Source organism: Nonomuraea indica, assembly GCF_002850745.1.
Classification (GTDB): domain Bacteria; phylum Actinomycetota; class Actinomycetes; order Streptosporangiales; family Streptosporangiaceae; genus Nonomuraea; species Nonomuraea indica.
Window position 1 is genome coordinate 53861 of record NZ_KZ559470.1, and the last position, 57671, is coordinate 111531.

Sequence of the window (57671 nt, forward strand, 5' to 3'; positions counted from 1 at the left end):
CCGTGTCCCAGCAGCGCCTCGCGTTCGGCGAGCAGCTCCGCCAGAGCGGGCTCTTCCGCGACGGCACGCCACCAGGAACCCCAGTCCTCGTTGTGCTGGGCGGCCGACGACCGCCTGACCGCGGCGGCCAGGTCGGCGATGGTGGGCTGCTCGTCGTAGAGGTTGTCGGCGTTGACGAAGATCCCGCCGGGCCGCAGCTGTCCTGCCAGCTCCAGGTACACCTGCGCGAGAACGTCGGGCGGCAGGTAGTGCAGGGCGGTGGTGGACATCGCCGCGTCCGCCTTCCGGCTCAGCCCGAGGAGGGCCGACCAGCCGGGCACGCCGAGGTCGGCTTCGACGAACCTGGCGGCGTCCGGATGCCCGCCTCTGGCCAGGGCGAGGAGCAGCGGGTCCACGTCCACGCCGACGATCTCCGCAGCGGGGAGGCGACCGGCCATCCGGGCGGACAGGGATCCCGGTCCGCACCCGAGATCCAGGATCAGCGGGTCGGCCACGTCGCGGAGAGCGTGGGCCACCACCCGCCCGATCGTGGCGAAGCGCGCCTCGCGGTCGGCGACGTAGCGCTCCTGCTGGGCGTCCCACCGCCGCAGCCACTCGCGCGCGAGCCGGGGTTCGACGGACTTCACGATTCGGCCTCCAGGGGGACGGCTTGTGCGACGGGCCAACTGTAGCAATGAAAACCGTTCTCGTTGTTGCCCGTGTCAGCCAAAGGTCGCGGGCGTCAGCGAGAGGCTGTCATGCCCACGAGGTGATCAGGGTCGTCGGCGCCACCGGAGCCGGCGCAGGCGTTCGGGCTCCCACCCGCGCGCGGCTTGGAACGCCTCGCACGCCTCCCCGACGAGCGGTCTCACCGGGCGCCCGGGCGCCCGGTGAGACCGGCCGCCCGGGCATGTCATGGCATCCGGCCGGGTCAGTTTTCCCGCGAGTCGGTCCAGGCGGCCTTGACGAGGGTCACCGAGTTCCACACGGTGCCCGGCTCGAAGTCCTTCTGCAGACCGCCCGGCTCGACCACGACGCTCTCCCGCGCCAGGGCCTGACCGGTCTGCTCATCGATGATCAACCGGTCCTGCAGCGTGCCCTTGCCCGCCGCGTGTCCGTTGGGGGCCAGCGACTCCGTCTCGATGGCGACAGCCGTACCGGACCGGCCCCTGGCGTCGGTCACCCCCGCCGATGCGGTGACCGTGGGCAGGCCCGCGAGCATGCGGAAGGCCGCGGCCCGGACCTTGGCGCTGACCGGCATGTCGGTGATCAACCCGGCGGTCGTCTGGAACAGCCACGCGTCGCGGCCCATGGGCGCGCCGGACTCGGTGCCGTGGCCCTGGTAGTGGCGCAGCAGCCACCTCTTCAGCGCGGTCTCGTCCTCGGGAAGCCTCTTCAGGTCGGCCATGGTGACGTTGCGCCCCAGCCAGAAGATCTCCTTACCGGCGTGGTGGCCGGAGTGGGGCTTTCCGGGCTCGGTCGTCAGGGTCCGCGTCCTCTTGCCCGGCACCTCCACCTCGATCTGCGCGGGCGAGCCCGCCGCCTCCCAGCGCGCCCGGTCCGCGTCGGTGGCCGGCTGCGCGCCGAGCGGCTGGCTGCGGCTCCACTGGCCGGTCGCCGACACCCAGCTCTGGATCCGGCCTTCCTCGACGACCAGGTACCCGGCGACGGCCCTGGTCAGGGTCCGCTGGACGGACTCGGTGTGCCAGTAGGTCCCCGAACTCGACGGCCGGCCCTCCGCCTTGGTGGCGGCCGTCAGCAGCACCTGCTGGGCCGAGAGCGCCATGGGCGCCGCGGTGCCGGTGGCGGACCGAACCGCCGGCGTCGTCCCGCCGCCCGTCCCGCCGCCCGCCCCGCCGCCCGCTCCGGCGCCGAACACCGCGACGGCTGTCACGGCGGCCGCAGCTCCGGCCAGGCTCAGCCCCCACACCGGGCGAAGGCTCCGGCGGCGGGGCTCGGGAGTGCCCTGGGACATGGCGTAGGCCAGCTCCGCCTGCCTGGTGCGCTGGTCGACCTCCGTGTCGCCCAGGTGGGCGGGCCGGGCGGCCCGCACGTCGTCGATCGGGTTCATGAGAGCTCCCTGGACAGGTCGAACCGGGACATTGCGGCAGCGGCGGGTTCCAGCTCCCGCTGGAGGCGCTTTCGCGCCCGGTGCAGGCGGACCCGGAAGGTGGGCACGGAACAGCCGACGACCCTGGCGGCGTCGCGCGGGGACAGCCCCTGCCAGGCGACCAGGATGAGCAGCTCCCGCTCGTCCTGGGTGAGCCTGGCCATGGCCTTCAGGACGCCCAGCCGCTCGGCCACCACCTCGGCGACGTCACCGGAGACCCACTCGCGAAGTTCCTGGGTGAGCCCCTCGCGGCGGGCCTCCTCCCTGATGTTCTCGCGCAACACGTTCCTGGCGATGCCCAGCAGATACGGCAGCGCGTTCTCCGGCACGTCATGCAGCCTGCGCCAGGCGACGGCGAACGTCTCGCTCACCACTTCGTCCGCCACCTGCCGGCCCGCCCGGCTGACCACGTAGGCCCAGACCCGCTGCCGGCATTGGTCGTACATGGTGGTGAACCGATCTCGGTCCTGCGTCACCGCCCCAACTCCTCATGTCCTGGTGATGGATGGACACTACGAAGTGGCCGGAGGGGCCCGAAGATTACAGGTGGGTGCGAGATATTTTCGTCAGTCCGCGTAACCGCCCGGACGCCTGCTCCGCGTCAGTCGGCGTACAGGTGCCGGAGCCACGCGGCCCATCCCTCCTCCGCCGGATCACCGGCGAAGACGTGGTGTGCGGCGATCATGCAGCCGGGGAGACCCTGCAGGAACCTCAGCAGCGCGTCGGGCGTGCGGATGCCGACCGTCTGGGCGTTGGCGAAGTAGACCACGCCGTCCACCGGAGGCAGCCCCGCCGGGGCGACCTTGACCGGGTCGCCGGGGGTGGGGTGCGGCGGCAGGCCCAGCTCGCCGTGCAGGACGCGCCAGGCGCGCGGCCAGTCACCGACCGGAGGGCCGAACGCGGTGACGGGCGTCGCCGTACGGCCGCGGAACCAGGTGAGGTACTCGACCAGCGTCGCGAAGAACATCGCCAGGCCCTGCGACATCGCCTCGTACTCGGACTCCCAGTCGTCCCCCGGGAGGAAGCCGCTGGTCACCAGGCGCACCATGGTGCTGCCCTGGTCACGGCCCTCGACGAGGAACTCGTAGGCGACGAACCGCCCGTCCTCCCCCACGGCGCTGGTGTGCGCGAGCCGGCCGGGCGGCTCGGCGGCGGTGATGGAGGAGTCGGGCATGGCGCCACCGCCGAACGCGGTGCGCACCACGCCGTCGGCCACCTCGGTGCGGCCCATGAACCAGGAGTCGATGCCGGGACCGGTGGCGATGGCCTGCCACACCTCCTCCGGCGTCACATTGACCAGGGCCTCCTGGGGCAGCTCGAACTCGCGGCCCATGTCAGCCCTCCTGCCCGGCGGGCGGCACCGCGGAGGGGACGGCGGGGTGGACGGCGACGACGAGCCGGTGGTCTCGCCCGCCCGGCGCGCTCTCGTCGTGGTACTTGCTCACCAGCGCGGTCACGCAGGCCGTCAGCTCCTCGGCGAACGCCGCCCGGTCGGCCGCCGAGGCGAAGCGCACCTGCCCGTCGATCGCGAACGTGGCGAGCCGCCTGCGCTCCTTGACCGCGCCGGTGACCAGCGCGCCGACGTCACGGACGAGCTGGGCGGCCAGCGCGAGCAGCCAGCCGGCCGACAGCCGGTCGGGGGACCTGGCCGGGTCGGGCTGGACGGCGGCCAGGGCCGTCGGGGAGATCACGAAGGAGGAGGCGGTGGCCCGCATGACACGCTCGGTGACGTTGCCCTTGCGGCGTTCCTCGACGAGCTCGACCAGGCCGTGCTTCTCCAGGGTCCTCAGGTGGTAGTTGACCTTCTGGCGGGCCAGGCCGACCTTGGCGGCCAGCGTGGTGGCCGAGCCGGGCTCCACCAGCTCCGCCAGGAGCCTCGACCGCATGGGGTCGAGGCTCGCCTCGGCAGCGGCCGGATCCTCGATCACCGCGACTTCCTGCATGACGGAACGATCGCACCGAAAAAATTCTTTGTCAAGATAAACGAGGTGCGGGCCGGCCCGCGCCCAGCCTAGGGTGCGGGCACGTGAGAGACGACATCGGTGGTGGCCGGGACATCACGCGGCTGCCCAAGGCCCACCTGCACGTCCACCTGGAGAGCACGGTGCGGCCGCGGACCGTCCGGGAGCTGGGCGGGCCGCCCGAGCCGGCGGGGCCGTTCCGGACCTTCCGGGAGTTCGCCGACCAGCGGGCGCGGGTGCGCGAACGGCTGGTCACCGCCGACCACTTCAGGCGGGTGGCGCTGGAGTTCTGCGAGGACGAGGCCGCCCAGGGCACCCGCTACGCGGAGGTGACGTTCACCGCCGCCGCGCACGGCGAGCGGGTGGGGTCGCCGGAGATGCCGCTGGAGGCGGTGCTGGAGGGGCTGGCCGAGGGGTCCGCGAGGTACGGGATCATCTGCCGGGTGCTGCTCGACCACTCCCGGCGCCGGCCCGCCGAGCGGCTGCGCCGGACGCTGGAGCTGGCGCTGCGCCACGACGAGGTGATCGGCATCGGGCTGGCGGGCGACGAGAGCCACCCGCTGGCGCCGTTCGCGGACGTGCTCGACGCCGCCAGGGACGCGGGGCTGCACCTGGTGCACCACGCGGGAGAGACGGCGGGACCGGCCAGCGTCCGCGAGGCTCTCACGCTCGGCCACGCCGAACGGCTCGGACACGGCATCCGCGTCCTCGACGACGGCGAGCTCGTGGCGGAGCTCCGGGAGCGGCGCGTCCCGCTGGAGGTCTGCCCCACGTCCAACGTCCTGCTCGGGCTGGTGCCGTCGCTGCGCGAGCACCCGCTCCCCCGGCTGCGCGCCGCGGGGCTGGTCGTCACGGTCAACACCGACGGGGAGACGGCGCTGGCCGAGGAGTACGCCCGGCTGCGCGAGGTCTTCGGGTACGGCGACACGGACCTGGCCGAGCTGGCCCGCGCCTCGGTCGAGGCGTCGTTCGCGCCCGAGGAGGTCAAGGCGCGGCTGCTGGCGCAGGTGGACGGCTGGCTCGCCGCCCCCGATCCGGCCTGACCGCCCCGGCCCCGACCGTCCGGTCCGGCCCGGTCCTCCCGCTCCGGCCCTGACCGCCCGCCCCGGCCCTGACATCCCGCCCCGGTCCGACCGCCTGACCGGGGCCCGGGTGACCCGCCCCGGCCGTGGTGCGGGGGCCCCGGGTGAGGGCGGCGGGCGCCGGTGCGGGAGCATGGTCGGCGATGTCGGGGGTTGTCGCGGCGTTCGTCGCTCTGGTCTCGGTGGCGGTGCTCGGGTTCATCGTCGGCCGCGTCGGCGTGGTGCGCGCCCAGGACGAGCTGGTGCTGTCGCGGCTGGCGTTCTTCGTCGCCATGCCCGCGCTGCTGTTCGCGACCGTGTCGGCCGCCGACCTGGCGTCGGTCTTCTCGCCGGTCCTGCTGACCAGCCTGGCCGGCGTGGTGGTGACGCAGGTGGCGTTCGTCGCGGTGGCGCGGTTCGCCTGGCGCCGGAGCCGCGGGGAGGTGACGATCGGGGCGCTCGCCTCCTCGTACGTCAACGCCGGCAACCTGGGCATCCCCGTCAGCGTATACGTGCTGGGCGACGGAGCGCTGGTCGCCCCGATCCTGCTGACACAGCTCCTGGTGATCACCCCCGCGGCCTTCCTCATGCTCGACGGCGGCCGCCGGGGCGCCCGCCGGACCTCCCTGCGGGAGGTGCTGCTCCGGCCGCTGCGCAACCCGCTCACGGTCGCCTCGCTGCTCGGCCTGGCCGTCGCCGCGACCGGATTCGAGGTGCCCACCCTGCTGATGCGGCCGGTCGAGCTCGTGGGAGGCGCGGCCGTGCCGCTGGCCCTGCTGGCGTACGGGCTGAGCCTGAGCGGCGCCCGGCCCGACGCGGAGGGTGGCCGGCGTCGCGAACTCGTGCTGGTGGTGGTGCTGAAGAACCTGGTGCAGCCGGCCGTGGCCTACCTGACCGGCAGGTACGCCCTGGGGCTCGACGGCGCGGGCCTGATGACCGCCACCCTGTTCGGGGCGCTGCCCACGGCGCAGAACATCTACGTCTACGCCGTGCACTACGACACCGCCAGATCGCTGGCACGTGGCGCGGTGCTCGTCACGACCGTGCTGTCCATCCCGATCATGACCGCGGTCGCCGCGCTCCTGTGACCCGGGAGCGTCATCGGCGGGCCCCGGCCGGCGACGTCAGGCGTGCGGGCCGACGGTGACCGGGCCGAGGGTCAGCTCCGGCCGTCCCTCCAGGATCTCGCCGACGCGGGCCACCTGGTCGTCCAGCTCGCCGCGCTGGGCACGGGTGAGCGGGCGCAGCGCCTCGACCGTGACGTGGATCCGGCGGCCGGAGCGGCGCTGGTGCCAGACGCCGGCCACCGTGCCGTCCACCAGCAGCACCGGGAAGTTGCCCGCCTGGCCGCCGGCCAGCGCCCGCCTGCGCGCCGCGCCGGGGTAGAGCAGCTCGCGTGGCCGGCCGGCCACGACGTAGGCGTCGAAGTACGGCAGGAGCCGCACCCCGCCGGGCGCCTGGGCGGGCGCCGCGGTGTCGCCGGGGAGCACCCAGGCGGTGCCGCCCTGGAAGGAGACCGGTTGCGGCCCGGCCGCCTCGAACAGCCCCTCCGCCCAGGCGCGGGGCGCCCCGATCCACTGGGCGAACTGCTCGGGCGTGGCGGGCCCGTAGCCGGCCAGGTAGCGGCGCAGCAGCTCGACGGCGCCGTCCACCGCTCCGCCGCCGCCCGGCGTCGTCCCGTCCGCGTGCCCGCTCGCGCCGCCGCCCCCCATGGGGAGGACGGATCCGGAGAGGGCAGGCGAGGCGGGAGCCGGGGGCGGGCTGGTGTAGGTGACCTTGCGGCCGCGGGGCGGGCCGAAGACGAGCGCGCCGTGATGCGCCGCGGCCGCCATCGCCTGCCGCCAGCGCGGCCACATGGTCTGGAAGGCCGGCATCACCAGGTCGCCCGCCCACGGTCCCGTGGCGCCCACCACCGCGTCGCCGAGCTCGTCGATCGTCAGCTCCCGCCCGTCGAGCACCACGCGGATCGCCTCGATCACCTCGGCCGTCTGCCCGGCCGTCATCCTGACGCCGTCGGGGAAGGCGTGGTGGCCGAGCGGCAGCCGGGACAGCGCGTCCACCCAGCTAGGCAGGTCGCGGGCGGGCAGGAGGTGGACCGTGCCGCGCGGGCCGTACGTCTTGACCAGGCTGCGCTCCTCCCACAGCGCCCGGCGGACGTCGGCCCTGGTCACGCCGTCGAGCCGGAGCGCGATCGACAGCTCGGCGGCCGACATCACCTGGGCGTGCGCGCCGCACATCGCGGCGACGACGTCCGCCGGCGTGCCGCCCTCGCGGGGCGCGGCCAGCGCCTGGCGTTCCAGCCTTCTGGCGCTGACCTGCGGCCACGACAACTCGATCACATCGCCTCCTTAGGGGTTCGGCACCACCGTAGGAGACAATGCGGCACGGTTCGTTCCGCGTTGCGCGGCTCAGAGATAGTCGCGCAGGGCGAGGGCTCGGGACGGGTGACGGAGCTTGGACATGGTCTTCGCCTCGATCTGCCGGATGCGCTCGCGGGTGACGCCGTAGACCTTGCCGATCTCGTCCAGCGTCATCGGCTTGCCGTCCGCGAGCCCGTACCTCATGGAGATCACGCCCGCCTCGCGCTCGGACAGCTCGCCGAGCAGGGAGCGGAGCTGCTGCTGCAGCAGCGTGAAGGAGACCGCGTCGGCCGGTGAGACCGCCTCGGTGTCCTCGATGAGGTCGCCGAACTCGCTGTCTCCGGTCTCGCCGAGCGGCGTGTGCAGGGAGATCGGCTCACGCCCGTACGCCTGGACCTCGACGACCCGCTCGACGGGCAGCTCGGTCTCGGCGGCGATCTCCTCGGGCGTGGGCTCGCGGCCCAGGTCGGACTGCAGGCGGCGCTGCGTGCGCGCCACCTTGTTGATCAGCTCGACCATGTGGACCGGGATGCGGATGGTCCGCGCCTGGTCGGCCATGGCCCGGGTGATGGCCTGCTTGATCCACCAGGTGGCGTAGGTGGAGAACTTGAAGCCGAGCCGGTAGTCGAACTTCTCGATCGTGCGGATGAGGCCCAGGTTGCCTTCCTGGATGAGGTCGAGGAAGAGCATGCCGCGGCCGGTGTAGCGCTTGGCGATGGAGACGACGAGCCGCAGGTTGGCCTCCAGCATGCGCTTCTTGGCGCGGGCGCCGTCGTCGGCGATCCACTCCAGGTCGGCGCGGAGGTCGGTGGGCAGGTCGGGCTCGGTCTCGAGCCGCTCCTGGGCGAACAGGCCGGCCTCGATCCGCTTGGCGAGGTCGATCTCCTGCTCGGCGGACAGCAGCGGGACCCGTCCGATCGCCTTCAGGTAGGTCTTGACCGAGTCGGCGCCCACCGCGGAGTCGGCGGAGTCGTCCAGATCGAGAACCTCTGCTGCTTGGGACAAGACACTCTCCTCGCTCGGGATCCTGTGGAGCTAAAATTAGGCCCAGCACAACTTTAGGTCCGCGCTCAAACAGAGTCAACCTAAAATGAGGTCGAACCTAAGAATTTATGAGAGGCTGGCGGCTATGAGCATCGACACCTTGGGCTTGAGAGAACAGAAGAAGCGAGAGACCCGGCAGGCCATCTCCGACCACGCTACCCAACTCTTCCTCCAGCGCGGTTTCGACAGGACGACGATCGCGGACATCGCGGCGGCCGCCAGGGTGGCCAAGATGACCGTGACCAATTACTTCCCCCGGAAGGAGGACCTGGCACTCGACCACCACGAGGAGTTCGTGGCGAGCCTCGCGGCGACCGTGGCCGAGCGGGCTGCCGGGGAGTCGGCGCTGGCGGCGCTGCGGCGGGCGTTCATGGACGCGGCACGACGGCACGACCCGATGGTCGGGTTCACCGGCGCCGAGTTCGCGCGCATGGTGGCCGACAGCCCGACCCTGGTGGCGCGCCTGCGCGATCTGCACGACCAGCGGGAGGACGCCCTGGCCGAGCGGCTCGCCGAGGAGACGGGTGACGAGCTGACAGCCAGGGCCGTGGCGGCGCAGCTGGGGGCGGCCCACCGGCTGCTGTTCCGGGAGCTCCAGCGGCGCACGCTGGACGGGCAGGACGCCGACGAACTCGCCGCGGCGCTGTCGGAGGCGGCGACGCGGGTGTTCGACCTGCTGGAGCCGGCCATCGGCGACTACGCCGTCCGCTGAGCCGAGCGGCGGCGAGCCGGGGCCGGCAGGCGCGGCGAGGCCGGGACCGTCAGGCCGCGGGCGGGCGCCAGGTGACCCGCCCGCCGGCGGCCCCCGCGAAGGCCAGCAGCCGGGACCCCTCCTCGGCCAGCTCCGCCATGACGGTGTCGGGCAGAGCGACGAACGGCTTCAGGACGAGAACGTCGTCCTTGAGGTCCCATCTGCCCGCGACGACACCGTCCACCAGGAACGTCGGGTGCACGATGGCGCCGACGCACACGGCCTTGCGCTGCTCGGCGGTCATCATCCGGCTCCGGTCGGCGTAGGCGACCATCAGGTTGTCGAAGTACGGCAGGAACCGCACCGGAGCGGGCACGTCCTCGGGCGCGAGCGGCGCGTCCGGCAGGTCGTACAGCACCCGCCCCTCCATATCCTGATATTTCCGTAAAGGCATGGCCTCGATCACCGGCCGCAACCGCGTCAGCCCGGACCATGCCTGCACGTCCATCACCGACGCCGGCCCGAACGCCGCCAGGTAGCGGGAGACGATCCGCGCGGCGCTCGGCGCGGCCTCGAGCGGTCTGCCGAGCCACTCCTCGGCCAGGGTGAACGGTGTCGCGCCACCTCTGTTCCAGGTGCCGCTGGGCGGCGGGTGCACCACGGCCACGAGAGCCTGCGCCGACCAGCCGAGCGCCATCGGATCGACCTCGGGCCAGCGGCGGGCGAGCAGGTCGCGCAGCTCGGGGCGGCTCAGCGTGCGTCCGGTCAGGTGCTCTCGTGTGAGGGCGACCAGCTCCTCCAGGTCCACGCCCGCGGTGACCCTGCCCCATGCCGCCTGCCGGGCGCGCGTCAGGGGCGCCTGCATGAGGGGCCGCAACCAGGCGTAGTCGTCGGCCAGCGCCAGGTGCTGCGTGCCGCGCAGCAGGGACCCGCGCACCACGCGCCGGTCGTACAGGAGCGAGGTGAGATCGTCGTGGGTGAAGGCGGTCAGGCGTGACCACAGCCCGAAGTACGGCGGGTTGACGTCCTGGCCCTGCACGGCGACCAGCCGCTCGATCGCCTGGACCGGCGACAGGGCGGAGCGCTCCAGCAGGAGCTGCCGCTGCAGGGCGGTGCGGTTGAGCACGCGGGAGGTCAGCTTCATGAGCGAGACGCTACGTCCCTATGCGGAAGACTTCTTCCCGCGATCGTCGTCGTGGGTCTCGCGGAATGCGGCCGGCTCATGGGATGCGCCCGGCCCGGCGGTACGTGTCCGCGGAGCCGCTCAGAGCGTCTCGTCCGCGCCCGAGGCGGGGAAGGCGTCCGCCGGGCGGATCTCGCTGAACAGCCTCAGCGTCACCGGCCGCGGCACGAGCAGGCCGGGCAGGCGCAGGCCGCCCGAGAAGAACACCGTCTCCAGGACGATCTTCACGTAGGGGCGCTCCCCGGGGATCTCGGCGCACACGACCGAGACGGGTGCGCACACCTCGTGCCGGCCGAGTCGCAGCCACGCGCGCGCGTCGCGGTCGAGTTCGGCCGACTCCCAGTGCAGCACCGGCTGCTCGGCGCGGTGCGACGGCAGCGGGAGCCGCAGGGCGAAGCCCGCCAGCGCGGCGTCGGGCCGCAGGTAGAACGCGCCGTCGAGGCGTGGCGGCGCGTACAGCAGGCGCGGGCCTTTCCGCCTGCTCGTCGTCAGCCTCGCCTCGGTCGCCTCCAGGACGATCCGCCAGGAGCCGGGGCCGATGTGTGAGGACGTCGCCATGGGTCACCTCGCCGTGGTCCGAACGTGTGCCAGTCGCTCCTAAGACGCGAGGCGCCGCGCGATTGTGACATCCCGGCCGCGGTGAAGGATGTCACATTTCCCCGCCCTCGAACGTCTTGGTCATACGCGGACAGAGAGGGAGTAGCCATGCACACCGGACCGAGGGCGGTCCCCGGCACCATCGCCCGGACATCGTCGTTCCTGGACGACCGGCTGGGAGCGGGCCGGTTCCTGAACCGCAACCTGCGCAAGATCTTTCCCGATCACTGGTCCTTCCTGCTGGGCGAGATCGCGCTCTACTCGTTCGTCATCCTGCTGCTCACCGGCACGTTCCTGACGTTGTGGTTCAAGCCGAGCATGGGCCACGTGGTCTACGACGGCGCCTACGCGCCGCTGCGGGGCGTGGGGATGTCGCAGGCGTACGCCTCCACGCTGGAGATCAGCTTCGAGGTGCGCGGCGGGCTGCTCGTCAGGCAGATCCACCACTGGTCGGCGCTGCTGTTCATCGGCGGCATCATGGTCCACGCGCTGCGCGTGTTCTTCACCGGCGCCTACCGCAAACCGCGCGAGCTCACCTGGGTCATCGGCGTCACGATGTTCGCGCTGGCCCTGCTGGCGGGACTCACGGGCTACTCGCTGCCGGACGACCTGCTCTCGGGGGCCGGCCTGCGCGTCACCGAGGGCGTGCTCATCTCGCTGCCCCTGGTCGGCACGTACGTGACCTTCTTCCTGTTCGGCGGGGAGTATCCGGGCGACGACGTCGTCTCCCGGTTCTACGCCCTGCACGTCCTGCTCATCCCGGGAGCGCTGCTGGTGCTGATGTCGGCGCACCTGGTGCTGATGTGGGTGCAGAAACACACCCAGATGCCGGGCAAGGCCCGCACCCGGACGAACGTGGTGGGCGCTCCGCTGTATCCGTCGTTCATGGCCAAGACCACGGCCTTCTTCCTGTTCACCCTGGCCGCCGTGGCCGGGCTGGGCACCTTCGCCCAGATCAACCCCGTGTGGCTGTACGGCCCCTACACCCCGGCCGACATCTCGGCCGGCTCCCAGCCCGACTTCTACCTCGGTTTCCTGGAGGGCGCGCTCCGTCTGATGCCCGCCTGGGAGGTCAACCTCCTCGGCGGCGCCCACGCGGGCACGGTGCCGCTGAGCGTGGTCGTCCCGGCGCTGGTGCCGCTGGGCGTCATCCTCACCGGGATGCTGCTCTACCCGTTCGTCGAACGGTGGATCACCGGTGACGCGCGTGAGCACCACGTCCTGCAGCGTCCCCGCGACAACCCGCACCGCACCTCGATCGGCATGACCGCCGTCGTCTTCTTCGGCGTGCTGTGGCTCCTCGGGGCCAACGACGAGCTGGCTTCCACCTTCCACATCAGCCTGAACGCCACCACCTACGCCGGTCGCGTCCTGGTGGTCGTCGCGCCCGTGCTCGCCTACGTCGTCACCTACCGGATCTGCCTCGGCCTGCAACGCTCCGACGCCGAACTGATCGGACACGGGGTGCCCTCCGGTGTGATCAAGCGCCTGCCCAGCGGCGCGTTCACCGAGGCGCACGCGCCGCTGGCCGAGGACATCGAGGCGCATCTGCGCGGCGGGGAACCCGTGCCGGTGCTCTCCGCCCGGCACGGCTCCGGCATCCCGCCCGCGCTCACGCGCGGCCCTCTCGGCAGGCTGCGGGCCCGGATGTCCGCGGCGTACGGCGGGCAGAAGATCGCGCCGGACGAGGAGCGCGATCGGTCCCTGACGCGCTGAACGCCACGCGGCCGCGCCCCGCCCGGAGCTCCGGCGCGTCAGGAGGGCCCGGCGCGTCAGACGGTCAGGGGGCGGGAGCCGCGACGGGGGATGCGGACCGGAGCGGTGGAGCGGCGGAGGACCAGCTCGGAGCCGGTGCAGCAACGCGCCCCGGGGAGCGGGCAGACCACGGATCTCGTCGAGCAGCCGGCCACCGCGGCCGGCGCCATGTCGCGCACCGGCTGCCTGATGGTCGTCAGCGGTGCAGGCACGCCGGCCGCGGGCGTCGGCTTCAGGGCGCCTCGCGCCCTGCAATCCCTTGCAGGTGCTCTCTGGTGCCGGGTCATCCACGGGAAGCCCTCACGGGCCGGCCGGACCGCGCCCCTGGACCCGCCTGCTCGGGGAACTCCGGGTGCGCCGTGCCTCTTCACGTCAGGGTGATCGTTCTCTACCGTCGCAGCTGTCAACCGCACATCACTCCCCCGAAGGGAAGCACGATGGCGCAACCCCCCACCGGCGTCGCCGCCTCAGGCACGGACACCGGCCTCGCCCGGGACGACCACGCCCTGGAGCGCGTCCCGCCCGCCGCCCGCTACGGCTGGACCACCATCGCCGTGCAACGCTTCGGCCTGCTGTCGGCCCTGTCGCAGTTCCTGCTCGGCGCCACGCTCGGCATGGGCATGGGCTTCTGGCAGGCAGTGCTGGCCGTGACCCTCGGCGCGGCCATCCTGGAGCTCGTCGCCATCGCCCTCGGCATCGCCGGCATGCGGGAGGGCCTGTCCACCAGCCTGCTCGCCCGCTGGGCCGGTTTCGGACGGTACGGCTCCGGTCTGGTCGGCCTGGTCATCGCCGTCTGCCTGCTCGGCTGGTTCGGCGTCCAGTCGGCCGTGCTGGCCCAGGGCGTCTCCGCCCTGCTGGGCGGTTCACCGGCCTGGATCTGGGCGATCGTCGGCGGCCTGGCGATCACCGCGATCGTCGTGCACGGCTTCGCCGGCATGGCGTGGACCGCGTGGATCACCGTCCCGGCCTTTCTCGCGCTGGCCGGCTGGGCCATCGCGGTCGAACTGGCCCAGCGGCCGCTGGGCGAGCTGCTCGCCTCCACGCCGGCCGGGCCGCCGATGAGCCTGGCCCAGGGCGCGACCCTGGTGGCGGGCGGCTTCATCGTCGGCGCGGTGATCAGCCCGGACATGTGCCGGTTCAACCGCAGCGCGGCCGACGTGGTCAAGCAGACCGTGATCGGCATCAGCCTCGGCGAGTACGTGCTCGCGCTGGTCGGCGTGCTGCTGGCGCACGCGCTGCGCACCGGCGACGTGGTCACCATCGTGACCACGACCTCCGGCACCGTCGGCGTGCTCGTCCTGGTCTCGGCGACGTTCAAGACCAACGACTGGAACCTCTACGCGGCCAGCCTCGGCGTGACCAACGCCCTGCACACCGCCTTCGGCGTCAGGGCGGGCCGCGCCGCGGTGACCGTCGCCCTGGGCGTGGTGGGCACCGCGCTGGCCGCGCTCGGCATCGCCGACCATCTGGTCGGCTTCCTGGTCCTGCTGGGCGTCGCGATCCCGCCGATCGCCGGCATCATGGTCGCCGAGTACTTCGTGGTGCGCACCTGGCGGCCGGAGCTGGACGCCTCCCGCGAACGCGGCGAGCTGCCCGCGCGGGCGCCGGGCTGGGTGCCCGCCGCTCTGGTGATCTGGGTGGCCGCCGCGCTGATCGGCCATTTCCTCACCTGGGGCATTCCCGCGCTCAACGCGCTGCTGGCCGCGTTCCTGCTCCACGCGGCGGCGGGCAGGCTGGGCCTGACCGGCTCCGCCCCGCAGCCCCGGCCGTGAACCGGCCCCGGGCCGTCATCTGCCGTTCCGTGCGAATCCGGTATCTCCCCTCCCCCGCAGACAGGAGCACACAGCCGTGCGAATAGGGATCGACGTGGGCGGCACCCACACCGATGCCGTCCTGCTCGACCAGGCCATGACCGTCGTGGCCGAGATCAAGACTGCGACGACGTCCGACGTGACCGGCGGCATCGTCGCGGCACTGCAGCGACTGCTCGACCGCGGCGGCCTCGACCGCGCGCACGTGGACGCCGTCATGATCGGCACCACCCACTTCACCAACGCCCTGGTCACCCGGCGCCGCCTGGCCCGCACCGGCGTCGTACGGCTGGCGCTTCCCGCCACGGCGGCGCTGCCGCCGGCCACCGGCTGGCCGGCGGAGCTGCTGGAGGCCGTCCGGCCGAGCGTGCACCTGTGCCACGGGGGCCACGAGTTCGACGGCCGTCCCATCTCCCCGCTGGACCCCGACGAGCTCAAGCGGGTGGCGGTCGACCTGGCCGCGCACGACATCACCACGGTGGCGATCAGCTCGGTCTTCTCCCCCGTCACCGCCGAGGCCGAGCTGGCCGCCGCCGACATCCTGCGGGCCGAGCTGCCGCACCTGCGCGTCAGCCTGTCCCACCGGATCGGCCGCATCCGCATGCTGGAGCGGGAGAACGCCACCATCGTCAACGCCTGCCTGCTGGACCTCGCCGACGAGATCGTCGACGCCTTCACCGGCGCCCTGCGCGCCGTCGGGGTCAGCGCGCCGCTGTTCCTGTCGCAGAACGACGGGACCCTCATGGACGCCGAACACACCCGCCGCTACCCCGTGCGCACCTTCGCCTCCGGCCCGACCAACAGCATGCGCGGCGCGGCCTTCCTGGCCGGCCTCACCAACGCCGCGGTGGTCGACATCGGCGGCACCACCGCCGACGTCGGCGTCCTGACCGGCGGCTACCCACGACAGGCGAGCACCGACGTGGACATCGCCGGCGTGCGCACCAACTTCCGCATGCCCGACGTCGTCTCCGTCGGCCTGGGCGGAGGCAGCCGCGTCACCCACCGGCCCGACCTGCGGATCGGGCCGGACTCGGTCGGCTACCGGCTCACCGACGAGGCGCTCGTCTTCGGCGGCCACACCCTCACGGCCACCGACCTGGCGGTCGCCGCCGGGCTGGCCGACATCGGCGACCCCTCGCTGGTGCGCCACCTCGACCGCGACCTGGTACGGCGTGGCACGGCCTGGATGGCCGACCGCGTCGCCGGCCTCGTCGACCGGATGCGGCTGACCGCCGACCCGCTGCCGGTCATCATCGTGGGCGGCGGCAGCGTCCTCATGCCGCCCGCCCTGCCCGGCATCCCCGAGGTGCGCATTCCCGGCCACCACGGCGTCGCCAACGCCATCGGCGCCGCGATCGGCCAGATCGGCGGCGAGGTGGACCGGCTGTTCGTCATCGGCTCCCGGCTCAGCCGCGACGACGTCCTCGACCGGGCTCGCGCCGAGGCCGTCGACCTGGCCGTCTCCGCCGGAGCCGTGCCCGAGACCGTCGAGATCGCCCACATCGACGAGATCCACGTCGACTACCTGCCCGGCAACGCCGTCCGCGTCGTCGTCCGCGCCGTCGGAGACCTCGACCTCGGCCGCGCCCGCACCCCGGAGGAGGCCACCCCATGGGCTACGACCTGACCCTGCAGGGCCTGCACGACCTGGCCGAGGGCGCCGCCGTCCTCGGCACCGGCGGCGGCGGAGACCCCTACATCGGCCGTCTCCTGGTCGAACAGGAGATGCGCGCGGGACGTACCGTCCACATCATCGGCGCCGACGAGCTGCCCGACGGCGCGCTCGTGCTGCCGTCGTCGATGATGGGCGCGCCCACCGTGTTCGTGGAGAAGCTGCCCTCCGGGGCCGGCAACGTCGCCGCCTTCCGGGCGTTGGAGGCCCATCTCGGCCGCACCGCCGCCGCCGTCATGCCGACCGAGTGCGGCGGGCTCAACAGCATGATCCCGTTGATGCTCGGCGCGCAGCTCGGCCTGCCCGTGGTGGACGCCGACGGCATGGGCCGCGCCTTCCCCGAGCTGCAGATGCAGACCTTCGGCGTGCTGGGGGTGTCCGGCTCGCCGATGGCGATCGCCTCCGACCACGGCGACACCAGCATCATCGACGCCACCGACAACAAACGGATGGAGCAGCTGGCCCGCGCGCTGACCGTCCAGATGGGCGGCGCCTCCTACATCAGCGACTACCCGATGGACACCGACGACGTCCGCCGCACCTCCGTGCACGGCACGCTCACCCTGTGCCGCCGCATCGGCGAGACCCTGCGGCAGGCGCGCGCGGCGCACGCCGACCCCTTCGACGCCCTCACCTCGATGCTGGCCGGCACTATCTACAGCCTCGGTGTCGCCCTCTTCCGCGGCAAGCTCGTCGACGTGGAACGCCGCACGGTGGACGGCTTCGCCCGCGGCAGGGCGCGGCTCGAGTCGGACGGCGACCCGGACGACACCCTGGAGATCACCTTCCAGAACGAGCACCTGGTCGCCCGTCGCGACGGCACGGTCGTCGCCATCGTCCCGGACCTGATCTGCACCCTCAACAGCGAGACCGGCGCACCGATCCCCACCGAGTCGCTCGCCTACGGCCAACGGCTCACGGTGTACGGCATCTCCACCCCGCCGATCATGCGGACCCCCGAGGCGCTGGCGTGCTTCGGCCCCGCCGGATTCGGCCTTCCGGACCGCTACACCCCGCTGGAGGACCTTCTCCTCACCCTCCGCCCCTGACCCACCCGCCGTCCGGGCCTCGGACCGTGCGGCCCGGGGCCCGGACGGCCGCTCCTTCACCGGCGCACGCCCGGGCCCCGGGCGGAAGGCGCCGGGCGTACGGGCGCGCACGGGCCACCCGGTCCGGCGGCCCCGGCACGGTACCGTGACGGCGATGGATCTCCTGGTGATCGGCGGCAGCGGCTTCCTCGGGCAGGAGGTCGTCCGACGGGCCCGGCGCGCAGGCACCCGCGTCGTGGCGACGTTCCGTCGCCGTGCCCCGGCCGTCACCGGCGTCGACTGGCGCGCACTCGACATCAGGCGCCGCGACGAGGTCATGGCCCTGGTCCAGCGGACCCGGCCCGCCGCGATCGTCAACACCGCGTCACGGCGGGCCGACTGGGCGACCACCGCGGACGGTGCGGCGCACGTCGCCGCGGCAGCCGCGGCCGTCGGCGCCCGGTTGGTGCACGTGTCCAGCGACGCGGTGTTCTCCGGACTGGCGAGACGCTACGACGAGACCTGCCCGCCCGATCCCACGACCCCCTACGGCGCCGCCAAGGCCGCGGCCGAGACGGCGATCAAGGGCCTCGATCCCACCGCCGTGATCGCCCGGACCTCGCTCATCATCGGGGGCGGAGGCTCGCCGCACGAGGCCCGCGTGCACGCGCTCGCGTCCGGCACCACAGCCGGTGTCCTGTTCACCGACGACGTGCGGTGCCCGGTCCACGTCACCGACCTCGCCTCGGCGCTGCTGGAGCTCACCGGCTCGTCCTCTTCGGGGATCCACCACGTCGCCGGAGCCGACGCCGTCACCCGCCACGAGCTCGGCGTGCTCATCGCCCGCCGCGACGGCCTCGACGAGGCCGGCCTGCCCACCGGCCTGCGCGCCCGGACGGGCCCACCGGGCCCCCTCGACGTACGCCTGGACTGCGCCCTGACCCGGTCGCGGCTGACGACCCGGCTTCGGGGTGCGCGCGAGTTCCTCGCCGTCCCGCGTTGACCTCGGCCCGCCGCCGGGTCCGCCATGGCCGACGGGAAGCCGGGCTGTCGGAGCGCTTCTCGCAGGCCTATAGTCATCGACATGACTATTCATGGAAACGAGTAGGCCGTGAGCCTGCGACACGCGGTCCTCGCGGCGCTGCTCGACGGCGAACACAGCGGCTACCAGCTCACCAAGCTCTTCGACGTGGGCGTCTCCAACTTCTGGTACGCCGCCCCGCAACAGCTCTACGCCGAGCTGACGAAGCTGGAGGCCGACGGGCTGGTCGCGGGGCGCGAGGTCGTCCAGCAGGGGCGGCCCAACAAACGCGTCTTCACGGTCACCGAGGCCGGCGTCGCCGAGCTGGCCGCCTTCGCCGCGGCACCGGCCAAGCCGCTGCTGATCCGCGATGATCTGGTCGTCAAGGTGCACGCCGTGGACGTGCTCGACCCCGCGCCGCTGATCGCCCAGCTCCTGGAGCGGGCGGAGCAGGCCGCGGCCAAGCTGGCGCTCTTCGAGACGATGCTGAAGCGCCTGCGCGGCGACCGGGACGAGGGGGCGTTCCTCCGCGAAGGCGAGCGCATCGGCCCGTACCTGTCCTGCCTGGCCGGGTGCCGCCTGGAGCGGGAGATGCGCGACTGGTGCCTGAGCACCGCCCGGACGCTCGGCGAGCGCTCCGCCCACCCCGGAAGGACGACGAGATCATGAGCTACCGGCGTTACGTGGCGCTCGGCGACAGCCAGACCGAGGGCCTCGGCGACCACGACGACGCGGGCGGGCACCGCGGGTGGGCCGACCGGCTCGCCGAGCACCTCGCCCGCGTCGACCCCGGCGTGCGCTACGCCAACCTCGCCGTCCGGGGCCGCCTGGCCGCCCAGGTGCGCGACGAGCAACTGCCGGCCGCGCTGGAGCTGCGGCCCGACCTGGCCACGGTCATGGCCGGGATGAACGACCTGATCCGGCCGGGCTTCGACGCCGCCGAGGTGGCCGCGGCGCTGGAGGAGACGTTCGCGGCGCTGACCGCCGCGGGGGCGCGCGTGGTGAGCGTGACGTTCCCCGACCTCGGCGCGATCACCCCGCTGGCTCGCCCGCTCGTGCCCCGGGTGCTCGACCTCAACGCCCGCATCGAGAAGGCGGCGGCGCGCCACGGGGTCACGCTGATCGACACGTTCCCGCTCGCCTTCGTCACCGACGCGAGGATGTGGAGCAGCGACCGGTTGCACGCCAGTCCGGTGGGGCACGCCCGCTTCGCGGCCGCCTTCGCGCACGCGCTGGGGCTCCCCGGCTGGGACGACGCGTGGATGACCCCCCTGCCCGCGCTGCCCGCCCCGGCGGCCTGGCGGGCGGTGGCGGCGGAGGCGCGGTGGCTGGCCACCTTCGGCGGGCCCTGGCTGGGCCGGCGCCTGCGCGGCCGATCCTCGGGCGACGCCCGCACCGCCAAGCGGCCGCTGCTCATGCCGGTGGTCGAGGGACCCTCGGGGTGAGGCGCTACCCGTGGTGGCCGGCGATGGTGCGCGGCACCTGGTTCTCGGTGCCGGGCTCCACGATCACGAACTGGCCCATCATGCCGGAGTCCTCGTGCCGCAGGATGTGGCAGTGGTACATGTACGGCGTGGCCGGGTCGGTGAACCGGCCGAACCGCACGGCGACCCGCACCGTGCTCTTCGGCGGCACGTAGACGGTGTCCTTGTGGCCGCTCGCGTACGCCGGCGGCTTCTCCCCGTCCACGTCGAGCACCTGGAACGCCACCTCGTGGATGTGGAAGTTGTGGGCGTAGACGGTGTTCTCGATCTCCCAGATCTCGGTGGCGCCGGCGGGCACCACCTCGTCGATGCGCGACATGTCCATCTCCTTGCCGTTGATGGCGTCGTGCCCGTTGAGCCGGAACCGGCGGACCCTGGCGCCCGGGGGCACCACGATCGGAGCGGGCTCGGCCAGCCGGTCCGGGAGGCCGGGAGAGGCGGCGAGCCGCGGCGCCGCGACGATCTTCAGCAGGTCGAAGTCGCCCTCGTCGATGTCGTCGGACCCCGACCGCGTGCGCAGCAGGACCTGTTCCCCGGCCGTGAAGGTCACGACGACCTCCACCCGTTCGCCCGGCGTGAGGGAGACCTCGTCCACCGGGACGGGGGCGGGCAGCAGGCCGGCGTCGTTGCCGACGACGTGGAACGTCCGGCCGTCGGCGAACGTGAGGTGGTACATCCGGGCGTTCGACCCGTTGAGGACGCGGAAGCGCACCCGCTCGGTGCGCACGTTGAGGAACGGGGCGTGCACGCCGTTGACCAGCATGTGGTCGCCCAGGATGCCGAAGGTGCCCGTCAACGGGTCGCCGGACGGCGAGCCGTCCTCGGCGAGGTTCTTGTCCTGCAGGATGAGGGGTATGTCGTCGACCCCGTACGCCGCGGGCAGCCCGGGCGCGGTCCGGTCGTCGATGATGAACATGCCGGCGAGCCCGCGGTAGACGTGCCTGGCGGTCGCGCCGTGCGGGTGGGGGTGGTACCACGACGTGGCGGCGGGCTGGTCGATGGTCCAGTGCGGGCTCCACGTGGCGCCCGGCGCGATCGTCTGGTGCGGCCCGCCGTCCATCCTCGCGGGGAGCCGCATCCCGTGCCAGTGCACGGTGCTCGCCTCGTCCAGGCGGTTGGCGACCGTGACGCGGACCTTGTCGCCGCGTGCCGCCCGGATCGTCGGCCCGAGGTGCGGGCCGTTGAACCCCCACGTCTCGACGGGCCTGCCGGGCAGGATCTCGCTGCGGCCCCGCTGCATCGTCAGCGCGAACGTCCGCGTCCCGTCCTTGTCCACCTCGGGCTTCAGCAGCGGAGGCACGCGCAGCTCGGTGCGGAAGGCGGCCGGATCGCTCGCGCGTGGAGTGCTGGACCCGCAGGCGGAGGCGAGGCCCGCGAGGGCGGCGGTCGCGAGGAACTGTCGGCGGTTCATGGTCCCCGGTTGATCTCTCGTGTGGATGTGGCGCCCCTACTGTGCGGCATCGGGCCCCGCCCGGCACAGTCGCCCGGTTCACCTCGCGGGCGTGAGATCCTCATGATCCACGGGGGTGCGGGCGAGGAGCTCGAAATGGTTGCCGGTCAGGGTGGTGGTGAGCTCGCCGCCGATGGCGGTCAGGCGGGCCCGCAGGTTCTCCAGCCCCGTGCCCGGCTCGCCGGTGGCGGGCGCGGCTCCGTCGTTGGCCACGCGCAGCCGTACGCGGCCGTCCTCGGCGGCGATCTCGATCAGGCACTCGTGCGGCGTGCTGTGCCTGAGCACGTTGGTGACCGCCTCGCGCAGCACCACGGCGAGCACGGGCTCGGCCGGCCCGGCCACGGGCGCGGCGTGGACCCGCACGGCCGCTCCGGCGGATTCCAGCACGGCTCTGGCGGAGTCGACCTCGGCGGCCAGCGACAGGGGCCGGCCCGGCGCGCTCAGCGCGGCGATGTCGACGAGCGCGGCCTGTGCCGCGTGCGTCATCCGTTCGAGGTGTCTCGTGGCGCCCCCCGGGTCGGTGTCCAGCAGCCGCAGCGTGAGGTCCCCGTGCAGGACGATCGCGGTCAGGCCGCGGCCGAGCAGATCGTGCACGTCCCGGCCCATCCGCAGCCGCTCGCGTAGGGCCTCCACCTCGACCAGCTCCGCCCGGGTGCGCCTGAGCTCGGTGATGAGGCCGACCAGCCGGGTCAGGCCGTAGACGGCGATGGCCGTCGATACGGCAGTGCAGAACTGGTAGGCGCCCACGAACGGGCCTTCGCCCAACCAGCCATCGACGGCGTCGATGCCGAAGATCGCCATGCACAGCGGCCCGGACACGCGGGCCGGAGCGCACAGCAGGACGACGCCGGCGAAGAATCCCGACACCAGCAGTCCGGACGTCTCCCCGACCGCCAGGGGGCCGTAGACGGTCATGGCCTGAGCCGCGAGGGTCCAGCGCAGGGACCTGGGCCGCCTGCCCGCGTGCACGGCGGACAGGTGCCAGAACTGCAGGGCGAAGGTCACGGGCAGCACCGCCAGGTGCCAGACGTGTGCGGAGCCGCGGCCTTGCTCCGCGTCGGCGACGAAGGCGAACAGAGAGTGACCGATGAACAGGACATGCGTGGCCACGAGGATCGGTGTGGCCGACCGGGCGATCCGCGCGTCATGATCGCGGGCCGGGACCGGGACCGGCACGTCGGCGTGCGGCAGGGACCGCACCCGGTCCAGTGCCCCGCGTGCGACGGCGACGGCCCGTGAGACGTCGCCTCGCGTCGTCTGCGCCCGGCCGTGGCGCAGCGCCCGCCGCGCCAGGTGCTCGATGGCGGTCACGTCGCTCTCGACCTGGTGCTGCACGTGCCGGCGAAGCCGTAACCGTTCGACCTCCCGGGCCCTGGTGGCCAGCTCCGCCCGCTCCTCCCGTACGCGGTTCAGCAGCTCGGTGAGCCGGCTGAGGGCGTACAGCAGCAGGCCGACGTTGAGGGGGGCGACGACCGCGTAGTAGACGAACAGGGGTGCGGGGTTCAGGGCGAACGCCATGACCCCCTCGACGACCGGGATCAGCCCGAAGATCAGCCACGCGGAGGGACCGCTCACGACGAGAAGAGCGGAGGCGGCGACGAACCCCGAGCCGCCCGCCCGCCAGGCGTCGGCCTCCACCAGCAGCGGCAGGTAGTTGAGCACGGCCTGGACCAGGAAGAGCAGCACGGACAGGCGCCGCCTGCCCAGCGACAGCGAGATCGGCAGCTGCAGCGCGGCGACCCCGACGATGGCGCCCACCAGCACCGGCCCGGCCGAGGCCTCGGCGACGTGGTAGGACACCCGCGCCACGCAGACGACGCAGATGAAGACGGCCAGCAGCCGTACCGGGCTCAGAGCCAACCGGCGTCCTGGGCGATCCGGACGGCGTGCAGCCGGTTGCGGGCGTGCAGCGTGGCGACGATCCCGGTGAGGTAGTTGCGCACGGTGCCCACGGACAGGAACAGCGCCTCGGCGATCTGCTCCACGTCCTCACCCTCGGCGAACCTCCGCAGCACCTCCAGCTCGCGCGGTCTGAGCGGGCTCTCGACCGCCTCCAGCGCCGCCACGGCGAGCTTGGGATCGATCACCCGCTCCCCCGCCGCGACCCTGCGGATCGCGTCGGCCAGCTGGTCCGGCGGGGCGTCCTTGACCACGAACCCGGACGCCTTCGCGGCGAACGCCCTCCGGACGCTTCCCGGCCGGCCGAAGCTCGTCAGGATCAGCACCTGGCAGCGCGGTACGCGCCTGCGCAGCTCGGCCGCGGCGCTGAGCCCGTCGATTCCCGGCAGTCCCACGTCGATCACCGCCACGTCGGGCGCGTGCTCCAGCGCCAGGCGCACGATCTCGTCGCCGGACGCCGCCTGGGCGACCACCTGGAGGTCGGGTTCGAGATCGAGCAGTGCGACCAGGGCCCCGCGAACCATGTGCATGTCCTCGGCGAGCAGAACCCGGATCATCCATCGCCCCTACCGTCAGGCCCCACTATCGCCACATTTCTACCATCTCGTGAGATCTTCATAGTGGATCATGAAGGTCTCACGCCCCGGGGTGAGCTCGGCGGAGGCGGCCCGGCCGCCGATCAGCGGCGCCTGGTCGTCCCTTCCGCTGTCATCGGGGTCAGCCCTTCCCGTCGTTCATGCCTGCGCGGGGGTGAAGGCGGTCCGCCAGGCGGCGTATCCGCCGATGAGATCGCTCACCTGATCGCGTCCCTTGTGCTCCAGCAGGCCGGCCGCGATGGCGGAACGGGCGCCGCCGGCGCAGTAGACGACGACCGGGCCGTCCGGGATCTCGGCCAGCCGCGCCGGGAGCTGGGCGAGAGGAATGTTGACCGCGCCCTCGACGGCGCCGTCCGCGACCTCGCTCGCGTTGCGGACGTCGAGCAGGAACGGGGGCCGCCGGCCCTGGAGGGCCTCGCGCAGCTGGGCGGCGGTCAGGCGGCTGGAGTGGGCGACCTCGTCGGGCGTGGCGAGGAAGGCGGCCTCGGGGTCGCGCAGGTAGCCGGTGACCGTGTCGAAGCCGATCCGGGCCAGCCGGGTGACGACCTCGGCCTCGCGGTCCTGGGGGGCGATGACGACGATCTCGCGGCCGGGTTCGACGACCGTTCCGGAGCGTTCCGCGAAGCGGCCGTCGGCGGGCACGCTGACAGACCCGCGCAGGTGGGCCAGGGCGAAGTCCTGGGCGTCGCGGGCGTCGAGCACCACGGCGCCGGCGCGGCGCCGGTCGAGGAACTCCTCGGCCGTCAGCGGCCGGGCGTGCGCGGCCACGTCCAGCAGCTCGTGGTTCCTGCGGTTCAGCATGGCGTCGAAGACGAAGTAGCCGGGAGCGGGCGGCTGTCCCTCGGTCACGATGGACAGGAACTCCTCCTCGCTCATCGGCCGGCACGCGTAGTTGGTCAGCCGCTGCACGCCGATCGTCGAGGCCCGTTCGGTGGACAGGTTCTTGCCGCAGGCGGAGCCGGCGCCGTGGGCGGGGAACACCCGCACCTCGTCCGGCAGGCTCATGAGCTTGCGCTGCACGCTGTCGTACAGCATCCGGCCGAGCTGGTCGGAGGTCGTGCCGAGCGAGGCGAGCTGGTCGGAGGTCGGCGAGCTGGTCGGAGGTCGTGCCGAGCGAGGCGAGCAGGTCGGGCCGGCCGACGTCGCCGACGAACAGCGCGTCGCCGGTCAGCACGCCGTACGGCACCGCGTCGCCGGCGTGCTCGCGGACCAGGACGCTGATCGACTCCGGCGTGTGGCCGGGTGTCTCCATGATCTCCAGCACGACGTCCCCGAGTTCGATCCGGTCGCCGTGGGCGAGCCTGCGGATCGGGTACTCGATCTCGGCGAGGCGGCCGTACCCGATCCACGCGCCGGTGCGCGCGGCCAGCTCCAGGTGACCGGCGAGGAAATCGGCGTGGAAGTGGGTGTTGATCACCCCGTCGATCCGCAGCCCGTGCGCCTCGGCGTCGGCGAGGTACTCGGACACGTCGCGCCGGGGGTCCACCACCACGGCCCGGCCTGTCGACGGATCTCCGATCATGTACGAGGCCTGCGAGAGGCAGTCCAGGTAGTACTGCGCGAAGAACATGACACTTCCTTTCTGGGTACCCACGGGTGTGTTCGGTTTCGGTGGAGCGGCGCGCCGGGCCGTCGCGGCCGGGCCGCGTCGCCTGCGCAGGAGGAGAAAGGCGATCCCGGCCAGGGCGGCCGCACCGCCGGCCGGCAGCGTGACGCCCGCCCACGTGGTGGCGAAGAGCGCGGGCGGGGCCTGCTGGATGAGCACGAAGCCGCCCATCACGAGGACGAACCAGCCGAAGCCCCGGCGGAGGCGGTCGGCGTCGAGGTGCCCGGCGAGCCACCCGCCGGCGAGACCGCCGACGACCGCCGCCGCCGTGACGGGCAGGGCGATCGACCAGTCGACCGGGATGGTCCGCAGGTAGCCGGCCAGCCCGGCGAACGACTTCATCGCGATCACCACCAGGGAGGTGGCGACGGCCACGCCCATCGGCATGCCGCCGAGCAGCACCAGCGCGGGGACGACCAGGAACCCTCCACCGGCGCCGACCAGCCCCGTGACCAGGCCGACGACGACACCCTCGACGATGACGTGCAGGACCGGCAGGTTCTCGCGGGCGGGCACGTGCTCGGGAGCCCGTCTACCGCGGATCATCGCCACGGCGGTGGCCAGCATCATCAGCGCGAACCCCGCCAGCAGCACAGCCGCGGGCAGGTGCGGCCCGGCCAGGCCGCCGCCGTAGGCTCCGGCCATTCCGGCCAGGCCGAAGACCAGGCCGGTCTGCCACCTGATGCGGCCGGCGCGCGCGTGACCGACGGCGCTCACCGCGCTCGTCACGCCGACGACGAACAGCGACATGGCGATCGCGGACTTGGCGGGGACGCCCGCGAGGTAGACGAGCAGGGGGACCGTCAGGATCGATCCTCCCCCGCCGAACAGGCCCAGGGTCAGGCCGACGGCGACGGCGCCGGCCAGGGTGAGAGCGGTCATGTCGTCGTCTCGCCCCGTCAGGCCGTGGTTCGCCCGGGGCGGCGGACACAGGCGAGGGCGGCGTCCACGTCGGCGCCCGTGCCGCGGTTGTACGGCAGGCGGGCGAGCAGCATGCCCATGGCGCAGGTGTCGGTCAGCCCGGCGAACACCAGGCCGGCTCCGACGAAGGCGCCGGCGAAGCGCGCTCCGGGCAGCCACAGGTCGGCCACGATGGACGCCAGCACGATCCCACCGGCGACCACCCTGACCTGGCGCTCCAGGCTCCACCGCTGCCTGCCTCGCACCACCGGGGCGCCGGAGGCGATCCAGGCGTTCATGCCGCCGGCGAGGACGACCGCGTCGGGCAGTCCCGCGTCGCAGAGCTTCCTGTGCGCCTGCGTGGCCCGGCCGCCGGACTGGCAGATCAGCAGCATCCGCCCGCCGGCGTCGGTGACGATCCGCCGCAGGTGGATGTCGACCTGGTCGAGCGGCAGGTTGATCGCCCCGCTGATGTGCGCGGTCTCGAACTCGGCGGGCGTCCGGACGTCGACGACCAGCACGTCCTGGTTGGCGGCGATCAGCGCGCGGGCGGTGGCGGGGTCGATGTGGGAGTCGGTGTTCACGGGCTTCTTCTCGTTTCGCTGGGTGGGAATGGTCCGGCGGGTCGCATACCCCAGGGGGTATCTCACGAGCAAAAAGGGGGCACTCCCCTCTATACCACCGGGGGTATGTGCGAGCCCCGCGAGGGCGCCGACAAGGCGCCCGGGCGAGCGCCTTCTTTATACCCCGGGGGGTACCAGAAGGCAACCCGTCGGCAGGGGCCCGGCGACGAGCCGGCCGGTCGGACGCGGGCCCGCCTCGGCCGGGTGGCCCGCTCCCGCCGTCAGCGGCGAAGGGTGGGCCGGCCGGCCGGGCGCGGACCCGTTCCGGCCAGGGGATCAATGGCAGGCGGTCGCCGGGATCGTGTCCCGGACCCGGCCGTCGTCCTGGACGAGCTGGCCGGAGAACCCGGTGTCGGACAGGGTCAGCTTCAGCACGCCGTGCAGGCCGGTCAGGCGTACCAGGCTGTTGGGGTGCACCTCGTGTTCGAAGGTGTAGGTGTCGGCGCCGCCCAGGCCGGCGGTGACGGCCAGCGGCCCGGCCGGGGTGGCCCTGCCGTCGGGGTCCTGAGGCCGGAACCGCTCGTAGACGTGGTCGTGCCCGTTGAGGATCAGGTCGGCGCCGGCGGCGTGGAGCGCCCGCCACGCCGGCAGGCTGACGGGGTTGTAACCCTTGCTGCCGGAGTTGAACAGCGGGTGGTGCCAGTACGCGGCGACGCATCCCCTGGTGTTCCGGGCGAGGTCGTTCTTCAACCAGGTCACCTGCGCCGAGCCGGCGGACATGGACTGCTCGGAGTCGAGGGCGACGAAGTGCCAGTTGCCGTGGTCGAAGCTGTAGTACGTCTTGCCGGCGGGGGTGGCGACGGAGCCGAAGTACGCCTTGTACCCGGCGGCTCCCCCGGCCGGGTCGTAGTACTCGTGGTTGCCCGGCGTGGGCCTGGTCTTGTGCTTGAACCGCCCCCACGTGGTGGCGTAGTAGGACCGGTACTCCGACAGCCGCCCGTCGTCGTACTGGTTGTCGCCCATGGTCAGCACGTAGACGGGGTCGATCGACTCGACCAGCCGGGCGGTGCGCTCGTGCGCGCAGGCGGTGCCGTCGCCCGCGTCGCAGGTCCCGGCGATGTCGCCGGCGGCCGCGACGACGAACGACCCGCCGCCGTCGCCGCCGCCCTTGCCGTAGACCTCCAGCTCCCACAGCGAGTAGCCGTAAGGTGTGGCGCGGGCTGTGCCGTACACCCGCACGTGGCGCCCGCTCCCGGACACGCTCAGGTCGTCGACGCCGCCGTCGCCGGAGGAGGTCGAGTACAGGGTGGTCCAGGACGTCCCGTCGGCCGACACCTGCACCCGGTACGCCTTCGCGTGGGCGACCTCCCAGGACAGCCGCACCCGGCTGATCGTCGCCTGGCCGCCCAGGTCCACTCTGATCCACTGGGGGTCGGCGCCTTCCGCCGAGGCCCAGCGCGTCGTGGCGGCGCCGTCCACGGCCTTGTCGGCGGTGAGGGTGGCGTCCTCCACCGAGGACGCGATGGCGGGCCTGCCCTGCGAGATGAGCCCGTCGGCCGCGTGGCCGGGCGCGGCCTGCCCGATCTGGAGCAGCATGCCCGCCGCGAGCAGCGCCACAGCGGCCCTGATCCGTCTGGATAACACTCCGTTCTCCCTTCAGGTGAGCGTGGGTGAGGAGGCTTCGGTGGCCAGCAGGCGGGGACCGCCGCTCCCGTCGGCAGGCACCGCCCACACGTCGCGGCCCTTGCCGTACATGACGGTGCCGGCGTCGAGCCACGCCACCTGGTCGTCCACGTCGGCGGTCTCGGCGAGCGGGGTCTCCCGGTGGGTGGCCAGGTCCAGCGCGTGCAGGCGCCACGCCCCCGACGGCGTGCGCTTCTTGTAGACGAGCCTGCCGCCGTCCGGGGACAGCGACGGGCACTCGGCGTTCTCCCTGAGCACCCTGGCCTGCCAGCGGGCATAGTCGCCCTCGACGAGATAGGTCTTCCCCCTGGTCGCGACCGTGGCGTAGAAGCGGCTGTCGTCCGGTGCGAAGGTGACGCCCCAGTAGTTCACGTCCGCGGAGTGGTACCGGCGGCCGTCCTTGAGCAGCGGGATCTCCTCGATGCTGACGGTCACGTTCCCGGTCCGGGTGTCGAGCAGCCCGGTCCGCGTGGAGAAGGCGCCGCCGTTGTAGGAGTCGCCGGTGACGAAGACCGTCCAGGAGATCATCCTGCCGCTGCCGGAGACGCGTGCCCTGCTCGGAATCCCGGCGAGCGTGACGCGACGGGTCGGCCGCATGGCGCGGTCGAGGACCAGCGCGTGCGTCGTCGGAACCGCCCCGGGCCGGGCGACCAGGCACACGCCGGTGCCGCGCGCCGCGGCGAAGCGGTCGCATCGGGTGCGGCTGCCGCGGACCAGGCCGGTGGCCAGGTCCCGGACCAGGAGCCGGCCCGGCCTGGCCAGGTCGACGGCGCTCCCGCCGGCCGCGGGCGCCGGGCGGTCAGGCCACAGGGTGTAGCCGGCCGCGCCGCCGCCCAGCACGAGCACCGCGACGAGCAGGATCACGCCGCGTCTCATCGGACCTCCCTCCAGAGCGACAGGCATGCCAGCACGCCCGCCCCCATCGCGATCAGGCCGGGTACGGGGCCGAACGCCGCCCAGGCGGCGCCGTACAGGACGGAGGAGAACATGCGGGCGAGGGCCTGCCCGGTCTGCAGCAGGGCCAGCCCGCTCGTGCGTGACCCGGCCGGCAGCAGCGGCCCGGCGGCGGCCATGAGCACCCCGTCGGTCGCGGCGTAGAAGAGCCCGAGCAGCGGCAGGACGAGCCAGAACGGCCCGGACGCGGCGAGCGCGCCGTAGACGGCCACGAGCGCCAGGTGGCCGAGCACGAACACCGCGCCCCTGCCCAGCCGGTCGGCGAGCCTGCCCAGGGGTACGGCGAGCAGCACGTACGCCGCCGCGGTGCCCAGGGGCAGCAGCGGGAGGTGCTCGGTCGCCAGCCCGGCGTTCCGTTGCAGCAGCAGGTAGACGAAGGCGTCGCTGACCGTGACCAGCCCGAGCGCGCATGCCGTCAGGCACAGCCGCCGGAACCGCGCGTCGCCGAGCAGCGCCCGCGCCGGCCGGCTCGACGCCCGGGGCGGCGCGACCTCGCGCCGGTCGCGGACGTAGAGCACGAAGACGAGCAGGCCCAGCAGGGCGACCGCGAAGCTCACCACGAACACCGCGTCGTAGGCGCCGCTCGCGCCGAGCACCGCGAAGGCGGCCAGCGGGCCGAGGAGCGCCCCTGTGGTGTCCATGGCCCGGTGCACGCCGAACGCCTGGCCGAGCCGCCCGGGATCGGCGCTGAGCGAGATCAGGGCGTCACGCGGGGCGGTGCGCAGGCCCTTGCCGGCCCGGTCGGCCGCCACCACCGCGCCGATCAGGGCGGCCGAGCCGCCGGCCGCGGGGAGGGCAAGCCGGCACGCCGCCGACAGGGCGTAGCCGAGGCCCGCGACCAGTTTGCGCCGCTGCAGCCGGTCGGCGAGACGCGCGCCGGCCAGCCGCAGCACCGCCGTCACGCCGACGTAGAGGCCGTCCACCAGGCCGAAGGCCAGCGGGCTCAACCCCAGCGAGAGCACGAGGTAGAAGGGCAGGACCGCGGTGACCATCTCGGAGGAGACGTCGGTCACCAGGTTCACCGTGCCGAGGGCCAGCACGTTGGCGGGCACGGCGAGGCCGAGCCGGGACACCTTGACACCGGACTTGACACCCGAGATGTACACGGCAGTGCTCCATGGGTGGTCAGCATGGACTGCGCGGCCGGGTCAGTGTCTGAGCGCGTCACGCCGCAGGGGCGCCGCGCCAAGCCGCTTGCCTGGATCGTGGCAAGCGGCCGGGACCGCGTCAAGATAGTTAGGAAATTTTCCTAACTATGCTCGGCAGCTTCCGTCGGCCGTGCCCGGTAAAGGGATGGACGGGAGGACGCCCGGGCTTGTAGCTTGCGGCTGACCGTGACACCGCCCGAGGAGGTGAGACCCATGAACGCTGCAGCGATGTGGGTGCTCCCCCGTCCCGTCATGGTCGGGCGATCGACGTAGGTGTCGCCGGGAGCGCCCCAGGCACTCCCGAAAGGCAACACCTATGCACTCTCAGCAGGTCACCACCGACCTCGATGTGATCATCGCCGGGTGCGGGCCGACCGGTGCGATGCTCGCCGCCGAACTACGGCTGCACGATGTGCGCGTACTCGTGCTGGAGAAGGCGACCGAGCCCACGTCGTTCGTCCGCGTCGTCGGTCTGCACATCCGCAGTCTCGAGCTGATGGCGATGCGGGGACTGCTGGACCGCGTTCTCCGGCATGGGAGACGGCGGCCGGCCGCGGGCTTCTTCGCCGCCATCCCCAAACCCGCGCCCAGGAACCTGGATTCGGCGTACGCCTATCTGCTGGGCATCCCCCAGCCGGTCGTCGAACGGCTGCTCGCGGAGCATGCCATCGATCTGGGCGCCGAGGTCCGGCGCGGTTGCGCGGTCACCGGTCTCGAGCAGGACGACGCGGGTGTGACCGTCGGGCTGGCCGGCGGGGAACGTCTGCGTTCGCGTTACCTCGTCGGCTGTGACGGCGGGCGCAGCACGGTCCGCAAACTGCTCGGTGTCGGCTTCCCCGGCGAGCCCTCACGGACCGAGACGCTGATGGGCGAGATGGAGGTGGGCGTGCCGCACGAGGAGATCGCCGCCAGGGTGACCGAGATCCGCGAGACCCACCGGCCCTTCTGGCTCCGGCCCCACGGCGGCGGGATCTACGGCGTCGTGGTCCCCGCCGCGGGAGTCGGCGACCGCGCGGAACCGCCCACGCTGGAGGACTTCCGGCGACAGTTGCGCGCCGTCGCGGGGACCGATTTCGGCGTGCACTCCCCGCGCTGGATGTCCCGCTTCGGGGATGCCACCCGGCTGGCCGAACGTTATCGGGTCGGGCGGGTGCTGCTGGCCGGCGATGCGGCGCACATCCATCCACCCATCGGCGGGCAGGGCCTCAACCTGGGCGTTCAGGACGCGTTCAACCTCGGCTGGAAACTGGCCGGGCAGATCCGCGGCTGGGCGCCGGAACCGCTGCTGGACACCTACCAGGCCGAACGTCGTCCGGTCGCCGAGGACGTGCTGGACAACACCCGCGCCCAGATGGCGCTGGCGTCCGCCGAACCGGGCGCGCAGGCCATGCGCAGGCTGCTCACCGAACTGATGGACTTCGACGAGGTGAACCGCCATCTGATCGAGAAGATCACCGCGATCGGCGTCCGCTACGACTTCGGCGAAGGCCCGGACCTGCTCGGCCGCCGGCTGCGCGACATCGACGTGGCACAGGGCCGCCTCTACGGTCTGCTGCGTCGCGGCCGCGGCCTGCTGCTGGACCGCACCGGACGCCTCACCGCCGGCGGCTGGTCGGACCGGGTCGATCACCTCGCGGATCCCACCGCGGACGTGGATGTCCCGGGTCTCCTGCTGCGCCCCGACGGCCACGTCGCCTGGATCGGCGACGATCAGCGCCACCTGGACGACCATCTCTCCCGCTGGTTCGGCAGGCCCCGGTGACTGATCTCGCCCGGCGACGGCACGTGATCGAGGCACCAGGCGGCTGAGGACAGTGCAGGGCCCTGTCCGGCGGCGGCCGGTCAGACCCGCCGCGGCTCACCCGGCGGGAGCGTCGTAGACAAGGGTGTACCGCCAGAACAGGCGGCGCCGGATCCGGGCGCCGGGCAGCTCCAGCGCGGCCGCGGCCCGGATGTCGGCCAGGGTCTCCTGCGGATCGGTGGTCGGCGCCGTCATGTGCGCGGGCGGCGCGTCGGCGCGCGCGGGATGCTTGATCAGGCCCATGACCGGATTGGCGATCATGGCCGGGAGGGCGACGAGCAGGTCTGCCGGCCCGGCCTCCCGGTGGCAGCCGACGATGACTAGGCGCCCGCCAGGGGCGAGGCAGCCGCGCAGGGCACGCAGGGTGGGCAGCAGCGGAAGGTGGTGCAGGACGGCGACGAGAGTGACGGCGTCCCACCGCCGGAGCGGGTCGCGCCCGGCGAAGTCGGTCTGGACCACGGTGACCGCGGGGTCGTCGGCGAAGCGCTCCGCCGCGGCCCGGGCGGTGGCGGGATCGGGTTCGAGCCCCGTGACGGTGGCGGCGTGGCGGCGGAGCCGAGCGGCGAGGTTGCCCGTGCCGCACCCCACGTCGAGGACATCGCGGGCGCCGGACGCGGCCACCTGCCGAGCGACCCAGGGGCCGTAGTGGTCGTTGTGGTTCCACGGGTGCCGCCGGTTGAACCGGTCGAGGTGAGACAGCAGCGCCATGACGATCACCCTAACGATCATCCGCGGCGGCCTCCCGCGCCGCATCGCCACGACTGACCCGGCCTGCCCCGTCACAGCCGACCCGACCTGTCCCGTCACGACGGGTGGACGCTTCCGGCACAGCCGACCCGGCCCGACCCGGCACAGCCGACCCGGCCCGACCCGGCACGGCCGATCTGGCCCGACCTGTCGGCCAGGGTTCGCCGGGTCGTCCACTGCGCGTCACCGGCAGGTGCGGGGAGGGTGCGGACAATCACGCATGCGCACAACCCTCCTCGCGGCGGCGCTCGCCGCCGCCTCCCTGGCCGCCTCCGTCGTGGTCCCGTCCACGGCGCACGCCGGATCGTCCGCCGGCGGTCAGGCGGTTTCCTTCGCCCTGATCGGTGACACCCCGTACGGCGACGCCCAGCAGGCCGCCCTGCCTACCCTGGTCGAGGCCGTCGACGCCGATCCGGACGTCAGGTTCGTCCTGCACGCAGGGGACGTCAAGAACGGCTCCTCCACCTGCGACGACGCCCGCTTCGCCGCTCTGGCGGAGCTGTTCGGCACGTTCGACGACCCGTTCGTGCTGACCCCCGGCGACAACGAGTGGACCGACTGCCACCGCACCGCCGCCGGGAGCTACCTGCCCACCGAACGGCTCCAGGCCGTCCGCCGCGTCTTCTTCCCGGTCGCCGGCCGGACGCTCGGCGGGCACCCCATGGGTGTGCGAACCCAGGCCCGCGACCCGCGCCACCGCGACTACCGGGAGAACGTGCTGTTCACGCGGGGCCGGGTGGTGTTCGCGACCGTCCACGTGGTCGGCAGCGAGAACGGGCTCGCCCCGTGGAGCGGGCTGCCCGGCGGAGACCGCCCCGAGGAGCGGACGGCCGAAGTGGCGGCCCGCACCGCGGCCGCGCTCGACTGGATCGACACCGCCTTCTCGACGGCGACCCGTACCCGGGCGCCCGGAGTGCTGCTGATGATGCAGGCCGAGCCGCTGGACACCCCCGGCTTCGCCCGGATCAGGGCCCGGATCGCGGAGCGGGCCCGCGCGTACGGCAAGCCGGTGCTGCTGGTCCACGGCGACGAGCACGTCTACGAGGAGGAGCGCGGCTACGCCGGGGTGCCCAACCTCACCCGGCTGGAGACGTTCGGCGACACCGCCACCTCCTGGCTGCGGGTCACCGCCGACCCGGCGGCCCGGGGCGTCTTCTCCTGGGAGCCGCGGACCGTGGCGGCCGGCTGACCTCGCCCGGCCCTGAGCCCGCCCGTCCCGGTGGCGAGGCTCAGGGCAGCCGGACTGCCGGTGGTGGGCTCAGGGCCGACGGACGTCCCGGCGGCCGGGAACGGACAGCCGTCGGCAGGCTCCCCTGGTCACCACACGTCCACGTCCACGCCGATCGCGATGGTCCGCAGGGCGGTGCGCGCCACATAGGCGCGATCGTTGCTGCCCATGCCGTAGACGCCGGTGTCCTCCGTCCCGGGCAGCAGGTCGAGCACGGCGCTGACGTGGCCGTACGCCGCCGCCTTGCGGGCCACCTGCGCGGACTCGCGGCGCCTGGCCGCCTTGGGAAGCTTCGCCAGCCCGGTGTGCTGGGCGGCGAGATCCGTCAGTTCGTCGTCGGTCGGCGCGGTGGGCCTGCCGTCGGCCGCGACCCGTTCGGCGACCGGCAGGTCGTGCCGCACCGAGGCCCAGTTGACCTCGCCCCACAGCCGGAGCAGATCCGGTTGCCCGTGGACGGTGAGGGCGTGCGCCGCCGTCCAGTCGTCGAACCAGCGCACGCCGTTGGCGTGCGGCCTGTTCGGATCGCGAGGCTCGCTGCGTTCCCCGATCAGCTCGCGCACCAGTTCGATCTCGCCTCTCCGCAGCAGGCACACCAGCCACGGGACGCCGTGGTACCGGTCCCGTGGCGTGCCCACGCCCTCGTCCAGCACGACGCGCGCCTCCTGCTCCCGGCCGCACTCGGTGAGCGCCCAGACCAGCGGCAGGCGGAGGTCCCAGTTCGAACGGTCGGCGTCGGCGGCCTCGCGCGCGGCGGCGAACCACCGCTCGGAGCGGTCGCGATGCCCCAGGACGGCGCAGGCCCCGGCGAGCGCCGCCAGGTCCGCCGCGTCGCTCGCGTCCCCGAGCTCGTCGGCGGAGGGGAGGACGGCGGCGGCTTCGGCGGCGAACCCGCCGGCGCCGAGCGCGAGCGCGATCCGCGCGAGGTGGCCGGGGCGCCGGCGGTGTTCCGGCATCGCGAGGGCCAGCTCGCGGGCATCGGCGGCCTCGCCTCGCCGGGAGCGGACCATCGCGAGCTGCTGGTACGTGTCGACGATCCACTCGCCGTAGCCGGCCGAGCCCGGCCGCGCCAGGTCGACGAGCGTTCCGCGGACCACCGTGATCAGGTCGGCGACGGTGGCGGTGTCGGCCGGCGGCCATGTTCCCGTCGTCCGTGCCGTGCTGCCCCGTCCCCGGAACGGCGCCAGCAGCCGCTCGGTCCCGGGTTCGGTCGTCCCGGCTCCCGCGTGGGCGGGATCGGGGAAGACCGTCCGGTCGCCCCAGCGCGACGGCCAGGCGAAGCGGCGGGCGACGGACCAGGCGAGCCGGCCGTCGAGATCGTCGTCCCGGCCGGGCGGCGCGATGATCGTGCCGTCCTCGAACGCCACCGCCCAGGTGTCCGCGTCCAGCGCGAAGGTCGGGTCGAGCCGGAGCCGGTCGCCGACGTCGCGGCCGGCGAGGACGAGCGGGCGGCGGGCGGCGGGGGCGTGGTGGAACGGGTGGTCGGCCATGATCTCTCCGGTGTCGGGGCGCAGGAAGCGCACCGCGTGCGAGCCGATCGCGATCAGCACGTCGGCGGCGGGCCATTCCAGGCCGAAGCCGTGAACCTCCCGGTTGACGGTGCGCCGGATGCCGTCCAGGACGCGCAGCCGCTCGGGACGCGCGCCGAGTGCCCAGATCTCGATCCGCCCCTCGGCGGTGACGCAGGCGGCCTGCTCGCCGTCCGGCGACCAGGCCCATGACTGGGCGTCCCAGCCGCGCGGGTGGGAGCGGGCGGCCTGGACGTGCAGGTCATGGCGGTGCTCGCCGGTCGTGCCGTCGATGATTCCGACGGTCCCGCCCGCCGGGTCCACCACCGCCAGCCGGCCCCCCGGCCCCCAGCACAGGAGGTCGGCGCCGGGGTAGGCCGGCAGCTCCGCCCTCGTCTCACCGGTGAGGGCGTCGGCGACGACGAGTTTTCCGCCGCGCTGGTGGGCCAGGAGCCGTTCGTCCCGGCTCCACTCGGGCGGGGCCGCGTCCTCGTCCTCCTCCAGGGGCAGCGTCCAGGAGACCTGCCGCTTGTCCACGTCGAGCGAGATCGCGGTGCACGCGTTCCCCGCCTCCCCGTAGATCCGGGAACCGTCGCGCGACCAGAACGCCCGGTCGAGGACGAACCGGGGTTCGTCGCTGCAGGTGTCCTGGAACTCGCCGGCCGGCGGTCCGCCGAACTCGATCGGTGCCGTCCCCTTCGGCGCGGCGTCCGGTGGCCCGGCGACCGAGCCCTCGTGCATCGCCACGATGACGTTGCGCAGGAAGCCGGAGCGGCCTCCGTAGACGCACGCGCGCCTGCCGTCGGGGGCGAGGGCCATGCCGAGCGGCCTGCCGGAGGCGAGGAAGAACGCGTCGGCGATCGGCTCGGGGGCGGTGCCGAACGGGTCCCACACGCCGGTGGCGTTGGTGTTGTACTCCAGCGCGATCCGCGTGCCGTCCGCCGACCACTGGAGACTGCGCGCGTGGCCCGGAAAGCCGACGCCGCCCATGATGCCGTCGATCGCGTGGACGCATCGGCCGGTGGCGACCTCGAAGATCTGCAGGACGCCGCCCCGGTCGTAGTCGTCGCCGGTCCAGCTCCCCACCGCGAGGTACCGGCCGTCGGGGCTGAGGGCGTGGCCGTTCACCTCGCCGTGGTGCACGTCGGAGTGACGCAGCAGCGCGCCCGCGTCCCGGAGCCGGGCGGTCGCGAGGCGGTGCGCGTCGGTGACGCCGTGGGCTTGTTCCAGAGCGTGGAGGGCGGCCCGCAGCGGCACGGTGTCGCGCTCCGGGGAGAACGCGGACCAGTCGGCGTTCTTGACGACGTCGAGTGCCTCGCGGGGTCCCATCCGCTCGTCCGGGACGCCGGTGAACGGGGGTGACGGCGGCGCGGTGCCGAGTTGCCGGCCGTCGAGCACGGCCACCAGCGCGTCCTCGTCATGGATCGGAATGCCGCGAACGGCCGCCGGGCCCGCCTTGGGCCCCGACTTGGCCCCGGCGAAGACGAGGTCCGTCCTCGCCGACACCGACGCGGTCACCTTCGCGCCCATCGCCTCCAGGCCGCGCCTGGCCTCATCCTTCGAAAGCCGGTCGAACCGCCCGGCCAGCACGATCGTGCTGCCACTGATGATCATGCCCGGTGACCGTAGTGGACATGACCGACACTTCTCCCACCGCTGGGGCCTCCGGTCAGTGCACCCGAGCTCCGCACGTCGCCGAGTACAGCACCGCGCCCGTCCGGATCCGGTCGAGTGCCATGGCGGTGAGCCGGAGGAACCCCTCATGGGTGTCCGCATCCGGCGGGTAGTCGGCGGTCGCGTCGGCGGCCATGGTGATCCTGCGCGCGGCGTGCACCTCGACCGGGAAGCGGTTCATGGGCAGGACGCCATCGGCGGTGCCGAAGACCACGACGTCCTGCGCCTCGGCGAACAGCTCGTGAACCCGGAACCGCCAGTGCGGACCGGCTTCGGCGAGCAGCTGGCGGCCCTGCTCGCCGTGGCCGGCCAGCAGGTCGGCGCGTGCGCGTATCTGTTCCGCGATCGCGCAGCAGAGGGGAACCTGGGCGGCCTCGGCGGTGTCGATCCGCGTGTACCCGGCGTGCGGCTCGTAGCGGAGCCCCAGCTCCAGGAGGTCGATCGCGGCGCCCGCGGCCCGCGGGTGGGCATGGGCGACGATGTCCAGCAGCAACGGCGCGGCGACCGCCGCCGCCGGGAACACGGCGCCGCTGTGACCGTGGTAGAGAGCGGTGTTCTCCAGGCAGCTGATCGCGGCCGCGACCTGGAGCAGGGTCGTCGCCTCGGCCAGCGCCCGCAGCCCGGATGCCGCCGCTTCGGGCTCGTACCGGCCCGGAGGTCCCGGAATCGCCGTCCAGTCGACGGCGTCGACGGCGCGACCCACATCAGCGCGGCCCACATCGGCGTGAGACATGCCGGCATCCTGACATGAGCGACAGGCCGGGTCGACCGGTCGGCGAAGGCCCTGCCTCGTCACCCACGTAGCGTCGCGCCGGACGTGCGGTCAGGACCCTCCTGCGGGGGCCGGCTCTTGAGGGGTTGTCGCGATCTCGGCGCTCTGGTCGTGCTCGACGTCAGAGCAGGTGCCCGGGCAGTAGCCATGGGCGATGATCAGCCGCCCGCGGGCGGGTGTGTAGGCGGTGGCATGCGCCACGACGACCACGCCCTTGCACTTCGGGCAGACGAGTGGCTGATCGGCGGTCATGCGGAGCCCTTTCGGAGGCTGGGCGCGAACGGCGTTCGCTGGACGGCACCACCATGCCGGACGCCACCGACATTTCCCGGTGATCGGCGGCGGGTCGAACGGTGTCCGGGGTGGGGGCCGGTGGTGCCCGACCGATCTGGTCATGCCTGTCCATGTATGGGCGCAGCACGGTCTGGCGCACCGGCCCCGCCGGGTCTACGGCTTGCCGTCGCGCCGTGTTGGAAGGGGTGTCGCGTTCATCTCCTCGATCGCCTTGACCAGGGGAGCCAGCTCGGGGTTCTTGGCGGCTTCGTCGAGCGCTTCTCTGAGGGCGGTGTCGTTGGTCGGCCGGGCTTCTCGCAGGAGCTTCAGGCCGGCGTCGGTGACGTCGGTGTAGATGCCGCGGCGGTCGGTCGGGCACAGGTAGCGGGAGAGCAGGCCACGGTCCTCCAGGCGGGTGACCAGGCGGGTGGCGGCGCTCTGGCTGAGGACGACCGCGTCGGCGACCTGCTTCATCTGCAGGTGCCCGCCCTCGCCGCCATGCTGGCGGCTGAGCACGTCGAGCAACGAGTACTCTCGCACGCTCAGGTCGTGCCCGGACTGCAGGGCGCGCTCGATGTGCGCCTCGATCCTCCCGTACAGGAGGTAGAGGGCTGCCCATCCGTTGGCGAGGGCGGTCAGCGCGGGATCCGTGGCGATCATGGCTCGGGTTCCTTCCGATGCGGCTGTGACCCAGGATAAGCTCTCTTCGAAACTATCGGCCATAGCCTGTATGAGGCTTGTGCAAGTTTCTGCGGGCACTTCTCCCACTTCCCGGCCAAGCCGACCGCCGTTGCGGCCACCCATCCGCAGGGTCGGCGCTCCGTGGCGCACCGAGGCCCCCGAATCGATCATAAGCTCCAAGATTCCGACACCAGAGCAAATGCCCGCGCTTGCATTATCGCGCGTCTGCAAATATTGTGAGGGCACGTGAGATGCATTCGCAATCGTATGGAGGGTCGCGTCCATGCCTCCCGCACTCCTCGCCCTGGCCATCGGAGCCTTCGGGATCGGCACCACCGAATTCGTGATCATGGGTCTGCTGCCCGAGATCGCGGGCGACTACGGTGTGTCCATCCCCACCGCCGGGCTCCTGGTCACCGGCTACGCGATCGGCGTCGTCATCGGCGCCCCGCTGATGACCGTGCTCGGCACCAGGATCAGCCGCAAGACGATGCTGATACTGCTGATGGGGCTGTTCGTGGTCGGCAACCTGCTCTCCGCGCTGGCTCCGACCTTCGGGCTGATGCTGGCCGGCCGCGTGGTGGCCTCGCTCGCCCACGGCGCCTTCTTCGGCATCGGCTCGGTGGTCGCCGCCGACCTGGTCGCCCCGGGCAAGAAGGCCGGCGCCATCGCCACCATGTTCACCGGGCTGACTGTCGCCAACATCGTCGGCGTGCCACTCGGCACCTTCATCGGTCAGGCGGTGGGCTGGCGCACCACCTTCGCGATCGTCGCCGGGCTCGGCGTGGTCGGACTGCTCGGCATCGCCGGGCTCGTGCCCGCCATGCCCCGGACCGAGGGCGCCCGCCTGCGCGGCGAGCTGACCGCGTTCCGCAATCCGCAGGTGCTGCTCGCGATGGCGATGACGGTGCTCGGATTCGGCGGTGTCTTCGCCGCGATCACCTACATCGCGCCGATGATGACCCATGTCGCCGGCTACCCGGACACCGCGGTCACCTGGTTGCTGGTGCTGTTCGGCCTCGGCATGTTCCTCGGCAACCTGCTCGGCGGCCGGTACGCCGACCGCGCGCTGATGCCCATGCTGTACGCCACCCTCGGCGGGCTCGCGATCGTGCTCGCGCTGTTCACCGTGACCGCGCACAACAAGATCCTCGCCGCGATCTCCATCCTGCTCGTCGGGGCACTGGGCTTCGCGACCGTGCCGCCGCTGCAGAAGCGTGTGCTCGACCAGGCGCACGGCGCGCCGACGCTGGCCTCCGCGGTCAACATCGGCGCGTTCAACCTCGGCAACGCGCTGGCCGCGTGGCTGGGCGGTCTCGTCATCGCCGCCGGCTTCGGCTACACGTCACCGAACTGGGTCGGCGCCGTCCTCGCCGCCGCCGCGCTGGGCCTCGCCTTCTGGTCCGCGATCCTGGAGCGCCGCACCCCCGCGGGAGAGGCGGCCGACGTGACCGGACCTCACGCCCCCGCGCCCGTCCGCCACTGACTCCCCGTATCCGCACCGCACTCCTGGAGAGGCGCCATGAGCACCACCACGCCTGCCACCGCCGCCCCGCTCACGACCACCGAGGACCACGCCTTCGCCACCGCGTTGGAGGAACTCACCCGATGACCCGCACCCCGCAGGAGGTCTTCGCCGACCACGGCATCCGCCTCGGCGCCGGCGACCTCGACCTGATCGCCGGGAACTACACCGAGGACGCCGTCCTGATCACTCCTGAAGGGGCGTACCACGGACACGACGGGGTCCGGCACGTCATCGGCCGGCTGCTGGCCGACCTCCCGGACGCCGCCTGGCAGCTGACCCCGCAGTTCGCGGGCGAGGTGCTGTTCCTGCGGTGGTGCGCCACCACCGCCGCCCACCGGGTCACTGACGGCACCGACACCTTCGTCTTCCGCGACGGCCTCATCAGCGCCCAGACCGTCCGATACACCCTCACCCACCGAGACGCGTAAGGAACCGAACCACCGATGACCATTCCCACCGTGCGACTGAACAACGGCGTCGAGATCCCCCAGCTCGGCTTCGGCGTCTTCCAGGTCCCCGACGACCAGACCGCCGCCGCCGTCACCGCCGCGCTCCAGGCCGGCTACCGCAGCATCGACACCGCCGCGATCTACGGCAACGAGGCCGGCGTCGGCCGGGCGATCACCGCCTCGGGCCTGCCGCGCGAGGAGCTGTTCGTCACCACCAAGCTGTGGAACGCCGACCAGGGCTACGACGCCACCCTGAACGCCTTCGACGCCAGCCTCGCCAAGCTCGGCCTCGACTACGTGGACCTCTACCTGATCCACTGGCCGGCACCGGGCCGCGACCTCTATCCGGACTCCTGGCGAGCCATCGAGCGCCTCGCCGCCGAGGGGCGGATCCGCGCCGCCGGCGTCTCCAACTTCCAGCCCGCCCACCTCGAGCGCCTGCTGGACAACAGCGCGCTCACCCCGGCGGTCAACCAGATCGAGCTGCACCCCGGCCTGCAGCAGACCGAGCTGCGCGCCTTCCACGCCGAGCACGAGATCGCCACCGAGGCGTGGAGCCCGCTCGCCCAGGGCGCCGTCCTGGACGACCCGGCGATCACCGCGATCGCCGCCCGGACCGGCAAATCCCCGGCTCAGGTGGTGCTGCGCTGGCACCTGCAGCTGGGCAACATCGTCATCCCCAAGTCGGTCACCCCGGCCCGCATCCGCCAGAACCTCGACGTCTTCGACTTCCAGCTCACCGACGAGGACATGGCGTCGATCGCCGCCACCGACCGCGGGCTGCGCACCGGCCCGCACCCGGACGAACTCGACTGAGCCCGCCCCTCAGCGCGATGGCCCACCCGTACGCGGGCCGTCACCCCCGCGCCTGTCCGTGACGCGGGACGACTGTGGCGCCGCCCCCAGCCGTTGCGGCTGGGTGACGATCTCAGAGGCCGACGCCCGCCGCAGCCGTACGCGGTGGGCCGGTTCCCCGCTCGCTCGGGACCGGAGCCCGCGTGCTCAGCGCGCCTCCGCCTTCGCGCCCGCCAACGCGTCGGACAGGTCGCCGGCGCGTGGGAAGCGCAGAATCCACGCCGACGGGACCGGCCGGCCGAGGCGCCGTTCCAGCTCGCCAGCCAGCCGGACGGCCAGCAGGGAGTGGCCGCCCAGCCTCAGGAAGTTGTCGTCCCGCTCGACCTGCTCGACGCCGAGGACCTCGCGGAAGGCGGCGAGCACCGCCTCCTCCACCGCGTGTGCCCGCCCGTCGTGCCCTGCCGTGGCACGCGACCCGGCGGGGCTCGTCGCGGCGGAGGGTGTGCCGGGGCCGGTCTCGGGGTGGCGTGAGGCCGATCCCGTCCCGGCGGGTGGGGCTGACGGACCGGGGGCGCCGGTAGCGGCCGGCCGGGCGGCGCCGGTTGTGGCCGGCCGGGCGGCGCCGGTTGTGGCCGGCCGGGCGGCGCCGGTAGCGGCGGGCCGGGCGGCGTCGGTTCCTGGTGGCAGATCGGCGCCGGTCCGGGTGTGGCGGTTCGCATCGGACGGGAGCGGGTCCGCGTACCGTCCGGCAAGCGCCCGTTTGCGCACCTTCCCGTTCGGCGTGACGGGCAGCTCCGCGACGATGACGACGTCGGCCGGCACGTGGTCGCGAGGCAGCCGGCCCGCGCAGTGGTCGCGCAGCTCGGACGGCGAAGCGGGAGCGGACAGGACGACCGCGGCGACGAGGACCCGGCCGAGGACCGCGTGCGGCACCCCGAACGCCGCCGCCTCCGCGACCGCCACGTGGTCGCGGAGCACCGCCTCCACCGTGGCCGAGGCGATGTTCAGCCCGCCCGAGACAACCACGTCGTCGGCCCGCTCCACGAAGTACACCAGTCCGTCGGCATCGCGCCGGCACAGGTCCCCCGTCGCGATCCACCCGTCCGCCAGGTAGCGCGTCCCCGTCACGGAGCCGCCTGCCCCCCCGCCGCTCCCCGAACCGACCGCCCCCGAACCGCCGCTCCCCGAACCGGCCGGACCTGGACCAGCCGAACCTGGACCAGCCGAACCTGGACCAGCCGAACCTGGACCAGCCGAACCTGGACCAGCCGAACCTGGACCAGCCGGACCTGGACCGGCCGGACCTGGACCGGCCGGGCCGGGGTCGCCGGTTGCTCCGGTGGGGGCCGGTGTCAGGTAGCTCAGCGTGGGGCCGGTCTGCCGCAGCCACAGCTCGCCCGTCTCTCCGGGGCCGACGTCCCGGCCCCGCCCGTCCACCAGCCTGGCCTCCGGTCCGAGCGTGCCGAGCGCCGGCGGCCGGTCCGGCGAACACCGGTGCTGCAGCCCGGCACCCCCCTCGGCCACCGTGTAGACGTTGTAGATCTCGGCTGCCGGGAAGACCTCCGCCAGCCCCGCGACGGTCGGCTGGTCGAGCGGCGCCGACGACGACACCACGGACCGCACCCGCCTGGACACGTGCCCCTGCCGGCGCAGCGCGGCCACCGCGAGCCGCGCCGTGGCCGGGACCAGGCTCAGCGCCGTCACCCGGTGCCCGTCGATCAGACCGGCGAGCCGTTCGGGCGCGAACGGCTGCGTCAGGACGACGTGCACGCCGTTGACCAGGCAGCCCTTCAGCACCGACAGGGCCGCGTTCGTGCCGACGGCGACGGACGTGAGCAGCGCGTTGGCCTGTGGTGGCGGCACCTCGTCGGTCTCCGCCCAGTCGTCGGTCAGCGAGGCGTGGGTGCTGAGCACGGCCTTGGCGGCACCCGTGGTGCCCGAGGTGAGGATCACCACGGCCGGGTCCGCGCCATCACGCGACACCACGACAGGCTCAGGAGTGACGGGGCGCGAGGGGACATGGCCGCGCGCGCCAGGGCCAGGCCTGGCAGGGACAACCGTCGCGGGGCCGGACGTGCCGGGGCCGGACATGCCTGGGCCGGACGTGCCGGGGCCGGACGTGCCGGGGCCGGACGTGCCGGGGCCGGACGTGCCGGGGCCGGACGTGCCGGGCTGGGGTGGGGTGGGAGTGGGGGGCGGGCTCGTCGCGTGCAGGAGTTCGTTCGCCGTCGCCCGCCACCCGCCGAAGCCCGCCCTCGGCGGCCCGCCTCCGGTGACCGGCCCCCCTTCGGCCCGCCCGCCCGTGACCAGGCCCGCCGCGGTCACCCGGGCGGCGGTGGACAGCAGGTGGGGCGGCGGGACGGGGGCGCGCACCGGGACGGCCACGCCGCCGGCCGCCAGCACCCCCAGGAAGCAGGAGGCGAACGACAGCCAGTCGCCGTCCTCGAACGCGAGCACCACCCGCTCCCCCGGCCGCAGCCCGCGGGCCGCCAGCCCGGCCGCGACCCGCCCGGCCTCCCGGTGCCAGGTCAGGTAGTCGAGCGTGCCCATCCCGTCGACGGTGAACGCCGGCGCCGCCGGGTGCCCGGCCGCGCGGCGGGCCAGGATGCCCGCCAACGACACGGGCGGTGGCACGGGCGAGGACCCGGACGGTGGCACGGGTGCGGGCCCAGACGGTGGCACGGGCAACGGCGGTTCCTCCCCGCGAACGGTGACCAGCGGACGGCGAACGGCACGCTCTCCCACCATACGCACCACCGGCCGTCATGATCAGAGTGCTCAAGGCGGAAAGTGTTCATCGTTGACCCTCTTGTCGTCATTACTCAGACTCGTGCCGAAATCGCACCCGATTGGAGGTACGAGATGGGGCACAGCGACTTACCTCGTGACAGTTGTGGCGGTGTCCGGCGGTGTGGAGGAAACCTCCTCGTCGCCAACGCCACCCAGCCGAGCGAGTCGGCGGTCCGCCGCAACGCACGGGCGGTCTCCGAGTTCTGGGCCACGTTCCGGGCGTCCCGGAAGATGCTGAACAAGAAGCGGTAATCACTCCTTGCGATCAGAACTCGGCACCTCTGGAGGGGTTTCGGACATCCTGTCCGAGCCCCTCTACTCGCGTACGGAGGACGGCGCGCTCGACGGCGATCCGCTGCGGCTGGTCGCGCCCACGAGGCGGTTCTCCCTGGAGCGGCTGGCCCTGCTGCTGGACGGGCTGCCGTTCGAGGCGGAGTTCCCGCCGGAGTGCCCGTGGGAAGGCGTCGTACGGCACCGCCCGCCCCTGGACCTGCCCCCGCTCGGCTCCTCCGACGAGTCGGCGCTGCGGGAGGAGTTCGCCGCGGCCGTCTCCCGCTGCCTGGGCGACGCCGAGTCCGCCGTCGTGCTGCTGTCCGGCGGCATGGACTCGTGGGCCGTCTTCGTCCAGGCCTGGGAGCAGACCCGTCGCGAGGGACGCCGGCTGAGCGCGGTCGTGTGGAACCTGCGCGACCAGTTCGGCAAGGCCACCGCGAGCCTCGTGCATCGGCAGCTCCGCGCCGTGGGCATCTCCTGCGACCTGCACGTCCTGCCCGCGGAGTGGCGGGCGCTGCCCGAGCCGCTCTGGTCGCCGCTCGGCCCCCGCCACGACTACTACACGCGGCTGCACCAGGCCACCGTGGACCACGCCCATGACATCGGCGCCACCGTCCTGCTCAGCGGGCAGGGCGGCGACGAGGTGCTGGGCGCCTGGAACCATCTGTCCGGCTGGCTGGCCCGCGGGCGCCGCTGGCGGGACCTGCGCCACTACCTGGCGGCGTTCGGCCGCGGCGACTCCATGGTGGAGGTGGCCGGCGAGGCGGCCGCCCTGGCGGTGCGACGGCTGCCTCCGCAGACGTCCTTCCAGTTGTACGTGGCCACCGCGCTGCGCGACGTGGTCAACAGCGGACGTCCCCCGGTGCTCACGGACCCCTACCGGGAGTCGGTCACGGAGTGGGTCGAGGACTGGCTGGCCGCCAGGTTCGCGTCGTTCCGGGCCGACGGCGGCGACTGGGCGACGGCCAGCCTGCGCGACTCGATCTTCCCCTGGGCGTACGACGCGCACCCGCTCGGCGCCCCCATCCGGCAGCGCTCGCCGTTCGTGGACGACCGGTTCGTCAGGTACGCCTTCGGGCTGCCGCCCGCGGCCCGGTTCCGGGCCGAAGGACCGCACCCGTACCAGTGGTACAAGGCGCTGCACCTGCGGCTGCTGCCGCCCGCGCTGCGGCCGCTGCTGCCGGAGTACAAGCAGAGCTACTCCGACGCCTTCCGCCGCTACGTGCTCGACGTGCTGCCGGAGGGGCCGCTGCTGGTGGAGGAGCTGGGGCTGGTCCGGCCCATGGACCGGCTGGACCTGGAACGGGTCCATCCGCGGCTGCCCATCGTGGTGCGCAACGTGGAGCGGTGGGTGGCGGGCGCGCTCGAAGCCGGCGCCGAGCCGGTGACCGCTCGCTAGCATGCGCGCCGCGGCACGCCGGTGGTTCGGCGCCGACCCGGCCGTCCACCTCGCGCTGGACCCGGGCGGCGGGGCGGTGAGCTGGCAGAGCGAGCGGGAGCCGGGGCTGTTCGTCTGGCGTCCCGGGGAGGGCGTCCGCAGGGTGCCGCTCGGCCGCGTCGAGGTGGCGGACCACGCCTGGTGGCCGGCGGGCGGCGCCGTCCTGGCCGTCCTGTCCGGCCGCCGGCCGCGCGTGGTGCTGCACGACGAGGCCACCGGCCGTACGGCGGACGTCACGCCGGAGGGGGCCGGCGAGGTGCACGTCGTGGACCGCGACCAGCCGCGCCTGGGCAGCCTGCTGCTCGCCGGCAGCGCCCCGGGGGACGGCACGGACACCGGCGCGAGCGCGGGCACGGCGGGCGACACGAACGCGGCCATGGCCGGCGACACGAGGGCCGACACGAGGGCCGGCACGAAGGCCGGCGCGAGCCCCGGCCGCGTCTGGCACCTCCTGTCCTCCCGGACCGGCCCCGCCCTCCGGGTGCCCGTGCCCGCGGGGGTGAGCCGCCTGTTCAGCGACCCGGACGACCGGCCGCGCGCGGCCACCGCCCGGGACGCCGACGGCGCCCTCGTCGTGTACGCGGCGGATGCGCGAGAAGGGAGTCCGGGCGGTTGGCGTGAGGTGTGGCGGTCCGGGCCGCCCGGCGGGCTCGTCACCCATCCGGTCGACGTCACGGCGGACGGGCACGGCCTCTACCTGTCCGCTCCCTGCCGCGGCGGGTTCCTCGGCGTACGGCTGCTGGACCTGCGCGACGGCACCGTGGCCACCGTGCTCGACGACGGCGGGCACGACCTCGACGTGGTGCTGCACCCGGTGACGCGCGTGCCGCAGCTCGCGCTGCTGTCCGGGCCGCGCCAGGAGCATCGCGCGCTGGACGCTGAGCTGGCCGCGGACCTGGCCGCGCTGACCGCCCGCCATCCGGGTGAGCTGCAGCTCACCGGCCTGACCCGCGACAACGCGACCTGGCTGGTACGGCTCGACGACGGCGGGACGCCGCCCAGGCACCTGCTGTGGGAGCGCGGCACCGGCGTCACCCACCACGTCCCGGCCGGCCGTCCCGGCCTCCCTCGGGAACCGGCGCGGCCGCGGCGCGGGGCGCGGTCCCTGCTCGGGCGCGTGGGGCTGCGGCGGCGGCCCGCGACGGCCCGGGTCGCGCCCACGGCCACGGTGACGATCCGCGCGCGTGACGGCCTGCCGCTCGACGGCTACCTGGTGACCCCGGCCGGTTCCGCCGCCCCGCCGTACCCGACCGTGCTGCTCGTGCACGGCGGGCCGTGGTCGCGCGACACGTGGGGCCTGTCCCCCGAGGCCCAGTGGCTGGCCGAGTGCGGGTACGCGTCCCTGCGCGTCAACTTCCGCGGCTCGGAGGGGTACGGCACCCGCTTCCTGGACCTGGGCCGTGCGGACTGGGGCGGCGGCATGCAGGACGACCTGGAGGACGCGCTGCGCTGGGCGGTCGCCGAAGGGCACGCCGACCCCGGCCGGGTGGCCGTCATGGGCCAGTCGTACGGCGGGTACGCCGCGCTCATGGCCGCCACCGCCCGCCCGAAGGCGTTCGCGCTGGCCGTGGCCGTCTGCGCGCCGACCGACCTGGTGGCGTTCCTGCGGCACGTGAAAGGGTCGGCGCACCACGAGCGCGCCCACTTCCTGCACCGTGTCGGCGACCCGGACCGCGACGCCGACCGGCTGCGCGAGCGCTCCCCGCTCGCCCACGCCGCCCGCTGCCACACGCCGGTGCTGCTGGCGCACGGCCGCGAGGACCCGCTGGTCCCCTGGACGCACGCCACCACGATGGCCGCCGCGCTGGCCGAGCACGGACACCCCCACCACTGCCTCGTCCTGTCCGGCGAGGGCCACGGCATCACCCGCCCGGCCAACCGGATCAGGCTCGCCCGCGTGGTGAGCCGCCAGCTCGCGTTCCACCTCGCAGAGAGGCGCACATGACCACCCCGCAGCACGCGACCGCCCCGCCCGCCCCCGCCCGGGAAGCCCCCTCCTTCCGCTACAGCGCCGCGCCGGACCGGCTCGCGCCGTTCGTCACCCGGCCCGTCTACCGGGAGACCGGCTCCGGTCGCGCCGCGGCCCCGCCGGCCACCGGCGGCACGTACTCCCTGGCGGCGCTGGGCACCTGGTTCACCTGGCCGGGCCTGAGCACGGACCTGTTCCCCGCCGCGCCGTGGGCCGGGCTCGAACGCGTCCGGCACGCCCCGCCCCGGCCACGCGGGCACGCCCGCCCGGCGGAGCTGCGCGACCGGCTCGAAGCCGCGGTCGAGCGGGCGATCGGCGACCGGGAGCACGTCGCGGTCGCGACCTCGGGCGGCCTCGACTCCGCCGCGCTGCTCGCGGTCACCGCCCGGGTCTGCCGCCGCACCGGCCGCCGGCTGCTGGCCGTCACCATGGACATCGCCGACGACCGGGGCCGCCGCCCGAAGGTGGTGGTGGACCGGCTGCTGGAGTTCCTCGGCCTGAGCTGTCCCCACCTGCGCGTGGACCCCGCCCCTCGGCGCTGGCCGGAACCGGACTGGTCCGCGCACGGCCCCCGCTTCGACGGATTCCCCCGCCTGCACCGCGGGATGGCCGAGCTGGCCGCCGGCGCCGGGGCGCAGATCGTGCTCCACGGCAGCGGGGCGGACCAGTTGCTGGAGGCGCCGGGCTACCTGTCCGGGCGGCTGCTCGCCTCGGGCTCGTTCGGCGACCTGGCCGCCTACCTGCGCGACGCCTCCCTCGGCGGCGGGCCGCCCGCGCGTGAGCTGCTGGCGGCGCTGGCCGGCCGGCTCGGGCGCCGGGCCTCCTCCGGGCTCTACTGGTCCACGGCCTGGCCGCGCCGGCTGCGGGAGCACGGCTCGCCGTTGCTGCCCGAGGGCGTCCACGAGCGGGCGTGCGGCTGGGAGGACGACTACCGAACCGAGGCGGCCCGGGTCGCGGCCGAGGCGGGGGTGACGTGGGCGGAGGCGCTGATGATCCACCGCACCTTCCCGTACGACGTCGTCGTGCCGGCGACGGAGCTGCCCGAGGCCGCGCCGTTCTACGACCCGGTCTTCGCCGAGTACGCCTTCCACCTGCCGCTGACGGCGCGGTACTCGGGGTCGTACGACAACGAGTACCTGCGCAGGAAACGGCTGGTCGCCGATCTGCTGCCGGAGGGGGTCGGCGCGGTGCTGCCGCCGTACCGGCAGCGGGGGTCGCAGTCGTACGCCCGCTACTGGCGGCTGGCGCGGGTGGAGCCGGTGCTGGCCGTCGAGCGGGGGCTGCTGCGGCCGGACTGGCGGTCGCGGTGCCGGGACACGTTCGAGGTGGCGACGGCCAGCGCGGTGGAGCTGTGGCTGCGCGGCGCCGAGCAGCGGGGGGCGACGGCGTGAGCGGTGGCGGTTCCGGCGGGCCGGTGCCGGGGATCGACGCGGACGCGGTCGCGCTGTACCTGTCGCGGCCGTCTCTGGCCCTCGGCGTGTACCCGGCCTCGCCCTGGGCGGGCGGCTCGCCGGCCGGGCAGCCGGTCCCGCCCGGAGCGGACGGCGACGACCCGGGCGCTGCGGATGCGCGCAAGGCTGGCGTGGCGGATCCGCGCCCGGGCATGGCGGGCGCGCCCGAGACGGGCGCGGCGGATCGGCGCGAGCTGGGCGTGGCGGATCCGCGTGAGCTGGGGGAACGGCTGCGTGACGCCGTCGGCCGGGCCGTCGGATCGCACCGGACGGTGGCCGTCCTGCATGACGGCGGCATCGGGGCGACGGCGCTGCTGGTGGCGGCGACCGCGGCGGGCCGCGCGCTCGGCGCGGAGGTGACCGTCGTGGTCGCCGACCATCCGGGCCCGGACGGCGCGAGCGTCGCCGTGGCCACGCAGCAGGTCGTCGCGGCCCTCGGCGGGCGGCACAGGTTCCTGCTCGCCGAGGCCGCCCGCCTGCCGGGAACGGGGCCCAGCGGGTCGCCGGAGGGGCGCGACACCGGGTGGAACCCGGTGGCGCCCGACCTGGGGCGTACGCCGCTGGTGCGGGCGGCCGAGGCCAGGGCGGCCCGGCTGGGCGCCACGCTGCTGCTCACCGCCGAGGGCTGGGAGGACGTCCTCCAGGCGGGGCCGCTGCCGTCCCTTCCGCGGGGGTTGCGGGCGGCCCGCAGGCAGCTCGCCGACCGGTGGCGGGCGGAGGGCGCCGCCGCCGTGCTCGCGGACGCGACGTCCGCGCTGGGCCGGGGAGCGCGCGCCCGGCGGCTCCGCGCCGGCCTGCAGGTGGCCCTCGCGCCGTTCGCCGAGGCCCTGGCGGACACGCCGCGTGTGCTCCCGCCGGAACGCCTGGCGCACGTGGAGGCGTGGACGGCGAGCTGGGTCCGGCGGCTGGTGGAGTGCCTGGCGGCGCACCGGGACCCGGTCCGCGCGTACGTGCTGGCGCGTACGGCGCGCTTCGCCGGGCCGCTTCCGGCCGCCGTGGCCGCCGCCGCCCGCCTGCCGCGCAGGTCGCCGTTCCTGGACCCGGCCTTCGCCGCGTGGGCCGTCCGGCTGCCGTCCGCCGCACGGTACGACGAGCGCCTGCCCGGCCCGCACCTGCGGCGCAACGGGCTGCTGGTCTCGCTCGTCCCCCGCGCCGCCCGCCATGCGCTCCCCGCGGCCGGCCCGACGACCGGCACGACGACCGGCCCGGTCCCCGTGGCCTTCCCGGCCGGTCCCGCGGCGGTCGTGGACCATCCGCTGTGCCGGGCCATGGGCGTGCTGGACCGCGACGCCGGGCCGGTGGAGCCCGTGGTGGCGGCGCGGCTGGCGGCCCTGGAGGAGTGGCTGGCCGGAGCCGGGCGGGTCAGCCGCCCAGCCCGAACCGCCGGCTGAACGCGTCACCCACCGGGGTGACGAGACGGCGTCGCACGGCTCCGCCCACGGCGGCCCGCAGCCGCATCGCCGGTGGCCACCAGGTCCCCCCGGCGGTGGGCCGCCAGAAGAACGTCACCGACGACGTGGTGCCCGGCCCCTCCACCAGGTGCCCCCAGTAAAGGGGGATGTAAAGCGCCTCCCCGGCCCGTACCGTGCACCGTAATGGCGTCGTGTTCCGCAGCGGCGTATTCGGTCCGGCCGGCACGGCGGAGAAATCTATCCGACTGAAATTGAACCGGTACGAATACCACGGATGGTGGTTGAGGTGCCGGTGATCGGAGGGCGGGAACAGGAGCACCTCCTTGGCCCCGCTCACCTGGCACAGCAGCGCCTGCTCGTTGCTGTGGTAGTGCAGGGCGGTGACCGTGTCCCGGCCGACGAACAACGCCAGCCCGAGCTCCGGCGCACCGGCCAGGCAGCCGGGCACGGACAGGTCGTCGGCCAGTTCCGGCAGCAGGTCCAGCAGCGGCACCTGGGCGAGATAGCAGCGTTCGGCCTCTCCCGGCGAGGTGAGGATGTCGAGGTAGCGGTCCATGCGCAGCGGCGCCTGCACCCAGCTCCCGTAGTAGGAGCCGGACGGGTAGAACTCGACGGGCACCCGCGTCCGGCCGACCTTCTCACGCAGGTAGGCGGGGTTCCAGCGGTCGAGTGCGGGCCAGCGGTCCAGCGCCCCCTCGACGAGCAGCGGCCGGCGGAGCCGCTCCAGCTCGCGGACGCCGCCGATCTGGTCGGCGTGCCGTCGGGGCACCTCGCCGGCGCGCAGTCCGCGCCAGTCAGCCGCTGCCGGCCTGCCGTCACCGTTCACTGCCCCGGACTCCTCTCGCCCGCGGCCGCCTCGCGCGGACCGCCTCTCGACCACTCCCCCGGCGTCCGTGCCGGGCGGGGTGTCACCGGCGCGGGCCGCCGTTCCGGCGTCGCCCACGACCAGCTCCCGCCAGTTCTCCGTCTGCTCGAACGGGAACGGCGCCACCTGCGGCGGCCCGCCGCCCGACTCGATCCAGCGCCCCATCTCGGCCAGCAGCCGCTCGGCGTCCAGGCGCTTCTGGTCGACCGCGCCCGCAGGCAGCCACGCGCGCAGCCGGGCGAGCTGCGCTGCCGCCGCAGGGTCGTCCGCTCCGGCACGGTCGAGCAGCGCCCCCCACTCCCGGTCGGGGTAGAACATGTCCTTGGCCCGCGCCGCCAGCGCGGCGGCGACCTCCTCGCCGATCACCGCCTCGCGGACGGCGGCCGCCAGCGTGGCTCTGATGTTGACCATGGGCTCCGACAGCGGCCGGTAGCCGCCCTGTGTGGGGGCGTGCAGCACCGCCACCTCGTCGTCGTCGGTCAGCACGCCGAGCCGGTACTGCTCGGCCACCTCGCCCACCGGGATCATGCCGAACTCGGCCAGCTCGGCCGCCCGCAGCGCCCCCATGCTCGCCGCCCCGTACACCCTGACGCCGAGCGACAGGGCGTACAGGATCTCCTTGTGCCACACGGCCGGGACCCGCTCGAAGTAGCCGTCCACGATGCCGATGGCCGCGGGCCGCTCGCGGGCGGCGCGGTAGACCGAGCCGAGCTCGGCGGGCGGGCGGTAGTCGGCGGCGAGGATGCGCGCGGCCTCGGCGACCGGCAGCGTCGGCCCGAGGAACACCACCGGCGGCCGCCGGCCGCCCGGGTTCACTCCTCCCATGGCCGCCACCGCAGTCCCGGCACGACCGCCTTGACGACGGGCACGCCGAGGTCCGGGATCGTCAGGTCGACGACCACGGCCGAGCCGATCCCGGCCGTCGTGAGCCGGGTGAGCAGCCAGTCCAGGTCCTCGTTGACCGTGCCGTGGTCGAGGTCGGGTGTCTGCCCGTAGTCGCGTTCCGGCCGGTCCCGTACGGCGTCGCCGACGGCGCGGCGCTGCTCCGGGTCGAAATACCAGCTCTGCCGGTCGCGGCCGATGTCGTCACGGGAGCCCACGATCACGGTGGCCCTGGCCTGCGCGGCCTCGGTGAGGGCACGCGACAGCGCGATGGCGCGGCGGGGGTGGCAGCCCGAACCCTGCGTCTGCGGCAGCGGGTGGTACCAGGGCGTGTCGGTCTCCACCGCCAGGCAGTTGAAGACGGGCACCCCGACCTCCGAGGTGAGGTCCCACACCAGCACGTCGACGCCGGCGCGGCGGAAGCGCCCGAGCAGGTCGCGGCAGGCGTCGTCGGCGACCGTCTCGGGCCGCACCATCCGCCGCGCGGCGAGCAGGTCGCCGGCGTCCTGCGCGGCGACGATGGCGTCCCGCTCGACGAGCTCGCACAGGGCGTGCACCGTCGCCTCCAGGAGGCTGTTGCCGGACGCCAGGCCGTTGGAGCCGTTCTGGACGGCGTGGTCGCCGGGCGCGACGGGCACCCGCCAGTCGCAGTGCACGGCCTCGTAGGGCACCCACGCCGGCCGGCCGCCGACGAGGTCCCAGCCGCGCACCCAGCGCATGGGGCGGTCGGCCGCGTACTCGCTGCACGGGCAGCGGACCAGCGTCATCGGGTCGAGGACGGCCTCGCCGGAGGCCGCGAGCGCGCGGTGGGTGTCGTAGCGCAGGGGCAGGTGGTGGGTCTCTGCGTGCCACAGTTCGAGCGACTCCATGACGGCCGACGCCCTGGCGGCGTCGCCGGTGACGCCCTTGCCCTGCGAGACGGTCAGGCTGCGGGAGGCGGGGCGGACGGCGCACCAGACGGGGATGCCGATCCGGTCCATGCCGGTGACGTTGGCGACGCGGGTGATCCCGGCGGCGGTCATGGCGGGCGACACCCGGGCGAGCGTCGCGGCGGGACTCACGGCGCGGTCCGTGCCGTCGCGGTACGCCTTGCCGATCGGCTGTGCCCGTGCGGCGGCCCAACGGCCGGATATTTCCTCAGCAGCAGAATTGGAGATGGTATTTCCCTCCATATGGCCACTTTCCGCCGGACGGTGTTGTGCGGCTGATCTTTGATCTATGCTGCCGACCGATAACCAAAGAGACAAGTGTGCGATAGGGGATATGAGTGCCCGCGCGGACGTTTCATGACATTCCACCGTCAAGTGACGGGCGGTTCCAGGGACGTCCGAGTGACGTGGTCGTGCTGGGCGTCCCGATCGACTCCGGTACGGGAGGTCGGCCCGGCGCGCGGTTCGGCCCCGCCGCCATCCGGGAGGCGTCCGCCCTCATCGCCGGCAACCTCTACCACGTCGGGCTGGAGACCGAGGTCTTCGAGCACCTCCGCATCGTCGACGTCGGCGACGTGCCCGTCACGCCCGGCCAGCACGAACGCAACCTCGACGCGGCGGAGAAGTGGGCCCGCGAGCTCATGTCCGTCACCGACCGGGTCGTCGTGCTCGGCGGCGACCACTCCGTGCTGCTCCCCGTGCTGCGCGCCGTGGCCGACAAGCACGGGCCGGTCAGCTTCGTGCACTGGGACGCCCACGCCGACACCTGGGACGGCGGCCCGGAACACCTGCTCACCCACGCCACGGCGGTCCGCCGGGTCATCGAGGAGGGGCTCACCAACCAGGTGTTCCAGATCGGGCTGCGCGGCTACGGCCCGTCCCGGGAGACCTTCGCCTGGGCAGGCGAGCACGGGGTCGAGCACTGGACCATGATGGACGTGGACGAGGCCGGCCTGACCGACATCGTCCAGCAGGTCATCGCCTCCGTGACCGGCAAGGTCTACATCTCGATCGACATCGACGTGCTCGACCCCTCGTACGCGCCGGGCACCGGCACCCCCGAACCCGGCGGGCTGACCAGCAGGGAGCTGCTGGCCGGCATCCGCGACCTGGCCCGCAACACCGACGTGGTCGGCCTGGACGTCGTGGAGGTGGCGCCGCCCTACGACCACGCCGACGTCACCGCGCTGGTGGCCAACCGGTGCGTGCTGGAGTTCCTGTCGGCCACGGCCCAGCGCAAGGCCGCCGGCTGACGGACCGCCCCCTCACCGGGCCCCTCAGGTGCTCTGGCGGGCGGCGTACTCGGCGCACAGGCGGGCGTAACTGCCGCCGCGCGCGACCAGCTCCTCGTGGGAGCCGTGCTCGACCAGCACCCCGTCGTCCAGCACGAGCACGCGGTCGGCCGCCTGCGCGGTCTCCAGCCGATGCGTGATCAGCAGGACCGTCCGGCGGCCGCGCTCCGCCCGCAGCCGCTGGATCAGCGCCGCCTCCGCCTGCACGTCCAGCGCCGCGGTCGGCTCGTCCAGCACCCACACGGGCGCGTCGCGGTACAGCACCCGGGCCAGGGCCAGCCGCTGCCACTGGCCGCCGGACAGTTCGCGGGCTCCCGGGAACATCCGGCCCACCGGGTTGTCCACGCCGCGCGGCAACTGCTCGACCACCCGGCTCAGCCCGCCGGCCTCCAGCGCGAAGCCGAGCCGGTCACGGTCCAGCGGCCGGTCCGCCCGGCCGAGCCGGACCGACTCGGCCACGGTGAACTCGTAGCGCCCGTACTCCTGGTAGAGGACGCCGATCAGGTCGCGCAGCCGGTCCGGGCCGAGCCCCGCCACGTCGGCGCCGTCCACGAGGATCCGCCCGACGGCCGGGGTCAGCAGCCCCAGCAGCAGCTTGACCAGCGTCGACTTGCCCGCCCCGTTGCGCCCCACCAGCACGGCGAACTCCCCCGGCAGCAGCGTGAACGACGCCTCCCGCAGCACCGCCGGCCCACCGGCGTAGGCGTAGCCGACGCCCTGGAACTCCACCCGCGGCGGCCTGCCCGCGTGCCCCTGCGCGCGCCCGCCCGCTGGCGCGAGCGCGGGCCCGCGCTCGGCGGGTGGCGGTTCGCCGTAGGCGAGCGCGACGAAGTCGGTGAGGTACGCGGCGTGCTCCTCGATGTCGACCACGATGGTGAACAGGTCCACCGTGCTGTTCATGAGCGTGCTGAACGCGGTGAAGACGAGGAACAGCTCGGCCGCCGTCAGCGCGCCGGACGACGCCTGGCCGGCGGCGAGGAAGTACGCCACCACCAGGCACACGGCGCTCAGCACCCCGGCGACCAGCCCGCGGGCCACGCTGTGGCGGCTCGCCGCGATGACGGCGCCCAGCGCCCGCCGGCTGACCGCGTCGTGCATCCCCGCGAACGGCGCGGCCAGCCCGTAGCTGCGTACGTCCTTGGCCAGGTCGTGGCGGACGAGCAGCTCGGTCAGGTAGTCGCGGCGGCGCTCCAGCTCGGTGACGCCCCGCCGCGCCAGGTAGACGGCCCTGGCCTCCATCCGCCGCTGCACCAGCAGCGGCACGCCCGCGAGCAGGGCCAGGCCGATGAGCCGCACGTCCAGGATGGCCAGCACGCCGACCATGCTGACCAGCGAGACGATCTGGCCGCCGAACTCGATGAGGATGCCGGCGATGGCGGCCGGCCGCCAGGTCACGCCGTCGTGCGCCCGCGCGACCGCGTCGTACCAGGCAGGGTCGTCGAAGCGGTCGAGCGGCGCGAACCCGGTGACCCGCAGCAGCCGCTGCTCGGCGGTGATGCCGACCAGCTCGGTCAGCTCCTCGCGGCGCACGGACAGCATCGCGCCCACCGCGACGCGCAGCGCTGTCAGCCCGCCCAGCACGAGGATCCAGGCGGTCACGCGGCCGTCCTGCGCGCGGGTGAAGGCCTCGACGATCTCGCGCACGATCAGCAGGAGCGCCGCGGGCAGCGTGGACACGGCCGTGGACAGGAGCAGGACGAGGACCAGCAGCCGGGGCGACGCCTCGAAGCACAGCCGGATCGCCACCCCGGCGGCGCCGGCCGGGCCTGGCGCCCCGGTGCGGCCGGACGGTGTCACGTTCGGCCGGGCTCCACGTCGACGAGCCGCGACACCGGGCGCGGCAGGAGCTCGTGCCAGCTCTCCTGCCGCTCGGGCAGCAGGAAGTCCACCTGCCGCACCCGCAGCGGCACCCGCAGCCAGCGCCGGTCCCGCCACCCGGCGGCCAGGTCCTCCCAGCCGGGTACCCGCGGGTAGTGGTGCGGGCGCAGCGAGGCCAGGCAGACCGGCTCGCGCGACGACTGGTAGCGGTACTCGACCGCGCCGCGCAGGAAGGGCGAGACGTTCTCGTCCACCGCCCGAGTGGCCAGCGCGTGCATCACGACCACGTCGCCCGGCCCCAGGTCGGGGGCCCGCCACCAGTCGCCCTCCCCCGGCTCGACCACGGCCTCGACGCCGCCCGAGTCCAGCACGGTCAGCGGGCGCACCCCGGGCACGGCCCGCTCGCGCAGCACGCGCAGGGTGCCGCCGCCCTCGGGGAAGGAGGTGAACGGCACCCAGGCGGTGAGCACGTCCGGCGTGCCCTGGACGTAGGTGTGCTCCTGGTGCGGCGGGATCCAGAAGCCGGGATGCATGAGGCTG

The 57671-nt window shown here is 73.8% G+C and carries 46 protein-coding genes and 3 pseudogenes (2 of these 49 running past the window's edge); 20 read left to right on the forward strand and 29 right to left on the reverse strand.

Going from position 1 to position 57671, the window contains the following annotated elements; translation table 11 throughout:
* From CXR44_RS15075 to CXR44_RS15100, 5 genes are all read right to left on the reverse strand, one after another.
* Positions 1-626, reverse strand: the 5' portion of a protein-coding gene (locus CXR44_RS15075; protein WP_101786678.1) for a class I SAM-dependent methyltransferase. It extends 118 nt beyond the left edge of the window; the window shows 626 of its 744 coding nt (coding positions 1-626); the start codon lies at positions 624-626; its stop codon lies beyond the left edge, outside the window.
* Between the two features lie 284 nt (positions 627-910).
* A complete protein-coding gene (locus CXR44_RS15080; RefSeq protein WP_180903435.1) occupies positions 911-2050 on the reverse strand; it encodes a CU044_5270 family protein in 1140 nt (379 codons plus the stop codon).
* A complete protein-coding gene (locus tag CXR44_RS15090) occupies positions 2047-2565 on the reverse strand; it encodes an RNA polymerase sigma factor (protein ID WP_245899174.1) in 519 nt (172 codons plus the stop codon). Before CXR44_RS15090 ends, CXR44_RS15080 begins: the two co-directional genes overlap by 4 nt.
* 125 nt (positions 2566-2690) lie before the next feature.
* Positions 2691-3422 carry an SRPBCC family protein gene (locus tag CXR44_RS15095; RefSeq protein WP_101786680.1) on the reverse strand — a complete coding sequence of 244 codons (732 nt, stop codon included), beginning with the start codon at positions 3420-3422 and terminating at the stop codon, positions 2691-2693.
* Position 3423: 1 nt separating this feature from the next.
* Positions 3424-4032 carry an ArsR/SmtB family transcription factor gene (locus CXR44_RS15100; RefSeq protein WP_101786681.1) on the reverse strand — a complete coding sequence of 203 codons (609 nt, stop codon included), beginning with the start codon at positions 4030-4032 and terminating at the stop codon, positions 3424-3426.
* A gap of 83 nt (positions 4033-4115) precedes the next feature.
* Here CXR44_RS15100 and add point away from each other — a divergent pair, with 83 nt between their 5' ends.
* A complete protein-coding gene (gene add, locus CXR44_RS15105) occupies positions 4116-5093 on the forward strand; it encodes an adenosine deaminase (RefSeq protein WP_245899175.1) in 978 nt (325 codons plus the stop codon).
* Positions 5094-5275: 182 nt separating this feature from the next.
* Positions 5276-6199, forward strand: a complete 924-nt coding sequence (locus tag CXR44_RS15110; RefSeq protein ID WP_101786682.1) for an AEC family transporter — start codon at positions 5276-5278, stop codon at positions 6197-6199.
* 36 nt (positions 6200-6235) lie between these two features.
* On the opposite strand, the gene CXR44_RS15115 is transcribed toward CXR44_RS15110, so the two are convergent.
* The gene (locus tag CXR44_RS15115) at positions 6236-7450 is read right to left on the reverse strand and encodes a winged helix DNA-binding domain-containing protein (RefSeq protein ID WP_101786683.1); all 1215 of its coding nucleotides are present in this window, start codon (positions 7448-7450) and stop codon (positions 6236-6238) included.
* 69 nt (positions 7451-7519) lie between these two features.
* Positions 7520-8425 (reverse strand): annotated as a pseudogene (locus CXR44_RS15120) (RNA polymerase sigma factor); the annotation flags it as partial.
* Between the two features lie 175 nt (positions 8426-8600).
* Here CXR44_RS15120 and CXR44_RS15125 point away from each other — a divergent pair.
* Positions 8601-9227, forward strand: a complete 627-nt coding sequence (locus tag CXR44_RS15125; protein ID WP_101786685.1) for a TetR/AcrR family transcriptional regulator — start codon at positions 8601-8603, stop codon at positions 9225-9227.
* Positions 9228-9276: 49 nt separating this feature from the next.
* On the opposite strand, the gene CXR44_RS15130 is transcribed toward CXR44_RS15125, so the two are convergent.
* Positions 9277-10350 carry a winged helix DNA-binding domain-containing protein gene (locus tag CXR44_RS15130; protein WP_101786686.1) on the reverse strand — a complete coding sequence of 358 codons (1074 nt, stop codon included), beginning with the start codon at positions 10348-10350 and terminating at the stop codon, positions 9277-9279.
* 120 nt (positions 10351-10470) lie between these two features.
* Positions 10471-10947, reverse strand: a complete 477-nt coding sequence (locus CXR44_RS15135) for a hypothetical protein (RefSeq protein WP_101786687.1) — start codon at positions 10945-10947, stop codon at positions 10471-10473.
* 147 nt (positions 10948-11094) lie between these two features.
* Between CXR44_RS15135 and qcrB the strand changes: the two genes are divergently transcribed.
* The 7 genes from qcrB (at position 11095) to CXR44_RS15170 (ending at position 19721) form a co-directional block, all read left to right on the forward strand.
* On the forward strand, positions 11095-12702 hold the full coding sequence (gene qcrB / locus CXR44_RS15140; RefSeq protein ID WP_101786688.1) for a cytochrome bc1 complex cytochrome b subunit: 1608 nt from the start codon (positions 11095-11097) through the stop codon (positions 12700-12702).
* A 476-nt stretch (positions 12703-13178) separates the two neighbouring features.
* Entirely contained in the window at positions 13179-14513 is a 1335-nt protein-coding gene (locus CXR44_RS15145; RefSeq protein WP_101786689.1) for a purine-cytosine permease family protein, read from the forward strand.
* 76 nt (positions 14514-14589) lie between these two features.
* Complete coding sequence (locus tag CXR44_RS15150; RefSeq protein WP_101786690.1) at positions 14590-16182, forward strand: hydantoinase/oxoprolinase N-terminal domain-containing protein; 1593 nt, start codon at positions 14590-14592, stop codon at positions 16180-16182.
* Positions 16167-17276, forward strand: a complete 1110-nt coding sequence (locus CXR44_RS15155) for an S-methyl thiohydantoin desulfurase family protein (protein ID WP_101786691.1) — start codon at positions 16167-16169, stop codon at positions 17274-17276. Before CXR44_RS15150 ends, CXR44_RS15155 begins: the two co-directional genes overlap by 16 nt.
* Positions 17277-17430: 154 nt before the next feature.
* Positions 17431-18258 carry an SDR family oxidoreductase gene (locus tag CXR44_RS15160; protein ID WP_101786692.1) on the forward strand — a complete coding sequence of 276 codons (828 nt, stop codon included), beginning with the start codon at positions 17431-17433 and terminating at the stop codon, positions 18256-18258.
* A 108-nt stretch (positions 18259-18366) separates the two neighbouring features.
* The gene (locus tag CXR44_RS15165) at positions 18367-18945 is read left to right on the forward strand and encodes a PadR family transcriptional regulator (protein WP_101786693.1); all 579 of its coding nucleotides are present in this window, start codon (positions 18367-18369) and stop codon (positions 18943-18945) included.
* The gene (locus CXR44_RS15170; RefSeq protein WP_101786694.1) at positions 18942-19721 is read left to right on the forward strand and encodes an SGNH/GDSL hydrolase family protein; all 780 of its coding nucleotides are present in this window, start codon (positions 18942-18944) and stop codon (positions 19719-19721) included. Before CXR44_RS15165 ends, CXR44_RS15170 begins: the two co-directional genes overlap by 4 nt.
* Before the next feature lie 4 nt (positions 19722-19725).
* On the opposite strand, the gene CXR44_RS15175 is transcribed toward CXR44_RS15170, so the two are convergent.
* The 10 genes and pseudogenes from CXR44_RS15175 to CXR44_RS15215 form a co-directional block, all read right to left on the reverse strand.
* Positions 19726-21171 (reverse strand): multicopper oxidase family protein, encoded by a 1446-nt coding sequence (locus tag CXR44_RS15175; protein WP_101786695.1) that lies wholly within the window; start codon positions 21169-21171, stop codon positions 19726-19728.
* A 78-nt stretch (positions 21172-21249) separates the two neighbouring features.
* Positions 21250-23070, reverse strand: coding sequence for a sensor histidine kinase (locus tag CXR44_RS15180; protein WP_101786696.1), 1821 nt, complete (start codon positions 23068-23070; stop codon positions 21250-21252).
* Entirely contained in the window at positions 23061-23666 is a 606-nt protein-coding gene (locus CXR44_RS15185) for a response regulator transcription factor (RefSeq protein ID WP_101786697.1), read from the reverse strand. The genes CXR44_RS15180 and CXR44_RS15185 overlap by 10 nt, the downstream gene beginning before the upstream one ends.
* A 177-nt stretch (positions 23667-23843) precedes the next feature.
* On the reverse strand, positions 23844-24740 hold the full coding sequence (locus CXR44_RS41940) for a rhodanese-like domain-containing protein (protein WP_342748549.1): 897 nt from the start codon (positions 24738-24740) through the stop codon (positions 23844-23846).
* 145 nt (positions 24741-24885) lie between these two features.
* Positions 24886-25275, reverse strand: a pseudogene (locus CXR44_RS42170) (MBL fold metallo-hydrolase); the annotation flags it as partial.
* A gap of 90 nt (positions 25276-25365) precedes the next feature.
* A pseudogene (locus CXR44_RS42175) lies at positions 25366-26193 on the reverse strand (sulfite exporter TauE/SafE family protein); the annotation flags it as partial.
* Positions 26194-26210: 17 nt separating this feature from the next.
* The gene (locus tag CXR44_RS15200) at positions 26211-26795 is read right to left on the reverse strand and encodes a rhodanese-like domain-containing protein (RefSeq protein ID WP_245899176.1); all 585 of its coding nucleotides are present in this window, start codon (positions 26793-26795) and stop codon (positions 26211-26213) included.
* A gap of 315 nt (positions 26796-27110) precedes the next feature.
* The gene (locus CXR44_RS15205; RefSeq protein ID WP_245899177.1) at positions 27111-28418 is read right to left on the reverse strand and encodes a galactose-binding domain-containing protein; all 1308 of its coding nucleotides are present in this window, start codon (positions 28416-28418) and stop codon (positions 27111-27113) included.
* Positions 28419-28430: 12 nt separating this feature from the next.
* Complete coding sequence (locus tag CXR44_RS15210) at positions 28431-29333, reverse strand: hypothetical protein (RefSeq protein ID WP_101786698.1); 903 nt, start codon at positions 29331-29333, stop codon at positions 28431-28433.
* Positions 29330-30517 carry an MFS transporter gene (locus tag CXR44_RS15215; protein WP_101786699.1) on the reverse strand — a complete coding sequence of 396 codons (1188 nt, stop codon included), beginning with the start codon at positions 30515-30517 and terminating at the stop codon, positions 29330-29332. Before CXR44_RS15215 ends, CXR44_RS15210 begins: the two co-directional genes overlap by 4 nt.
* 358 nt (positions 30518-30875) lie before the next feature.
* Between CXR44_RS15215 and rox the strand changes: the two genes are divergently transcribed.
* Positions 30876-32321, forward strand: a complete 1446-nt coding sequence (gene rox / locus CXR44_RS15220) for a rifampin monooxygenase (protein ID WP_101786700.1) — start codon at positions 30876-30878, stop codon at positions 32319-32321.
* A 96-nt stretch (positions 32322-32417) separates the two neighbouring features.
* Here the strand turns inward: rox and CXR44_RS15225 are convergent, their stop codons facing one another.
* A complete protein-coding gene (locus CXR44_RS15225) occupies positions 32418-33068 on the reverse strand; it encodes a class I SAM-dependent methyltransferase (RefSeq protein ID WP_101786961.1) in 651 nt (216 codons plus the stop codon).
* A gap of 259 nt (positions 33069-33327) precedes the next feature.
* On the opposite strand from CXR44_RS15225, the gene CXR44_RS15230 reads away from it, so the two are divergent.
* Positions 33328-34296, forward strand: a complete 969-nt coding sequence (locus CXR44_RS15230) for a metallophosphoesterase (protein ID WP_101786701.1) — start codon at positions 33328-33330, stop codon at positions 34294-34296.
* A gap of 128 nt (positions 34297-34424) precedes the next feature.
* Here the strand turns inward: CXR44_RS15230 and CXR44_RS15235 are convergent, their stop codons facing one another.
* The 4 genes from CXR44_RS15235 to CXR44_RS15250 form a co-directional block, all read right to left on the reverse strand.
* Positions 34425-37454: a WD40 repeat domain-containing protein gene (locus CXR44_RS15235; protein ID WP_101786702.1), complete on the reverse strand. Its 3030-nt coding sequence runs from the start codon at positions 37452-37454 to the stop codon at positions 34425-34427.
* Between the two features lie 55 nt (positions 37455-37509).
* On the reverse strand, positions 37510-38247 hold the full coding sequence (locus CXR44_RS15240) for a hypothetical protein (protein ID WP_144069968.1): 738 nt from the start codon (positions 38245-38247) through the stop codon (positions 37510-37512).
* 90 nt (positions 38248-38337) lie between these two features.
* The gene (locus CXR44_RS15245) at positions 38338-38538 is read right to left on the reverse strand and encodes a hypothetical protein (protein WP_101786704.1); all 201 of its coding nucleotides are present in this window, start codon (positions 38536-38538) and stop codon (positions 38338-38340) included.
* Positions 38539-38733: 195 nt separating this feature from the next.
* Complete coding sequence (locus tag CXR44_RS15250; RefSeq protein ID WP_101786705.1) at positions 38734-39219, reverse strand: MarR family winged helix-turn-helix transcriptional regulator; 486 nt, start codon at positions 39217-39219, stop codon at positions 38734-38736.
* A gap of 304 nt (positions 39220-39523) precedes the next feature.
* Here CXR44_RS15250 and CXR44_RS15255 point away from each other — a divergent pair, with 304 nt between their 5' ends.
* The 3 genes from CXR44_RS15255 (at position 39524) to CXR44_RS15265 (ending at position 42033) form a co-directional block, all read left to right on the forward strand.
* Complete coding sequence (locus CXR44_RS15255; protein ID WP_101786706.1) at positions 39524-40726, forward strand: MFS transporter; 1203 nt, start codon at positions 39524-39526, stop codon at positions 40724-40726.
* 122 nt (positions 40727-40848) lie between these two features.
* The gene (locus tag CXR44_RS15260; protein ID WP_101786707.1) at positions 40849-41196 is read left to right on the forward strand and encodes a nuclear transport factor 2 family protein; all 348 of its coding nucleotides are present in this window, start codon (positions 40849-40851) and stop codon (positions 41194-41196) included.
* A gap of 15 nt (positions 41197-41211) precedes the next feature.
* Positions 41212-42033: an aldo/keto reductase gene (locus CXR44_RS15265; RefSeq protein WP_101786708.1), complete on the forward strand. Its 822-nt coding sequence runs from the start codon at positions 41212-41214 to the stop codon at positions 42031-42033.
* A gap of 186 nt (positions 42034-42219) precedes the next feature.
* Here the strand turns inward: CXR44_RS15265 and CXR44_RS15270 are convergent, their stop codons facing one another.
* Positions 42220-44646 carry a class I adenylate-forming enzyme family protein gene (locus CXR44_RS15270; RefSeq protein ID WP_180903437.1) on the reverse strand — a complete coding sequence of 809 codons (2427 nt, stop codon included), beginning with the start codon at positions 44644-44646 and terminating at the stop codon, positions 42220-42222.
* A gap of 415 nt (positions 44647-45061) precedes the next feature.
* Between CXR44_RS15270 and CXR44_RS15275 the strand changes: the two genes are divergently transcribed.
* Genes CXR44_RS15275 through CXR44_RS15290 form a run of 4 tightly spaced genes read left to right on the forward strand, consistent with a single transcriptional unit; the run spans position 45062 to position 51324 of the window.
* Positions 45062-46474 (forward strand): asparagine synthase-related protein, encoded by a 1413-nt coding sequence (locus CXR44_RS15275; protein WP_101786710.1) that lies wholly within the window; start codon positions 45062-45064, stop codon positions 46472-46474.
* 1 nt (position 46475) lies between these two features.
* On the forward strand, positions 46476-48458 hold the full coding sequence (locus CXR44_RS15280; protein WP_101786711.1) for an alpha/beta hydrolase family protein: 1983 nt from the start codon (positions 46476-46478) through the stop codon (positions 48456-48458).
* Positions 48455-49873: an asparagine synthase-related protein gene (locus CXR44_RS15285; RefSeq protein ID WP_101786712.1), complete on the forward strand. Its 1419-nt coding sequence runs from the start codon at positions 48455-48457 to the stop codon at positions 49871-49873. The genes CXR44_RS15280 and CXR44_RS15285 overlap by 4 nt, the downstream gene beginning before the upstream one ends.
* The gene (locus CXR44_RS15290; protein WP_144069970.1) at positions 49870-51324 is read left to right on the forward strand and encodes a hypothetical protein; all 1455 of its coding nucleotides are present in this window, start codon (positions 49870-49872) and stop codon (positions 51322-51324) included. Before CXR44_RS15285 ends, CXR44_RS15290 begins: the two co-directional genes overlap by 4 nt.
* Here the strand turns inward: CXR44_RS15290 and CXR44_RS15295 are convergent.
* A complete protein-coding gene (locus CXR44_RS15295) occupies positions 51296-53035 on the reverse strand; it encodes a TfuA-like protein (RefSeq protein WP_144069971.1) in 1740 nt (579 codons plus the stop codon). The two genes, CXR44_RS15290 and CXR44_RS15295, sit on opposite strands and share 29 nt — an antisense overlap.
* Positions 53023-54264, reverse strand: coding sequence for a YcaO-like family protein (locus CXR44_RS15300; RefSeq protein WP_101786715.1), 1242 nt, complete (start codon positions 54262-54264; stop codon positions 53023-53025). Before CXR44_RS15300 ends, CXR44_RS15295 begins: the two co-directional genes overlap by 13 nt.
* 164 nt (positions 54265-54428) lie before the next feature.
* Between CXR44_RS15300 and speB the strand changes: the two genes are divergently transcribed.
* On the forward strand, positions 54429-55274 hold the full coding sequence (gene speB, locus CXR44_RS15305) for an agmatinase (protein ID WP_180903439.1): 846 nt from the start codon (positions 54429-54431) through the stop codon (positions 55272-55274).
* A gap of 24 nt (positions 55275-55298) precedes the next feature.
* Here the strand turns inward: speB and CXR44_RS15310 are convergent, their stop codons facing one another.
* Complete coding sequence (locus CXR44_RS15310; RefSeq protein WP_101786717.1) at positions 55299-57110, reverse strand: ABC transporter ATP-binding protein; 1812 nt, start codon at positions 57108-57110, stop codon at positions 55299-55301.
* A protein-coding gene (locus CXR44_RS15315) for a phytanoyl-CoA dioxygenase family protein (protein WP_101786718.1) crosses the window boundary here: on the reverse strand, positions 57107-57671 show its 3' portion. It continues 434 nt past the right edge of the window; the window shows 565 of its 999 coding nt (coding positions 435-999); its start codon lies off the right edge, out of view; its stop codon occupies positions 57107-57109. Before CXR44_RS15315 ends, CXR44_RS15310 begins: the two co-directional genes overlap by 4 nt.

Coding starts and splice junctions, on each gene's coding strand:
- CXR44_RS41940 (WP_342748549.1), bottom strand. CDS start 24,740: ATGCTGTACGACAGCGTGCAGCGCAAGCTCATGAGCCTGCCGGACGAG.
- qcrB (WP_101786688.1), top strand. CDS start 11,095: ATGCACACCGGACCGAGGGCGGTCCCCGGCACCATCGCCCGGACATCG.
- CXR44_RS15255 (WP_101786706.1), top strand. CDS start 39,524: ATGCCTCCCGCACTCCTCGCCCTGGCCATCGGAGCCTTCGGGATCGGC.
- CXR44_RS15110 (WP_101786682.1), top strand. CDS start 5,276: ATGTCGGGGGTTGTCGCGGCGTTCGTCGCTCTGGTCTCGGTGGCGGTG.
- CXR44_RS15280 (WP_101786711.1), top strand. CDS start 46,476: ATGCGCGCCGCGGCACGCCGGTGGTTCGGCGCCGACCCGGCCGTCCAC.
- CXR44_RS15145 (WP_101786689.1), top strand. CDS start 13,179: ATGGCGCAACCCCCCACCGGCGTCGCCGCCTCAGGCACGGACACCGGC.
- CXR44_RS15230 (WP_101786701.1), top strand. CDS start 33,328: ATGCGCACAACCCTCCTCGCGGCGGCGCTCGCCGCCGCCTCCCTGGCC.
- CXR44_RS15250 (WP_101786705.1), bottom strand. CDS start 39,219: ATGATCGCCACGGATCCCGCGCTGACCGCCCTCGCCAACGGATGGGCA.
- CXR44_RS15185 (WP_101786697.1), bottom strand. CDS start 23,666: ATGATCCGGGTTCTGCTCGCCGAGGACATGCACATGGTTCGCGGGGCC.
- CXR44_RS15285 (WP_101786712.1), top strand. CDS start 48,455: ATGACCACCCCGCAGCACGCGACCGCCCCGCCCGCCCCCGCCCGGGAA.
- CXR44_RS15170 (WP_101786694.1), top strand. CDS start 18,942: ATGAGCTACCGGCGTTACGTGGCGCTCGGCGACAGCCAGACCGAGGGC.
- CXR44_RS15260 (WP_101786707.1), top strand. CDS start 40,849: ATGACCCGCACCCCGCAGGAGGTCTTCGCCGACCACGGCATCCGCCTC.
- CXR44_RS15240 (WP_144069968.1), bottom strand. CDS start 38,247: ATGTCTCACGCCGATGTGGGCCGCGCTGATGTGGGTCGCGCCGTCGAC.
- CXR44_RS15225 (WP_101786961.1), bottom strand. CDS start 33,068: ATGGCGCTGCTGTCTCACCTCGACCGGTTCAACCGGCGGCACCCGTGG.
- CXR44_RS15175 (WP_101786695.1), bottom strand. CDS start 21,171: ATGAACCGCCGACAGTTCCTCGCGACCGCCGCCCTCGCGGGCCTCGCC.
- rox (WP_101786700.1), top strand. CDS start 30,876: ATGCACTCTCAGCAGGTCACCACCGACCTCGATGTGATCATCGCCGGG.
- CXR44_RS15295 (WP_144069971.1), bottom strand. CDS start 53,035: ATGGGAGGAGTGAACCCGGGCGGCCGGCGGCCGCCGGTGGTGTTCCTC.
- CXR44_RS15210 (WP_101786698.1), bottom strand. CDS start 29,333: ATGAGACGCGGCGTGATCCTGCTCGTCGCGGTGCTCGTGCTGGGCGGC.
- CXR44_RS15300 (WP_101786715.1), bottom strand. CDS start 54,264: ATGGAGGGAAATACCATCTCCAATTCTGCTGCTGAGGAAATATCCGGC.
- CXR44_RS15095 (WP_101786680.1), bottom strand. CDS start 3,422: ATGGGCCGCGAGTTCGAGCTGCCCCAGGAGGCCCTGGTCAATGTGACG.
- CXR44_RS15160 (WP_101786692.1), top strand. CDS start 17,431: ATGGATCTCCTGGTGATCGGCGGCAGCGGCTTCCTCGGGCAGGAGGTC.
- CXR44_RS15155 (WP_101786691.1), top strand. CDS start 16,167: ATGGGCTACGACCTGACCCTGCAGGGCCTGCACGACCTGGCCGAGGGC.
- CXR44_RS15125 (WP_101786685.1), top strand. CDS start 8,601: ATGAGCATCGACACCTTGGGCTTGAGAGAACAGAAGAAGCGAGAGACC.
- CXR44_RS15130 (WP_101786686.1), bottom strand. CDS start 10,350: ATGAAGCTGACCTCCCGCGTGCTCAACCGCACCGCCCTGCAGCGGCAG.
- CXR44_RS15265 (WP_101786708.1), top strand. CDS start 41,212: ATGACCATTCCCACCGTGCGACTGAACAACGGCGTCGAGATCCCCCAG.
- CXR44_RS15235 (WP_101786702.1), bottom strand. CDS start 37,454: ATGATCATCAGTGGCAGCACGATCGTGCTGGCCGGGCGGTTCGACCGG.
- CXR44_RS15100 (WP_101786681.1), bottom strand. CDS start 4,032: ATGCAGGAAGTCGCGGTGATCGAGGATCCGGCCGCTGCCGAGGCGAGC.
- CXR44_RS15245 (WP_101786704.1), bottom strand. CDS start 38,538: ATGACCGCCGATCAGCCACTCGTCTGCCCGAAGTGCAAGGGCGTGGTC.
- CXR44_RS15135 (WP_101786687.1), bottom strand. CDS start 10,947: ATGGCGACGTCCTCACACATCGGCCCCGGCTCCTGGCGGATCGTCCTG.
- CXR44_RS15080 (WP_180903435.1), bottom strand. CDS start 2,050: ATGAACCCGATCGACGACGTGCGGGCCGCCCGGCCCGCCCACCTGGGC.